Below are 55,449 nucleotides of genomic sequence, written 5' to 3'. Positions count from 1 at the left end.
AATCCACAGCACCTTGTCTATTGTAGCATTTTGTCCTTGGAGAGGGACTCTAATAACTACTACTTTATAATACGAGGAGGAACATGATTACAGTAACAAAAAAAGACTTAATAGAACTGGGTTATGGGACTTCATTCGCAGCAGACATCATAAGAGAAGCAAAAAAACTTATGATTTCAAAAGGGCATACCTACTATCAGTCACGCAAACTGGACAGGGTTCCCAGAGAAGCTGTGGAAGAATTGCTAGGGATTACTTTTACTGATAAATCAAACTGATTGTACTTCTTGCACATTTATGTAAGGAGTGAAATCATGGCAAAAGACCCTATTAAGAAAGCAGAAAACGGAACTTATTATTTTAGAGCAAACTTAGGTTTTCATCCGATTACCGGAAAACAGATTCAGAAATACAAAAGCGGATTCAAGACAAAAAAGGAAGCTAGAGAAGCATATTCAAAGCTTATGCTGACATCCACAGAGGAATTAACGGAAAAGAAACAGCAGCTATCCTTTCAACAGTTCATTGAAGAAACTTACCTGCCTTGGTATAAAACACAGGTAAAGGAAAGTACCTATCTGAACCGCCGTTCTACCATTCAGAAGCATTTTTCATACTTTTACAAAATGACGGTGGATGAGATAGAACCCATTAACGTCCAGAACTGGCAGCTTGAACTCGCAAAAGAATTTAGTCCAAACTATATCCGTATTGTACAGGGTATGCTCTCCATTGCCTTTGACAGAGCAGTTGTTCTCGGTCTTGCAAAGAAAAATCCGTCACGAATGATAGGAAACATCAAGAGCAAGAAAACAAAAGTGGATTTTTGGACACTGGATGAATTTCAAAAGGTAATTTCCCTGCTCTACAAGGGCGATTATTACGAACATTACCTTTTCATCTCATACTGGCTCCTGTTTATGACCGGAATGAGAATCGGAGAAGCCGCAGCCCTGCAATGGTCGGACATCAACTTTGAAACCGGACTTTTAAGTATAACGAAAACGCTGTACTATAAAACAATGGATGAATACAAATTTATGGAACCAAAGACACAAGCCAGTATTCGCACTATCTATATTGACACAGATACCATTAAAGAATTAAAAGCATGGCAGGAAGTACAGCAAAAGGTTTTAAAGGGCTGCGACCTTGTACTAAGCTATAATGGGATTCCCACCAGTAAGCACACCCTCCCACGGGCATTAGAAAAGCTTGCTGGATTGGCAGGCGTACACCGTATCAAAATTCATGCACTCAGACATTCCCATGCTTCCCTGCTCATCAGTATGGGAGAAAATCCTTTATTGATTAAAGAACGTCTGGGGCATGAAAAGATACAGACCACGTTAGGAACCTATGGACATTTATATCCCAACACCAACGTGGAAGTTGCCAAAAAATTAACTGGCGTTCTCACTTATACTCCGGCAACAACCAGTGTTGCCGATTACACCAGCAATCAACATACAGCAATCTATCACAGAACAGTTGAAGAAAAATAATGCAATGAAAATGCAATCCTATAAAGGAAAAGCTGTAAAACCCTTGTAAACAAAGGCTTTACAGCTTAGCTCCAACTATTCAAACTCAATCGTTGCTGGCGGCTTGGTCGTGTAGTCGAACATAACGCGGTTAATGTTCTTGACTTCGTTGACGATGCGGTTGGCGGCGGTGGTGATGGTCTCGGTCGGCAGGATCGTGACCTCGGCCGTCATGAAATCGGTCGTCGTAACGGCACGCAGGGCGATGGCGTAATCGTAGGTGCGCTCGTCGCCCATGACGCCGACGCTGCGCATATTCGTCAGCGCGGCAAAGTACTGACTCGGGCGCTGGGCCATGGGCAGCTTGTCGACCTCCTCACGCCAGATGGCGTCGGCATCCTGCACGATGGCGACCTTCTCCGGAGTTACATCGCCAATGATGCGGATAGCCAAGCCCGGGCCGGGGAACGGCTGGCGGGCGACCAGGTACTCAGGCAGACCCAGCTCGCGGCCGGCCTGGCGGACCTCGTCCTTGAACAGGTCGCGCAGGGGCTCTACGATTTCCTTAAAGTCCACGTAGTCAGGCAGACCGCCGACATTGTGATGGCTCTTGATGGTGGCAGATTCGCCGCCGAGGCCGCTCTCGACCACGTCGGGGTAAATCGTGCCCTGGGCCAGGAAATCCACAGCACCGATCTTTTTTGCCTCATCCTCGAACACGCGGATGAATTCTTCACCGATGATCTTGCGCTTGCGCTCGGGGGCATCCTGACCGGCCAACTTCTTATAGAAACGATCGCGGGCGTCGACGCAGACAAAGTTGATGTCGAACTGGCCGCCCTCGCCAAAGACCTCGCAGACCTGCTCGCGCTCGTTCTTGCGCAGCAGACCATGGTCAACGAACACGCAGGTCAGCTGCTTGCCAATGGCCTTTGCCAGCATAGCTGCGCAGACGCTGGAATCAACGCCGCCGGACAGGGCGCAGAGCACCTTGCCGTCGCCGATCTTCTCGCGCAGGGCCTTGACGGAGTTCTCGACGAAAGAATCCATCTTCCAGTCACCAGCACAGTGGCATACATTATAGACGAAGTTATGCAGAATTTTCGTGCCGTTCTCGGTGTGCAGTACTTCGGGATGGAACTGCACCGCATACAGGCCGCGGGCCTTATCCTGCGCGGCAGCCACCGGGCAGTTGGGGGTATGCGCGACGATCTCAAAGCCGGGGGCAGCCTGTTCGATGTAGTCATTGTGGCTCATCCAGCAGATGTTCTGAGCGGGGAGCGTATCAAACAGCGGGCTGGCTGTGTCCAGGTCAACCAGCGTTTTACCGTACTCGCGCTCAGGCGCTTTGCAGACCTTGCCGCCCAGCATGTGCATCATCAGCTGGCTGCCGTAGCAGATGCCGAGGATGGGCACGCCCCAGTTGTAAATTTCGGGGTCGATGGTGGGCGAATCCGGCAGGTAAGCGCTGTTGGGACCGCCGGTAAAGATAATGCCTTTCGGGTTCTTGGCCTTGATTTTGGCAAGGTCGGTACGGTAAGAATAGATCTCACAATATACGTTGCATTCGCGGACACGGCGGGCAATCAGCTGATTATACTGACCGCCGAAATCCAGAACGATGACAGTTTCCTGCTGCATGAGGGGTCTCCCTTCTCTATTTGTAGTCCTATTAAGTTATTATAGCACATCAGGCAAGGTTTGAACAGATGGGGAGGAAAAATAAATTATTTTTGCGCGGAAGGTCTGCAGTGATGGGAACGAGCTGCGGCGGCCAGAGGACTGGCCGCCCTCCACATCACACCAGCTCCACCTTATATTTCTCCAACCAATAATTCAGCTGCACAAACCACGCGATGGTCTGTGGAGTGGTCATAAGCTGACCGTACCATGGGATGGGGTTATCCGCGCCCGACGCCAGCAGGGTTTCCAGTGCGTCGGCCTTGATAATGCGCAAAATTGGTGCGGCGGGGTCGACCAGAATACCTCGCAGCTCGGCTGTAACCGCCGCCAGGTAGCTGGGGTTCCAAGTTTTGGGGTAGGGGCTTTTGCGCCGCCACAGTACTTCATCTGGCAGCACGCCGCGCATGGCTTCGCGCAGCAAGCCCTTCTCCTGCCCGCCCCAGTCCTTGAACTCCCACGGCACCGAGTAGAGATACTCCGCAATGCGGTAATCGCAGAATGGCACGCGCACTTCCAGGCCGCTGTACATACTCATGCGGTCCTTGCGGTCGAGCAGCGTCTGCATGAACCACTTGAAATTCAAGTTGATCATCTGGCGCATACGGCGTTCCGTTGCGGGCAGCCCGGGGCGGATGGATGTTTCTGCCAGGGTCTGCTGGTAGCGTGTATCCACAAAGGAAGCCGGGTCAATGCCGCCCAGCACGCCGGGCTTGAGGAACGACGCGCGGTAGGCTGTGGACTGCGCCCAGGGAAAGCCGTACTTTTCCCGCACGGCGGGGTCACGATACCACGGATAGCCGCCGAAAATCTCATCGGCGCATTCCCCCGACAGGGCCACAGTGGCATGGGGCTTGATGTGCTGGCAAAACACAAGCAGTGACGCATCCACATCGGCCATGCCGGGCAGGTCGCGGGCATCCACCGCCGCATACAGCGCAGGGACAAGCTCCGGGGTGTCCAGCGTGACCCAGTGGTGGCGGGCGTGGAGAAAATCGTTCATCTTGCGGATGTAGGGTGCATCCGCGCCGGGCTGGAATTTTGTCGCATGAAAATACTTTTTATTGTCGCGGTAGCCAACCGAAAAAGTTTGCAGCTGCTTTCCCTGCGCCGCAAAATGGGTGTCGGCAATGGCGGAAATCAGGCTGGAATCCAGCCCGCCCGAGAGGAATGTCGCCACGGGTACGTCAGAGACAAGCTGGCGCTCAATGGCATCCGTCACCAGGTCACGGACTTTTCGCGTCGTGGCCGCAAAATCATCAGGGTGGTCGTGGTCGGTCAGCTGCCAGTAGGTGTGTAGCGTCAGGCGGGCGGTGTCGGCATCGTAAGTTGCGCACTGGCCGGGGAGCAGTTCCCGCACGTTTTGAAAAACACCGCAGCCCGGCGTGCGCCCAGGGCCTAGCAGCAGTACTTCAGCCAAACCGTTGGCGTCGATGCGTGGCGGTACTGCCGGGTGGGCCAGCAGGGTTTTCAGTTCGCTTCCAAAAATCAGGCTATCCTCGGCCTGGGTATAGAACAGTGGCTTGACGCCGCAGCGGTCGCGAGCCAGAAAGAGCGTTCCTGCGTTCACCCGCCAGACTGCGAAGGCAAAAATACCGTTGCACCGTTCCACGCAATCCGCGCCCCATTCGGCAAAAGCGTGGAGCAAAACTTCCGTGTCCGAATGGCCGGTGAAGCTATGGCCGCGGTTTGCCAGCGCGGCACGCAGCTCTGATGTGTTGTAAAGTTCGCCGTTATAGACGAGGACGTAGGTTTCGCCCTTCCAATCCAGCTGCATGGGCTGCAGGCCGTTTTCCAGGTCAACGACCGCCAGCCGCGCGTGGATGAGCGCTGCCCTGCCGCTGATATACATACCGCGCTGGTCCGGCCCACGCCGTGCCAATGTCTGCTGCATGGCGCAGTACGCCCCATAGTGTGCCTGGATGGCCCGGGGGTCGCGCCCCACCTGCCCCGCAATTCCGCACATAAAAATGCCCCCTTTGCATCATTCGTAAAAGTGTATGCAGGAGGGGGCAGGGGTATGATTTTGTTTTATTTACCTGCAATCGCGTCGGCAATATGCCCGGCGACGGCGTCCTTGCTTTGCAGGGGCAGTTCGGTGATGCCCTGGGTGGTGATGATGGTGACGACATTGGTATCCACACCGAAACCTGCACCGGGGACTTTCAAGTTGTTGGCGACGATCATGTCCATGTTCTTCTTTTTCAGCTTGGCGGTGGAGTTTTCAATCAAATCGCGCGTCTCCATCGAGAAGCCGCAGACGAACAGCTTTTCTGGCTTGTGTACGCCGACCCAGGCGAGGATATCGTCAGTGCGTTCCAGTTCAATATTCATCTCGCCGTCGTGTTTTTTCACCTTATCGACGGCCACGGTGGCCGGGCGGTAGTCCGCCACAGCGGCCGCCATGACGAGGGCGTCAGCGTCCATAGCGTTGGCCTTGACAGCCTCAAACAGGTCAGCCGCGGTGGTGAAGGGCACTATGTTTACAAACGGTACCGGCGGCAGCGTGCAGCCGGTGGACGCCAGCAGCGTGACGTCTGCGCCGCGCAGCATACAGGCGCGGGCCACGGCATACCCCATTTTACCGGTGGAATGGTTCGTCAGGTAGCGCACCGGATCCATCGGTTCCTGGGTCGCACCGGCAGAGACAACGATCTTTTTGCCCTTCAGATCCTTCTCACAGGCCAACTCTCGCAGAACGTAATCCACCAGCACACCCTCATCGGGCAGGCGGCCCGAGCCGACATCGCCGCAGGCCAACATACCGGACCCGGAGGGAATGACCGTGAAGCCGTAATGCTCCAGCGTTTTCAGGTTGTCCTGGGTAATCTGGTTTTCCAGCATATGGGTGTTCATGGCCGGGGCGATGAGCTTGGGGCAGGTCGCTGCCAGCGTGACGGTGGTCAGCATATCGTCCGCCTGGCCGTGAGCCATCTTAGCAATGACGTTGGCCGTGGCCGGGGCAATCAGCATGAGGTCCGCCGCGTTGGCAAGGCTGATGTGGGCCACATCGTACTGGAAGTTGCGGTCAAAGGTATCGACCTGGCAGCGGCGATGGGTCAGTGTCTCAAACACCAGCGGCGAGATAAACTCAGTGGCGTTTTTCGTCATCAATACGTGAACATCCGCGCCCAGCTTGACCAGCGCATGAGCCACATTGGGCATTTTGTAAGCGGCAATGCCCCCGGTGATGCCGAGGACGATGGTTTTTCCGGTAAGTAACATAAAATCAACACCCTTAATAACTAGATAAGAGATACTAGATAAAAGATAATAAAATTGGTGGAGTTTTCGCCTTTGGCGAAAACAAAATTTGTATTGTGGTTATTATAGCAGATTGACGCCTTATATGCAAACAAGTATAATAATTTTGTGCGGCGCAAAGCGACGCGATCCACCATATTTCTTATCTATTATCTCTTATCTATAAAAGGAATTTATTATGGTTCTATCAGTCGATATCGGCAACTCCAACATCTGCATTGGCGGGCTGGCGGGGGCAGGACACCGTGAAATCGCGTTCACCACCCGCATGGTCACGCGGCCCCGCTGCACCGTGGACGAGTATGCCGCCGAAATGAAATTTTTGCTGCACCGCCTGACCGTGGAGCCAACGGCCTGTGAGGGCGTCATTGTATGCAGCGTTGTTCCCCGGCTGACCGGCGTGCTGGCTGCCGCCTGCAAGCGGCTGACCGGCAAAGAGGCCCTCATCGTCAGCTGTGAGCTGGATACCGGGCTGACCCTTCAAGTGGACGAGCCGGCGAAGGTAGGTCGTGACCGTCTGGCCGATGCTGCAGCGGCCGCCGCGCACTATCCCCTGCCCTGCATGACCGTCGATTTGGGCACGGCCACGACCTACAATGTTATCTCGGCCAATCGTGAATTTCTGGGTGGCTTCATCGTGCCCGGCGTACAGACCAGCCTGCGGGCCATCAGCGCGGGCACGGCGCAGCTGCCCCCCATTGCGCCCGAGCCGCCCGAGCATCTGATTGGTGCCAACACGGTGGCTGCACTGAACAACGGGGCCATGTTTGGCACTGCCGCCCAGCTGGACGGACTGGCTGACCGCGTGGAGGCAGAACTGGGCCAGCCGCTGACTGTGGTTGTGACCGGCGGGCTTGCACCGTACATCACCCCCTGCTGCAAGCGCAAAGTCATCTATGACGCAGACCTGCTGTTTAAGGGGTTGGCGCTGATTTGGGAGAAAAATCACCTATGAAAAAGTTGGTTGTATATATCCACGGAAAGGGCGGCAGGGCGGCGGAAGCCGAACATTACAAGAAACTGTTTTCTGCGTATGACGTCATCGGATTCGATTATCAGGCACAGACACCTTGGGACGCTGTTTCGGAGTTTACGGCATTTTTCACACCTCTGCGCCAGCAGTACGATACGGTCGTACTGCTGGCAAACAGCATCGGGGCATTTTTCTCGATGAGCTCGTTATCCGAGAAGTTTATTGACCGAGCGTTGTTTATCTCCCCCATCGTGAATATGGAAACGCTCATTTCCGATATGATGGGCTGGGCTGGGGTGACGGAGAATGTGCTGCACGCGCAGGGCGAAGTCGCCACCGATTTTGGCGAAACCCTGTCGTGGGAGTATCTCTGCTACGTGCGGGCACACCCGCTTGTGTGGGATGTACCAACCTGCATTTTGTACGGCGAAAAAGACAATCTGACCTCCTATGAAACGTTGGCCGCGTTTGCGCAGAAAGTCCATGCGCCTATTACGGTCATGCCAAACGGCGAGCATTGGTTCCACACCGAAGAGCAGATGTCGTTTTTGGACGAATGGGTCAAAGGACAATGTTCATGAAAAAGCTGTATGGGATTTTGAAGGCCGCCCTCGGGGGTTTCCTCGGTGTGTTTTTGGGCATGACAACGTACACCTGCTGGGACTACCGCGCCCACCCCGGACTGTATGCGCTGCAATCTGCACCGTGGTATCTGAGTATACAGATTCATGCGGTGTTTACCATAGTGGTTTGCGGGATGCTGGCACTGGGAATATGGATCTTGCGAAAGAAAATGTAATCCTGTAGGGCGGCCTGTCCTCAGGCCGCCGCGGAGGGAGCAAAATTCTTCCCTATAAATCTACGGATAAGAGGGTGTCTGCCGTAAGCATGCGGGCCGGGCATGCCCGGCCCCTACAGGCGTAATATAAAATACCGTACCGGCACATTTCTGCACTGGTACGGTGTTTTTTATGCTTTATCTGATTTTACATATCGGGCGTAACAGGTACGGCACCGTAGTTGCGGATGTTCAGCACATGGCAGCTCCCCTCGCCGAAGCAGCCATCGATGGCCGCCTTGTAGGCATCCAGCAGGTCCACCGGCACAAACGCCTGGATGGTACCCGCAAATCCGCCGCCCTGCAAACGCCAGGCGCCGCGGCCGTTCAGCACTTTCTGGCTCAGGGCCAAAGCCAGGGGCACACCCTGCTCCTTCGGGGCCTTGATGCTGTACGCGTTCTGGTTGAACTCAAAGCTGGAATGGCCGCCCTCGATGATGAGTTTGAGGAAGGTATCAAAATCATCATCGCGCACGGCGTCGCAGAGCTGCGCGGCGCGGCGGCAGTCATTGTAAAAGTGGATGGCACGCACGACGGCGCGGTCACCCACGGCCTTGCGCAGCTGCGGGATGGCCTTGTAGAACTCATCCTCGTCGACATCGCGCAGGACCTTTTTGCCGAACTGCGCGGCGACGCTCTCCATTTCGCGGCGGATGGCGGCGTAGTCGTCGGTCAGGTCGGCGTGGCTGCCCTTCGTGTCACTGATGCACATGACAAAGCCATGCTTTGCCAGGTCAATGGCTGTCTGGCCCACGACCGGTTTGGACGGATCCTTGAAGTCGATGGTGATGACGCCGCCGACGGCGCAGGCGGTCTGGTCCATCAGGCCGCAGGGCTTGCCGAAGAACACATTCTCGGCGTACTGGCCGATCTGGGCAATTTTGACCTGGCTGAATTTTCCCATGTCATTGTTGTTGTACTCACCGCGCAGGATGGCACCGATGCAGACCTCGAACGCCGCCGAACTGGACAGGCCGGAACCGCGCAGCACATTGCTGGTGGAGTAGCAGTCAAAGCCGCCCACCTTGCCGCCTGCATCCACAATGCCCTTGGCAACGCCGCGGATAAGGGAGGCAGAATGCTCGGCCTCGCGGGGCTGCGGGGTCAGGATGTTGACGTCAACATCGTCGATTTTGTCAAAGCCCAGGGACTTGACGCGGATGACGTTTTCCTCGTTCGGAGATACAACGGCCACCATGTCCAGATTGACGGAACCTGCCAGCACGACACCGTTGTTGTGGTCGGTGTGGTTGCCGCCGATCTCGGTGCGGCCGGGGGCTGAGTAGAGACGGACGGTGCGCTCAGTGCCGTAAGCCTTTTCAAATTCATTGATCAGGTCGGTATAGCGCTTGCGCTGCTCCTGCACAGCAGCTGCACCGTACAGCTTGGTAAATGAGGCGTCGTATTCGCCCTGCGCGATCTGCTGTTTGAGTTCAATGGTATTTGCCATAATTCCACTCACCTTTCCTGTCGAACAGCTCTTTTTGTAATTATGCACAAATTGAGCCTTATGTTTTTGGGCAAGCAGCCAAGGAGCCGGCGGCCTGCGTGTTTCTTGTTTTCAGTATAGCAAATCCTGCAAAAAATGCAAACAGTTTTTGCGCCGCATTTATGGACTTTTGATGAATCCTCTGCTATAATAGAGATACTATGCAAGCGAGGTGCAGCCATGACCATCAATGAGATGAAACAATCCTACAAGCAGAGCTATACGGACAATGTTGAGCTCTCGATTTTTAACTGCGGGCACGAGCCCTGCCTGTCGGGCCACACGTGGGGCCCCGGTGTGCGCGACCACTACCTAATCCACCTGGTTGTGGCGGGCAAGGGCGTCTACCAGGTCAATGGTGCATCGTACACTTTGCAGGCGGGCGATCTGTTTTTGGCCAAACCCAACCAGCTTATCACCTACGCTGCCGACGAGACCGACCCTTGGGAATACTACTGGGTCGGTTTCAATGGCGCGTGCGCCAATAAGCTGGTGCAGCAGACACCATTCTCGGAGCTTCACCCGGTTCACCACTGCAAGGACCCGCAGACCGTGCGCGAGGCTTTGTATAATATCTATCTTTCCCGCGGGACCGAGCCGCAGAACGAAGCCCTGATGACCGGCTATCTGTACATTTTTATGGCGCACCTGATGAAGGAAGCCCGCGACGCCATGCCGAACGTTGGGTCGTCCAGCAGCCAGTATGTGCTGGCCGCCATCAAGTTTATCCAGTTCAACTACTCCCACGATATCTCGGTGGACGACATTGCCCAGGCCGTCGGCGTCAGCCGTAGCCATTTGTACCGCGTGTTCATGTCCAACGTCGGGCAAAGCCCCATTGACTACCTGACGAGTTACCGCATCAGCGAGGCGTGCAGCCTGTTGAAAAATTCCGGGTTGTCGATTGCCGAAATCGCCGTATCTGTGGGATTTTTTGACCAGTTCTATTTCTCCCGCGTCTTTAAAAAGGTCAAGGGCGTGCCGCCGAGCAAGTATCTTGTCACATTGGAAAAAGAAGCACAGGCTGCGCCGCAGCCCATCAATCCGTAACTACAAGGAGCAACTATGCCTTTTAAGAAAAACCAGATCGTAACTTTGCAGATCGAGTCTCTTTCCAACGACGGCAGCGGCGTGGCCCATCAGGACGGCCAGGCCGTTTTTGTGCCGCTGACTGCCCCCGGCGATGTGACCGAGGTGCGCATTGTCAAGCCGATGAAAACCTACGCCTTTGGTCGCGTGGAAAAACTCATCACCGCCGGGCCGAACCGCATTCAGCAGGATTGCCCGGTGGCCGGGCCTTGCGGCGGCTGTGGGTTGCGGCATATCAGCTACCAGGCAGAGTGCGCCGCCAAGACGCAGTTTGTGCGCGACGCCTTTGCCCGCCTGGGTAAGCTGGATGTGCCGGTGCTGGATGTGCTGGCCGCCCCTGCGGTGGACCGTTACCGCAACAAAGTCCAGCTGCCGGTGGGCACCGATGAAAACGGGCATATCGTGACCGGGTTCTTTGCCGGGCGCAGCCACCGCATTGTGGCATGCAGCGACTGTAAGTTGCAGCCCGCGTGGATGAACCAGCTTGCCGCCCGCACCTGCGAATTATTGGAAGAGAACGGCATCACCGCCTACAACGAGGGAACCCACACCGGCCGTGTGCGCCATTTGTATATGCGTCAGGGCTGGCACAGCGGCCAGCGGTTGCTCTGCTTTGTGGTGAACGGCAACGGCCTACCAAATGAGGCTGAAATTTGCGCTGTTTTGCAAAAAGAATTTGATTTAACGACGATTTTGATTAACCGCAACAGCGAGCGCACCAACGTAATTTTAGGCCGCAAGACCCGCACCGCCGCCGGCCCCGGCACTATTGAGGATACATTGGCCGGGGTGCCGCTGCACATGGGCGTGCACGAGTTTTACCAGGTCAACACCCCCGCCGCCGAAGTACTATACGCCAAGGCGCGGGCGTATGCCGGGCTGAAGCCTGACGACTTTTTGCTGGACCTGTACTGCGGCATGGGCACGATCGGGCTTTCGATGCTGCCGGACTGCCAGCGCCTTGTTGGCGTCGAGGTCGTGCCCCAGGCTGTGGAAGGTGCCAAGGAGACCGCTGCACGGCTGGGACTGGGCGCAGAAAAGGCAGACTTCCGCTGCCAGGATGCCGGTGCCGCTGCGGCCCAGCTGGCCGCCGAGGGGGCCCGCCCCGATGTAATTGTTGTGGATCCGCCGCGCAAGGGCTGCGACGAAGCCACGCTGACCGCCATTGCCGAAATGGCCCCGCGCACCGTGGTCATGGTCAGCTGCAACGCTGCCACCGCCGCCCGCGATACCCGCTGGCTGGCCGAGCATGGCTATAAGGCTGTGGAGGTGCAGCCGGTGGATTTGTTCCCGCGGACGAAACATGTGGAGTGTGTGGTGAAGATGGTGCACTTCTAAAATTCATCTTTATTTAATCCATCTTTACAGAGGTATAATATGGCAACTTCAAATAATGAGTGTAACGTATGGGGAATCCATACACAAGATGACAAATTGTTTTTGAACGGAAACAAAATTGCTCTCGGTTGGCCTGCTTTTGGAGACCTTTCAAAAATCGAGGCATCTCGCGAGGCTTTCAAATCTCACTACATTACAGCCTACCCTGCCGCTAAAAAGGGTTCCATTCCAACCAGTTCTGGTATGCTGTTTCGTTTCATTCACGAAATGCAAATCGGTGATTATGTAATCTTCCCATCTAAAAGTGACCGCAAAATCAACATTGGTATTATTGAAGGCAATTATACTTATGTTCCCTCTGCGACTGAATATGTACAGCAACGTACTGTAAAGTGGATAAAGCATTTACCGAGAACCTTTTTCTCTCAAGGAGCTTTATATGAGGTAGGCTCTATAATGTCTTTTTTTGCCATAAAAAAATACGCAGATGAGTTTCTTGCTGCTCTCGACCAAAATTTTTCTGCCAGCAGCACAGTGCCAGACGATGAGGACGAAAGTGTTGCTGCTACTGCGGATGATATTATAGAATCGACAAAGGATTTCATTCTGAAAGAATTAAGTAAAAATCTAAAAGGATTCGATTTTGAATATTTCGTTGCAGACTTGCTCCGTGCAATGGGTTACAGAACAACCGTCTCACCACACGGCGGCGACCATGGAATTGACATTATAGCTTATAAGGACGAACTGCCGCCCCGCATTTTGGTTCAAGTCAAAAGTCAAGACAGCGACATCAAAGAAACCACAATTCAATCTTTAAAGGGTGCTATGCACGAGGGCGATTACGGTTTGTTTGTATCGCTTTCTAATTATGCGAAGAATGCACAAGTTTATTTACAACACACACCAATCATACGGGGAATCAACGGAAACGAGCTAGTTGATTTGATTTTAAAGTATTATGATGACCTTAGCGAAAAATACAAAAAAATGATTCCGTTGAAAAAAGTCTATATACCTGTAGCACATATAGATGCTGATTAAATCTAGCTTTTGTTCAAATTCTATTTCCCGCTTGTTCACGATTTGCCCATATTTATATGTCATACTAAAGTGTAAACAATGCGGCTTTGCCGCAAAAAGGTGGTTTTTATAAATGAAAGGCTGGTTTCAGCGCTTTATGTCCGGCCGCTATGGGTTTGACCAGTTCGGCGGGTTTCTGTGCATTGCCTCTCTCATCCTTATTGTGATTGGGGCGTGGGTGTCGCCGATTCTCTACTGGCTGGGGCTGGCAGCCATCATTTACAGCTACTTCCGCATTCTCAGCCGCAACACCCGCAAGCGCTATGCCGAAAATCTCAAATACTTATCCTACCAAAACCGCGTAACGACCTGGCTGGGCAAGTATCAGGTGCGGTTCAAGCAGCGCAAGGACTACCACTACTACCGCTGCCCCAAGTGCGGTCAGCAGCTGCGCGTGCCCCGTGGGCGCGGCAAAATCAGCATCACCTGCCCCAAGTGCGGCAACCAGTTCATCAAAAAGAGTTGACGCCCGATGTTTGGATATGTTACGATTTATCGCAAGGGGCTGGCAGACGCCGACATGGATCGCTACCAGGCCTATTACTGTGGGCTTTGCCGGGCGCTGGGCCGCCGTTATGGCCGCACCGGGCAGCTGGCGCTGAGCTATGACATGGCGTTCGTTGCCATTTTATTGACGGCGCTGTACGACGTCCCCACCGCCTACACAGCGGGCCGCTGCGCACCGCACCCCATCAAGCCTCGGCCCAGGGCTGACAATGAGTTTATGGACTACGCCGCCGACATGACCGCCGCGCTGGCGTACTATAACTTTATGGACGATTGGCAAGATGACCACCGCCGTGCCAGCCTGGCCCAAGCGCAAAAGCTGGAGCCGCAGCTGCCCGCCCTGCGGGAACGCTGGCCCCGCCAGATGCAGACGATGACCGACGCACTGGACAAGCTGAACGCCCTGGAGAGCGCAGGCAGCCACGACCTGGACGCGCTGTGCAATGCGTTCGGTGCGCTGCTGGGCGATGTTTTCGCCTGCCGCGACGACATCTGGGCCCCGGCGCTGCGGGCCATGGGGCAGGGCCTGGGCGGCTTTATCTATTTGATGGACGCCTATGATGATTTGGAAAAAGACGAAAAAAAAGGACGTTTCAACGCACTGCGTCAGCTGGCAGATGAACTGCCGCCTGCCGCCTATGAGCAGCGCTGCCACGAGCTGCTGACCCAGCAGATGGGCCGCTGTGCGCAGCCGTTTGAAATGCTGCCGATATTAAAAGATACCCCGGAGGGGAAACTATTGTACAACACGATCTATTCCGGCGTGTGGAGCAAATACGCGCTGGTACGTAAGCACCGGGAGGGGCGTAGACATGACTGATCCATACAGCGTATTGGGCATCACTCCCGGTGCCGATGACGAAACGATTAAAAAAGCCTACCGTCAAAAGTGCAAGCAATACCACCCCGACCTGCACCCCGACGACCCTTCCGCCGAGGAGCACTTTAAGGAAGTGCAGGCCGCATACAGCGAGATCATGCGCATCAAGCAGGGCGGCGGCGCGACGTACCGGCAAAGCAGCCAATCCTACGGCCAGAGCGGGTACGGCCAGCAGTACCAGGACCCCTTCAGCGGGGGCGGATTCGGCTTTGGGCCGTTCGGGTTCGGGTACTACAGCACAAGCGGTTCAACCGGGGGGCAGAGCTACGGCAGCACCGCAGGCGACCCCGAGCTGCGTGCGGCGGCAAACTACATCCGCAGCGGCTTCTATGAGGAAGCCATGAACACGCTGAACGGCATCCCCACCGCCAACCGCACGGCGCAGTGGCACTACTACGCCGCGCTGACCAACCAGGGGCTTGGCAACAATATCCGTGCCCAGGAGGAAGCCCGCACGGCGGTATCGATGGAGCCGAACAACTACGCCTATCAGAACTTGCTGGACCAGCTGCAAAGCCCGGGCCGCAGCTACACGAGCTACCAGCAGCCCTACGCCCAGCCCAGCGGCCGCCCGGGATCGTTTTGTTTGTCGTTCTGGCTGTATTTGCTGGTATGCAATGTGCTGAGCTGGTGCTGCTGCGGCGGCAGAGGCGGATTTTATATTTGCTGATTTTGGATAGAAAAGGCGCTGTGGCCGGTGTGGTCACAGCGCCTTTTGTTATTGTTCGGCAGGGGCCGCACATATGCGGCCCGCAGCAGGGAGGCCCGCAGGCGTTTATGGGAAAGTTGAGGGCCGGGTATGCCCGATTCCTACTAATTTTGATTTACAGCATCCTATCCAGCAGCGGCATCAAAATTTCTATGTTTTGGTAAAACTGCGGGTAGAACTCGTCGCCAAGGGAATAGTCGTAGTAGAGGGCGCGCTCCGTGCGCTTGGCGGCGGCAGAGAAGTGCGGATTGTTCTGCCCACCCGCGGCCTGCAATTTCTGGGACAGTTGCGTGCAGACGATGGCCCAGCGCGCGTCGATACCCTCACGATCCGGGATGGCGGCATCGTTCAGGTAGTCCTGCAAGGTTCGTTTCCCTGCCCGCGCACCGCACAACGGCGTTTGGACGTAATACTCCATCCTGGCTGTCACGGTATCAATGCTCTGGCCCAGCGGGTAGAGCGCACAGGCCAGCGGCCTTGCGGCATGGATGGCGCAGGCGCTACCTTCAAAAAAGCGGCAGTCCCCGGTCTTAGGGTCGGGCGTCAGCCGAAGCGCAGGCAGGCAGGTCGTATCGGCCACATAGCTTTTGCAGAAGGCCGATGCCACGATGCGGGGCGACAGCCGCAGTCGCCGCGCAATGCGGTAGAGGTCATACCCGGACAGCACCAGATCCCGCCGTTTGCGGCAACAATCGCCGCAGCCTGCGCAGGCAAAATCAAACGTCTCCCCTGTTGTCAGGTGCGGGCAGCTATCCCAGTTTTCACCGCAGCGGCCCGGCTCCACGTTGACAGCCGTCACAGCTGCACCTCGCCTGCGTAGGGCCGACCGTGGGCGTAGGCGTCCAGCGCCTCAAAGGGCGATTTGACCATGTTTGCCACGTTCACATCGGTGTAGAACGCCGTGTGCGGGCTGAGGATAACATTGGGGTAGCTGCGCAGCAGGTTCAGCTCGCGGTTGGGGATGGCCTCGCCCATGCGGTTGTAGTAGCAGATGCCGGTCTCGTCCTCGATGACGTCCAGCCCCGCGCCGCCGATCTTGCCGCGTTCCAGCCCGTTCACCAGCGCGTCCGGGTCGATGAGGGTGCCGCGTGCCGTGTTGACCAACAGCACGCCGTCCTTCATCTTGGCGATGGCGTCGGCGTTGATGAGGTGGTGGTTTTCCGCCGTAGCGTTCGTGTGCAGCGTGATGACGTCGCTGCGGGCATACAGCTCGTCCAGCGTGACATAGTCTGCGTATTTCTTTACAGCGTCGTTCGGGTAGAGGTCGTAGGCCAGCATCTTGCAGCCGAAACCGCTCAAATTGCGAATGACAGTCTGGCCAATCTTGCCGGTGCCAATGACGCCCACTGTGCAGTCCGAGATATCGCGGCCCATCTTGCCGGGCAGCGAGTAGTCCTGCACGTTGGCGCGCAGCATGATTTGGTTCATCTTGCGGGTACACATCAAAATCAACATAATGGTATAGTTTGCCACACCCTCCGGCGGGTAGTGGCTGTGGCTGATGCGCATACCCAATTTTTTGGCGGTATCCAGCGGGATATGGTCATACCCGATGCTGCGGCAGGGCAGGTATTTTACGCCCATCCCGGCCCAGGCTTCCAGGTATTCGGGCCGAATCTCGCAGGGGTTCGTGCTGACGGCGTCGCAGCCCTCGGCCAGGTGCAGGTTCTCCGGCGTGGGCACGCCGGGCGTGCCGGTATAGTCGATGCCGTACTGTTGTTTGTACGGCTCGCAATACTGCTGCTCGTCAAAGGGGCGCAATGTGTAAAACATGATCTTCATGTTTTGTCATCTTCCTTACAGGTGATAGTTGAAGAGGTCGGCCAGCCAGTCCGTACACAGATCCACCCAGGCGCGGTTGTGGGCGTTGGGGGTGTTGACCTCCCGCGTGCAGGTGCTGGTGCCGTGGCCATCGTGGTTGAAGAGATGCAGCTCAAACGGCACCTTATGCTCGGTCAGGGCCGACGCCAGCAGCAGTGAGTTCTGCACAGGGACCGAGCCATCCTCCACCGTGTGCCAAATAAAGAAGGGCGGCAGGTCGCCGCGGATTTGATTTTCCAGGCTCATGGTGGCTTTCAGTTCAGCGTCGTCGCCGCAGAGATTCTTGATGGAGCCGCCGTGGGTCATGATGCCCGACGTGATAACTGGGTAGCCCAGCACAACAGCATCGGGGCGGGCTTCCTCGGCGTGGATGCCGAGGGCTTTCTGCACTGGCTCGGCATCCCACAGGATGGCCGTGGATGCCGCCAGATGCCCGCCCGCCGAGAAGCCGCAGACGGCAACCTTGAAGGGGTCAACACGGAACTTTGCCGCGTTGCGGCGGATGTGCAAAATTGCCCCCGCTGCGTCGATCAGCGGCTGCCAGCGCAGCGGCGGCTGGGTATCGTCCTTACGGCAGGTGTAGGTCAGGATAAAGACGTTATAGCCTGCCTGCAAAAACTGCATGGCGACGGGGTCAGCCTCGCGCGAGCTGCACCAGGCGTAGCCGCCGCCCGGCAGAATTAGTATAGCCGGGCGGATGTTGAAGGCGGGCATTTCGGCAGTCTCGTCCCTCAGGTAGCCAACGAGGGCTGCGCCGCTGGGGAGGGTATGGTTGTAGAATTGCATGGATATTTCCTCGATTCTGATTTTATATGCAGGGGCGGGATTTATCCCTTCCCCGGACGTTGCGGCATGGCAGCGGTCAGAGGGCTGGCCGCACTACGAACGGAACACGGTTGCAGGGGCGGGGTATGCCCCACCCTTAACACAATGGCAGACGGCCGTTCAGGCAAATCCGAGGGCCGGCTAGGCCCGGCCCCTACCGGGTTCTTTATTTAGGGTGCGCCGCGATGTACTCCGCCATGATATCAGCAGCAAGGCGGCAGAGTTCCGGGCAGGGGCGCTTTTTGTAGTATTCGGGGGTGCGGGGGCTGGCGATGGGGCTGCCCTCGGGTTCTTTCAGGCCCAGAAGTTCTTTGCAGATCATGCTTCCCCTGCCGTTGCGGGCCTTGTACTCGGCGGCCAGAGCTTGTACGTCGGTGTAGAGCGCGGTCTTTTTCGCCGGGTCGTCGCTGCCGTAGAGTGCCCCCAGCACCAGTGTAATGCCGGAGAACGCACCGCAGACCTCCCGCATACGTCCAAACCCTCCGCCGAAACCTGCGGAAATTTGCAGGGCCTGCTTTTCGGTCATGCCCATTTCCTCTGCAAAGGCCACCGCCACCGATTGGCAGCAGTTGTAACCCTTGAAAAACGCCGCATACGCGCGGTCGCCGTAGATGCTCATGTGTGGGTGTCCTTTCTGGAAATTTCTAAAGGCTCCTCTTAAGGGGCGTTTAAGCTGCGTATATATTTCTAGCATACCGCAAATCTCTCTGTTTGAAAACCCCTGATTTTAAATTTTTTGTTAAAATACGGTACAAGGGTTGCACTTTATAAAAAAGAGTGCTAAACTAGCTTTAGCAGTTGAAATAAACGAGTGCTAATTTCATTTGTATAAGTGAGGTTTTCTACTATGGCAATGCGTCAGTTCAAGGCCGAAAGCAAAAAGCTGCTCGACCTGATGATCAATTCTATCTATACAAACCGCGAGATCTTCCTGCGCGAGCTGATTTCCAACGCTTCGGACGCTTGCGACAAGCGCTACTTCAAGAGCCTGACCGACACGTCTGTCGGCATCACGAAGGAGGACTTGAAGATCCACATTCAGCCCGATAAGGAGAGCCGCACGCTGACCATCAGCGACAACGGCATCGGCATGACGAAGGACGAACTGGAAAAGAACCTGGGCACCATCGCCAAGTCCGGTTCCTTCGACTTCAAGACCGAGAACCAGAGCGACAATATCGACATCATCGGTCAGTTCGGCGTCGGCTTCTACTCTGCCTTTATGGTTGCCAAAAAAGTGACCGTCATTTCCCGCGCCCAGGGCGAGGATACCGCCTGGAAGTGGGAATCCACCGGCGTTGAGGGCTATACCCTGACCGAGACCGACAAGGACGATGTCGGCACTGAAATCATTTTGGTCATGAAGGATGACACCGACACTGACCATTACAGCGAGTATCTGGAAGACTACGAAATCACCAACCTCGTCAAGAAGTACAGCGATTACATCCGCTTCCCCATCACGATGTACCGTGAGAAATCCCGCCAGAAGCCGAAGCCGGAGGATGCGGGCGACGATTACAAGCCCGAGTACGAGACCTACACCGAGCTGGAAACGCTGAACAGCATGGTGCCCATCTGGAAGCGCCCGAAGAGTGAAGTCAAAGACGAGGACTACAACGAGTTCTACAAGAACAAGTTCATGGACTACACCGACCCGCTGCGGGTCATTACCAGCCGCACCGAGGGCACGGCAACCTACACGGCGCTGCTGTTCATCCCCGGCTCCACCCCGTATGACTATTACACCAAGGAGTATGAGAAGGGCTTGGCACTCTACGCTTCCGGCGTCATGATCATGGAGAAGTGCGGCGACCTGCTGCCCGACTATTTCAGCTTTGTCAAGGGCGTTGTGGACAGCGAGGACTTGAGCCTGAACATCAGCCGTGAGACGCTGCAGAAGGACAACCAGCTCAAGCTGATGCGCAGTTCTCTGGAAAAGAAGATCAAAAACGAACTGCACGCTATGCTGGTCAACGACCGCGAGAAGTACGAGACGTTCTGGAAGAACTTCGGCCGTCAGGTCAAGTTTGGCGTCTACGGGGACTACGGTATGCACAAGGACCTGCTGGGTGATTTGCTGATGTTCTACTCCGCCAAGGAGCAGAAGCTCGTCACGCTAGATGAGTACATTGAAAAAATGTCCGAGGGCCAGAAGTGCATCTACTTTGCTGCCGGTGATGATACCGACCGCCTGGGCAAGCTGCCCAATGCCCAGCTGGTGCTGAGCAAGGGCTATGACCTGCTGCTCTGCACCGAGGATGTGGACGAGTTCTGCCTGCAAGTCATGCACGACTACAAGGAGAAGGAATTCCAGAACATCAATACCGGTGACCTGGGCCTGGAGACCGAGGACGAGAAGAAGGCCGCCGAGGCTGCCGAGACCGAGAACAAGGACCTGTTTGAGGAAATCAAGAAGGACCTGAACGGAAAAATCAAGGAAGTCAAGGTCAACCCCACCCTGCAGGAGCACCCGGTCACGCTTAGTTCCGCCGAGGGCGGTATCTCGATGGAGATGGAGAAGGTTCTGCGCCGTATGCCCAACGCCGAGGGCGTCGAGAGCACGAAGGTGTTGGAGCTGAACCCGAACCACACTGTCTTTGCCGCGCTGAAAGCCGCCCATGCTGCCGGTGATACCGACAAGGTTGCGAAGTACGCCGAACTGCTGTATGACCAGGCCCTGCTGATTGCAGGCCTGCCCATTGAAGACCCTGTGGCGTATGCACAGCTGGTCTGCGGATTGATGCAGTAAGCTTTTGATACAATAACACAGCCGCCCGCCCAGGTATGATGATGCCTGAGCGGGCGGCTGTGTTTTTGACCGGGTTGTAGGGGCCGGGCATGCCCGGCCCGCCAGCTTCTGGCCGACTGATGCCTGTTGGGAACTTTGTAGGGGGAGGCATTTATGTCTCCCGGGGCGCATGCGGCACCTGCAAGGTTCACGAGAGGGATGAATCCCTCCCCTACGCAGAAACAACTTTAACTATCTGCCTTTTCCAGCTGTTTTAATGTTCTTCCATCCTGTGTTTTGCGTGACCGTGCGTGGCCACGGGCGCATATAGAATGCGCCCCTACGGTGTATACCGTAAACGGGTGTTCAAGGGGTGCTTGCGGGCCGGGCATGCCCGGCCCCTACAGCTCTATAAGGCATAAAAAATGCGTCCCAGCGGAGTTGTTATCCGCAGGGGCGCTTTTTACATTTCTATGCTCTTTTACACAAACGGATTATAAAACCGACCAAATTTGATCGTCACGGTCAGGCTGACCGCCAACAGCGCGACGCCGATACCCAGCGCGATAAAATCACGGAGGGCGAAGGGGCGGCGGGTGTACCAGGTGCGTTTGTCACTTTTTCCAAAGCCGCGCAGCTCCATGGCGTTGGAAATCGTGTCAATACGGTTCAAGCTCGTCAAAATCAGCGGCAGCAGGATGTTGACCGAGTTTTTCAGTCGCTTGAAAAACGGCTCGCTGCGCCCCAGTTCAACGCCGCGAGCCTGCTGCGCCTGGCTGATGCTATGGTAGTCACGCTGGATATCCGGGATGTACCGCAGGGCAATCGCCACCGAGTAGCCGACCTTGTAGGAAATGCCGATGCTGTTGAGGCTGGCGGCAAACTCGCTGGGGTTCGTGGCCGAAATAAAGAGGATGGCCACCGGCAGCGCCACAAAATATTTCAGCGAAATGTTGAACATATAAAACAGTTGCTCAGCGGTCAGATCATACCGCCAGAACAGATGGCACAGCACCGTGCGGGTGCCATAGAGCGTCGTGCCCTGGTTGGGGTCAAACAAAAAGATGAACAAATCGTTCAGCGCCAGGAACACCAGCATAAAGACCAGCATGAACCGGACTTCCCTCAGCTTGATGTGGCTGAGTTTGAACGCCGCAAAGCTGACGACCATCAGCCCCAACAGCACCCAGGTATTGTAGGTGATCATGCCAGCGAAGGTGAACAGCAGAAAGAACGCCAGCTTGGTTGTTCCAGTCAGCTCATGCACCACGCTTTTACGCGGCAGGTAGTTCAAAACGGTATTAGCAGCCATGCGCTCGCACCTCCCTGTCAGCCGCGATAAAGCGTTCTACAAAATCTTCCGCGGGCGCAATGCCACAGCGGTTGGCCAGCGTGTACAGGCTGGTTTCTTTCAGTGCCGCCTGCTCGATGAGCTTTGGGTCGCAGAGGATGGCCGCCGCGCTGCGATCCGCAATCAGCCGCCCGTCACAGAAGGCCAGCGCTCGGGGCGTGTATTCCAGCATCAGGTGCATATCGTGGGTAATCATCACGACGGTCACACCCTTGGCATTCAGCCCGCGCAGGAACTCCATAATGTCCGTATAATGGCGGAAATCCTGTCCGGCTGTCGGCTCATCGAGGATGATAAGCTCGGGGCCCTGCACCAGCACGCTGGCGATGGTCACACGCTTTTTCTGGCCGAAGCTCAATGCAGAAATCGGCCAGTTGCGGAAGGGATACAGGCCGCAGATCTTGAGGGTGTCCTCGACTTTGGCGCGGATGTCAGCCTCGCTCAGGCCGCTGCCCTGCAGACCCAGCGCGACTTCATCGAAAATCATCGTTTTGGAAATCATCTGGTTCGGGTTCTGCATAACGTAGCCGATGTGCCTGGCGCGGCGGCGGATGTTTTCTTCTTTCAAGTTCTTGCCGTCAAAGAAAATTTCACCGCTGTCCGGCGTCTCAAAACCGCAGATCAGTTTGGAGAGGGTCGACTTGCCCGCGCCGTTGCGACCCACGATGCTGACCATCTCTCCCCTGCCAATCGTGAAACTTACATTGGTCAGGGTGTGCTGGCCCTTGTTGTAGCCGAAGCTCAGACCTTTGACTTCCAGCAGCGGCTGGGGTGCGGGCTTGGGGGCAGGCAGCGGCTCGGCCTTGAACCAGGCCTGCAATTTTGCGGTGTCGGCGTCGTCCAGTACGACAGAATCAATGTGAGCAGGGTGCTTTTCAGGCGTGATGGCAACGCCCGCATACCGCATAGCCGTGACGTAGAGCGGCTCGCGGATGCCGTTTTCGGCCAGCAGTGCGCCGGACAGCAGCTCGTCGGGGCGCAGGTCCGCCAAAATGCGGCCGTCGTTGACCAGTACGATGCGGTCCACGCTGCGCCAGAGCACATCCTCGAGGCGATGCTCGATGATGAGCACCGTCGCGTCGGTTTTTTGCTGGATTGTGTCGATCAGTTCGATGGCCTGCTTGCCGGTGGCCGGGTCGAGGTTTGCCAGCGGCTCGTCAAAGAGTAGGATTTTGACCTCATCGACCATGACACCCGCCAGACTGACGCGTTGCTTCTGCCCGCCCGAAAGCTCGTGCGGGGCGTAATCCAGGTGGTTTTCGATTCCCACCAGTTCAGCGACGCGGCGGGTCGTCTCGTGCATTTCTTTCTGCGGGGTGCAGCTGTTTTCCAGCGCAAAGGCGATATCTTCCGCCACCGTCAGGCCGATGAACTGGCCGTCCGGATCCTGCAGCACGGTGCCGACATGATCCGCCAGTTCAAAAATGCTGCTGTTGGGCGCATCCACGCCGTCTACTGTCAGGCTGCCTGTACACTCACCGGGGTTGGAGAATGGATTCAGGCCATTGATGCAGGCTGCCAGTGTGCTTTTGCCGCTGCCGGAAGGACCGGCAATCAGGACGCGCTCACCCGGGTAGATATCCAGGTTGATATCATGCAGGGTGGGCTGCTTTTGGGCGCGGTACTGGAACGAAAAATTTTTGAAGGATATGATGGGTGTTTTGGTCTCTGCCATACGGCACCTCGCAGGGAAATAGTTGTTGTAACAGCAAAATGCCTTCCCGCGTTCGTGGGAAGGCATACGGGGGTCAAACGTGATTACTCTTTGTCCAGAGAGCCCTTCTTGGCAATGGTCTTGGTGTAAGCCAGAATCAGCAGGCCGCCGACCACGACAGCCGTGATGATGTTGGACACAGCGGCGAAAGCGCCTTGTGCAAAGACCTTCTTAACAGGCTCAGAATAAATCAGGATGTCCAGCACAGGCGCAACGACGATCCAGGCAATGGCGTGGGCCACAACGTTGGCAACGGCGAAGATAGCGGCCTTAGCCTTGTTGAAGTCACCATCCTGGATGTTCAGCTTCTTGGCAAACAGGCCAACGACAACACCGGTGAAGGCAGAGGCAATGACCCAGCTCCACCACGGGATGCCGCCCCAGGACAGGTCGATAAGGGCGTGACCGATGAAGCCGATCAGGCCACCAGCCACAGGGCCGTACATAGCAGCCAGCAGACCCAGAACAGCGTACTGAAGGCTGATGTTAGTGTTGGGTACCGGGCTGGGGATCGCTACGAAACGGCCCAGGACAAAGAACAGGGCTGCGCCGATGCCGACGGCAACGAAAGTTTTAATGGTATTGTTTTTCATGATTCCGCACTCCTTTTTTAATATACCGCAAATCTTCCCTGCTTTTGTCAGGGAACAGCTTCAGTATACCTTTATAGAGAGGCCGCGTCAATGGGCAAAAGGCAGGGTATGCACTATTTTTGCCGCATTGAGGCACAAAAAAACCACCCCGAAGGGTGGTCAAAAGTGGAGCGGCCGACGAGGCTCGAACTCGCTACCTCCACCTTGGCAAGGTGGCGCTCTACCAGATGAGCTACGGCCGCTTAAAATGGTGCCTCCGATCGGAATCGAACCAATGACACGGGGATTTTCAGTCCCCTGCTCTACCGACTGAGCTACAGAGGCAAGCAACGGATATAATTATACACGATGGAGATGGGTTTGTCAAGGAGAATCCGGGAAAATTATAGGGATTATTTCGTTTTGGATGAGGGCAAAATGGATTCAGGCTCTCTCCAAAACTATTCTTTACTCGATACTGTCCAAGCCGGCGAAACCACATATGGCATCTACGCCCGTCAAAACCAATTAAATCACCCATTTAAAAATCTCACAAAACGCCGGGGCATATCCACCATACAGTTGGATATGCCCCGGTGCTTTGTAACAGACTTGAGCTTTTTTACATTTTTTGTTTTTATAAATTTTTGTTGCTTGCTTATCGTCATGGTGTTGGGCTGCCTGCCCTGCGGCATTATGCGTGGCGCTTTTTGTCCAAGCGAATTTTATCCGAAATCATGGCGATAAACTCGCTGTTCGTCGGTTTACCGCGCAGGTTGTGGATCGTGTAGCCGAAATAACTGTTCAGCGTGTCCACATCTCCGCGGTCCCACGCCACCTCGATGGCGTGGCGGATGGCACGCTCCACGCGGCTGGCGGTTGTCATGTTCCTCTTGGCAATCTCCGGGTAGAGGCGCTTCGTCACGGCATTGATGTACCCATGGTCGCTGATGGTCAGCAAAATTGCATCGCGCAAGAACTGGTAGCCCTTGATGTGTGCCGGTACGCCGATCTGGTGCAGGATCTCCGTCACGGTGAGTTCGTCGCTGTCCTGGGACACGATCTGCGGGCGTATCGTGTTGCCGGCCGCTTTCAGGACGCGGCTTACCAGTACATTTTCATCAAAGGGCTTGACGAAGAAGAACGAGAACCCGCTGTCCAGCAGTTCCTGCTCGATCTCCTCGCTCTGAAACGCGCCGGTGACGAAGAACGTGGTGCGGCTGCCGCCCGCGTTCTGAGCCTCGTAACGCTGCTTGACCGTGATTGCATCCAGGTCAGGCATAAAAGCATCCAGAAGCACGGCCTGCGGGTGGATCGCCAGCAGTGCATCCAGCGCCTTGGTGCCGTTTTTCTCACAGACGGTCACGGAAACTCCCTTTCCTTCCAGCGCACGTCTGCAAGCATCGGACACCTGCGTGTCAGTGTCGGTCATCACAAATTTGATCTTTTCCATCGTCACATATCCTCCATACTTTCTGAGCTGCGCGTTCCTTTGCGCGTAAACTTTGCTCAAGCTCTGCTTACATTGGAAATTTTACCATGTTTTTCCACTATCTGCAATAGGGTATGGAGCATTTTTTCATAATTTAGGCTAACTTTCGTTCGACAAGTTTTCCTATATTTCGCCGCAATTCGCCGCAATATTACACGCAGCGTCACGCTATTCCATTTTACGTCATTTTCCCAGGCAACTTTTTTCCCGCTCTGTTCGGGTAGATAGGGCACTGCTCATCACTTTATGACAGCATCCGCTTTTTCCAGCATCGTTGCCGCAAAGATGGCGTAGCCCTTCGCTGGGTCATTGACCAGCACATGGGTCAGCACGGCTGCCAGCTGCCCATTCTGCACAATAGGCGAGCCGCTCATGCCCTGCACAATGCCTCCGGTTTTTTCCAGTAACCGCTCATCCGTCACTTTAATAAGCAGGTTGCGGTTCGGGTCGCTGCCTGTCATCGTCACCCTCTCGATCCGTACTTTATAGGGCTGCGCGGTCGTTCCCTGCACAGTCGTCCACAATTCCGCCTCGCCGGGTGTGACTTCCTGCACATTCGCCACCGGCACAGCCTGGCCGATCGTACCGCCGGTATAGCTGCCGTACACCCCGGCGGCATCGTTTGCCAACACCTGGCCCACCGCCTTAGCGGAGAACTCGCCCCGCAGTTCCCCCGGGCTGCCCGCCGCACCCCGGATACAGCCGGTGATCGTCACCGGGACAATTTCACCCGAGAGCAGCGTCAGCTCAGTGCCGGTGTCGGTATCGCTGATGGAATGGCCCAGTCCTGCAAAGGTGCCGTGCTGGGCGTCTACAAAGCTCATTGTGCCGATGCCCGCCCCAGAGTCCCGCACCCAGACGCCCGCCTTATAACGTCCCTTTTCGTCCTGTGCCGGTGTCAGAGCCGCCGTGTGCTGTACGCCATCACGGCGATATACTACGCTCAGCGATGCACCGTCCGCCGCCTGGATAGCCGCCGTCAGGTCATCGTTGCTGCGCACAGGCCGCTCTCCTGCCGAGACGATCCAATCTCCCAGCCGCAGGCCTGCAGCCTTGGCCGGGTTCTCACTGCCCAATGCCGTGTAGCGGTCGGAGAACGCCACAATCAGTGCCCCGTCGGAGAACATTTTGACCCCAAACGGCGTACCACAGACCTGCACCGTGCGGCGTGGGGTGCTGACCGCGCGCACCGTCTTGATGGGCACAACCCCCAGCAATGTCAGCGTCACGTTGCCGCTTTTATCGGCCACGGCGTTGTCTGCCGCCACGCTCCCCTGCCGGGGCTGCGCGACGGACAGAAACGGCATGGCGGCGATTTTTAAATCGGTCAGTGCACCGTCGATGTAAAACGTATCCGGCAGTGCCTTGGCAAGGCCAGCCAGACAGGCGGCCCCCAGCAGCAGGCAGGCGGCCAACACTGCCAATACCCGCCGCAAAAATTTGTGTTTGCGCATAGCACATTCCCTCGCTTTTGCATTAGGATGTGCAGGGCATGGGCGGATTATGTCGGCAAAAAGTCCCTGCACCGCAGTTGGCGCAGGGGCTTGGGGTCATATAGATTCTTCCTTGCTGCCATGCAGCAGGTCAGCCACCGGGCTGATGGCCATGTAGGCGTTGGGGTCAATGGCCTTAACGAACGTTTTCAGCTTGACAGTCTGGAAGCGGTTGACCACGACATAGAGCACTGTTTTGGGGGTGTCTGAGTAAAACCCGTGGGCATCGAGAATTGTCAGGCCGGTGCCGAACTCTTCCGACACGGTGCGGGCAATTTCATCCGGGTTTGTCGTAATGATCATGGCCGCCTTAGCACTGTCCAGGCCGTCCACGATGAAGTCCACCGTCTTGGACCCCGCCGCGTAGGTCACGATAGAGTAGAGTGGCAGTATCCAGCTGCCCATGACCACGCCGCATATAATGTACAGCAGCACGTTATAAATCAAGACAAACGTGCCCACTGAAAGCCCCAGCGGCTTGGCAAAAATGACCGCCACGACCTCAATGCCGTCCATCGCGCCGCCGTAGCGTATCGCCAGGCCACTGCCGACACCCGAAATAATGCCGCCGAACAACGCGCAGAGGAACAGGTCTGTTCCCGCCAGTGGCGACGCAATGCTCACATCGATGGGTAACACGTCGGTGATAAGCCAAGCCGCCGCCGAGTAGACGCAGACCGCAAATATGGCGTAGACAGAGAACACCGCTCCCTGCCGCTTGAATCCGAACAGCAGCAGCGGCACGTTGAGCAGCACCAGAAAGAAGGACAGCGAGAGATAATCCGGCGTCAACTGGGACAGCAGGATCGATGTGCCGGAAATGCCGCTGTCATACAGCTGCACCGGTGCAATGAACAGCGTAACACCAATAGCGTTGATGATGCCCGCGACGAGCAGCATCAAAAAATTGAAGGGCGAGAATTTGGCAAGCAGGTTTTGTTTCAAGGTGTACCTCCGTAGTCACAGGTGAGCGGGCGGTTTGGGTATAGTATACCGTATAACCGGGTTGCGCGTCCATAGACAGAATGTAAAAAGCGCACACAGTAGGTACAATTTTCCGTGTGCAATCCCATTTCTATTTTACTTTTTCTCGCCCAGCAGCACAACTCCCTGCGGCAGGTTAGCGTTGGTGGTGCCCACAATGGGATGCGGCAGGCAGCATTCCGCCAGGGCGGCTATATCCTCCGCGCTCAGGCTACATCCAGCGCCCGCACTTTGCCCGCCCCGCCAAAGCTCATGCAACCCACGCAGACCTTGGAAACTTCAATATCGGTGTATCCCAGTTTTGTGTATTGCATAGGTGATGCCCTTTTCTTATAGAATAATCGTCTTGGGGCGCGGTGTCAATCAACATTTTGCATTGACAAATGCACCGAAACTTGGTAAACTATTTTTGTTATGCGGCTATGGCGGAATTGGCAGACGCGCTGGTTTTAGGGTCCAGTGTCCACGACGTGCAGGTTCAAGTCCTGTTAGCCGCATCGTTTCAAAAAGAGCGTATCTACGAATCATAAACGTAGATACGCTCTTTTTTATGTTCTTCAACATTTTAACATGTTCAAATACGTTGTTTTCGCGTCGTAAAAGCGTCGTAAAAAACAGCCCGGTTGCAACCCACAACCGGGCTTAAATTATATCGTTTTATCACTTATAAATTTTTCCAGTGCCGCGCCTGCTGTATCAAGCTGGCGTTCCCGTATATGTGTATATACTCGCCGTGTTGTCGTAATGTCAGAGTGCCCTCTTTGCCGTGGCACCGTCGTTGAACATTTGCTCCACGATTTTCTTAAACGTCTCGACGACCGTACATAAAAAGCGAAAGCCTTTCCTGCTGCGGAAAAGCTCTCGCTTTTGTGTTTTATTCTGCTGTTGTGGTCTCCGCCGGTATCACACCGTATTCATCGGCGTTCACCGGGTCGGCGTAGACAGCATAGCGCTGAGGTGTGTGGGTCAGGATGCCGAAGGGGTAGCAGGTGTACAGCACAGCGCTGGGTTCGGTCGCACCAAGGCGCACCTTGTCCACATCCGTCTCCTGGATGACCTTCATCTCGGTGACTTTGTAGGTAAAGTCGCCCCAGTCGGTCTCCAGGTGGATGATGGCCCCCAGCTCGGTGGAGCCGAGATCCGAGAAGTACGAGCCTGTATGCCCGCCGATAAAAACCGTGCCGTTCTCGCCGGGCAGCACGCAGTCACTCTCGGATCGGCAGCCTGCACCGCGGCTGAACTGGGTCTCGCTGTCGCCCCAATAGAGGTCGCAGTCGACGTCGGTTCCCTCGATCCAGATGCGGCCCAGCTTATCGCCGTACTGGATGCGGTCGCGGGCATCCAGGGCAGCGGCTATCTGTTCCGCACGCTTGGCGGCGGCAGCTTCGGCGGCAAGGCGTTCGTTTTCGGCCTCTTGGGCGGCCTGGGCCGCAGCCTCACTGGCAGCGCGGGCCGCTTCTTCTTCGGCTGCGCGGGCAGCGGCCTCGCTGGCCGCAGCTGCTTCGGCGGCCTTCTGTTGATTTTTCGTGATGATGAGCGCCGCCGCGATGCCGATGCTCACGGCCAGCGCCAGCGCACAGAGGACCAGCCGTATGACGAGCCGTCTGCAGCGGGTCATGCCTGGTGCTCCCGGCTGGCAAGGTAGGCGGCGGGGCCGCTCTGGTACAGATCGCCGCCGTGGGTGTCCAGCAGAACGGTCAGCGGGAAGTCCTTGACGACCAGCTTGCGCACAGCCTCACAGCCCAGATCCGGCCAGGCGATGACCTCGCAGCTCTGCACGCTGCCGGCCATGAGCGCCCCGGCACCGCCAATGGCGGCCAGGTAGACCGCGCTGTTCTTGACGACCGACTGCTTGACGGCCTCGCTGCGCTTACCCTTGCCGATCATGCAGGCAAGGCCCAGATCCAGCAGCCGCGGCGTATAGGCATCCATGCGGCCGGAGGTCGTGGGCCCTGCGGCCCCGATGGCACATCCCGGGCGCTCCGGCGTGGGGCCGACGTAGTAGACCGCCGCGCCCTCAACGGGGAACGGCAGCGGCTCGCCCTTATCCAGCAGTTCCATCATACGGGCGTGGGCGGCGTCGCGGGCGGTGTAGACCACGCCCGAAAGCAGCACAGTGTCCCCTGCCTTGAGCGGCGCAAGATCCGCTTTGGTCAGCGGCGTATGTAAAATGTATTGCATCAGCGGCCTCCCTGTTCCCGCGCGCGGCGGCGCAATTCTTTGTATTCCTCATGGTGACGGTTGACGAATTCCAGTTCCTTCATCGTGATATCTGTCACCGGGCGGCGGGGTTCCTCGCCGTCCAAGGGGATATCAATGCTGGCGCGTTTGGTTTTGGCCGAGCGGGCGCTCTCGCCCACTCCATCCAGTGAAATATCAATGTTCGGTTTCGCCATCGCTCACACCTCCCGGCTGGCGCGGCGGGTCACATGGCAGCTGATGTTGACTGCCACCGGCAGACAGGCCACATGGGTGGGCTTCTGCTCAATGGCGACACCCAGGCAGGTAGTGGCCCCGCCGAAGCCCTGCGGCCCGAAGCCGGTAGCGTTGATGGCGTCCAGCAGCTCTTTTTCCAGCGCCGCGTAGTAGGGGTCGGCGTTGGGGGTATCGAGCGGGCGCAGCAATGCCTTTTTCGCCAGCGCAGCACAGTGGTCAAAGCTACCGCCGATACCGATGCCCAGCACGACGGGTGGGCAGGGGTTGGCCCCGGCCTGCTCGACGGTGTCCAAAACAAACTTTTTGACGCCCTCTACCCCATCGGCGGGCTTGAGCATGGCAAGGCGGCTCATGTTTTCGCTGCCCGCGCCCTTGGGGGCGACGGTGATTTTGCAGCCGCTGCCCGGCACCAGATGCACGGTCAGGAAGGCGGGGGTGTTGTCCCCGGTGTTGACGCGCTGCAAGGGGTCAGCGGTGATGGATTTGCGCAGGTATGCTTTTTCATAGCCGCGGCGCACGCCCTCGTTGACGGCATCGGTCAAATCGCCGTTGATGTGGGCGTCCTGGCCCAGCTCAATAAAGACGCAGGCCATGCCGGTGTCCTGGCAGATGGGCAAGTCTTTGTCCGCTGCAACGCACAAATTTTGCTGCAATAAACCCAGCGTTTCCTTTGCCAGCGGCCACGGCTCGTTGGCTTCGGCTTTATCCAGTGCGGCCTTTACGTCGGCGGGCAGCTGGGTGTTGGCCTCGATGCAGAGAGCTTCGACCGCGTCGGTGATGGCGGCGGCGGAAATTTCACGGATGCTCATACGCGCGCCACGCCGCTTTCCCGTGCAGCCTGGGCAACGGCTGCGGCCACAGCGTCAGCCACGCGGGGGTCAAACGCCTTGGGCAGAATATTTTCCTCGTTCAGCTCATCGTCGGGGATGAGGCCCGCGATGGCCTTGGCGGCAGCCATCTTCATGGCGGGGTTGATATCCCGCGCACGGACGGACAGCGCACCCTTGAAGATACCGGGGAACGCCAGCACATTGTTGACCTGATTCGGGAAATCCGAACGGCCGGTGCCGATAACGCGGATGCCCGCCTGCTTGGCGAGGTCAGGCATAATCTCTGGCGTGGGGTTGGCCATGGCGAACACAATGGCATCTTTCGCCATCGTGGCAGCCAGCGCGGGCGTCAGTGCGCCCGCAATCGACGTGCCAATGAAGATATCAGCGTCCTTGATAGCCTCAGCCAGACCGCCGGAGAGTTTTTCCGGGTTCGTCTCCTCGGCCAGTTTGCCCTTGTGGCCCTCGAGGCCTGCAGGGCGGCCCGGGACCAGAATGCCGTGCTCATCGACAGCGATAATGTGCTTGGCCCCCGCAACCTGCAGCATATGAATGATGGCCGTACCCGCTGCACCGGGGCCGTTCTGGACGATCTTGACATCCTCAATGCGCTTGCCGACAACCTTCAAAGCGTTCAGCACGCCCGCCAGCACGATGATGGCCGTGCCGTGCTGGTCGTCGTGGAACACGGGGATATCGAGCTCGCGCTCGAGTTCGGCCTCAATTTCAAAGCACTCGGGGCTGCGGATATCCTCAAGGTTGATGCCGCCGAACGTCGGGGCGATCGCCTTGACGGCAGCGATAACTTCCTCTTTGGTTTTGGCATTCAGGCAGATGGGGAATGCATCGACGCCGCCGAACTCCTTGAAGAGGACGCATTTTCCCTCCATGACGGGCAGGCCGGCCTCGGGGCCGATGTTGCCCAGGCCCAGCACTGCCGTACCGTTGGTGACGACCGCAACGGTGCGGCCCTTCATCGTGTAGGTGTAGACGTCGTCGGGATTTGCTTTGATTTTACGGCAGGGTTCGGCCACGCCGGGGGTGTAGGCAGTAGAGAGTGCGTCACGATCCTTGCATTCGCAAAGGCTCTGCACGGCGATTTTACCGGGGAATTTGCTGTGAAGTTCCAGGGCTGCTTTGTTGTAATCCATGCTGTATGTCTCCTTTATATGGTTTTACTTTCCGCAAGGCCGCTCGATAGAGGTCGGCTATGTCCGGCCCTCTGCTTTGCCTTTACATCGCTATTATTTTTACGCCGAGGGCAGGGCATGCCCTGCCCCTACGTGGTTACGTTTTTCCCTCATGATGCACCGGAGCGTAATCAGGTTCCAACTTTATGACGCAAAAATGGTCGGGCCATTTGGCCTGTACGGAATTGCGCAAGGCGTTGACGAGCTTGACGCCGCGGTGCTGCTTGTCGGCCATGTACTCAGCCGGCACGGCACAGTCAAAAATCACGTTGGTATGCGTCGGGCCAGGCACGATGCGCAAATCGTGGATGTTTGCCAGCGGTTCCAGCTCCTTGACCTCGTTCTGTAAGAAGGTTTTCAACTCGTCCACGTGGGCATCGCCGGTGACGATGGGGTCAAAGTGTACCGTGGCGATCACCCCATCCTCGACGAGCAGGTCACGCTCGATACGGTCAATGACATCGTGGCTGTGCATGACGTCGTCCTTGGCGTCCATTTCCAAGTGGAAGCTGACAAGGCGGCTGCCGGGGCCGTAATCGTGGATCATCAAGTCATGCACGCCCAGCACGCCGGGGTAGCTCAATGCCTTTTTCTCGATGTGCTCCACCAATTCCGGGTCGGGGGCTGCGCCCAACAGCGGGTCAATAGTGTCTTTCACAAGCATGGCACCGCTGTACAGGATGAACGCCGCTACGCCCAGGCCCATCAGGCCGTCGATGCGGTCAAAGCCGGTGAGCTTCGTCAAAATCGTGGCTGCCAGCACCGCTGCCGTGGTGATGACGTCATTGCGGGCGTCAGCGGCAGTGGCAAGCAGCGTCTCCGACTCAATGGCTGTGCCTATGTGCTTGTTGAGGGCACTCATCCAGAGCTTGACGAGGATGGACGCCGCCAGCACCGCGACCATGACCCAGTTGAAGGCCACCGCCGTGGGGTGCAGGACTTTGGCGAAGCTCTCTTTCAGCAGCTCCACACCGATGACGAGAATCATGACCGACACAGCCAGCCCGGCCAGGTATTCATACCGGGCGTGGCCATAGGGATGTTCCGAGTCTGCCGGGCGTGCGCCGAGCTTGAACCCCACAAGGCTTACGATATTGGAACTGGCGTCGGAGAGGTTGTTCATGCCGTCTGCAGCGATGGCAACGCTGCCGGTCAGCACGCCGACGGCGATTTTTCCGCCTGCTAACAGCAGGTTGCACACCACGCTGACCAAGCAGGCCAAGTTGCCGTAAGCCGTGCGGACGGCGCGGTCAGCGGTGTTTTCGTGGTTTTTGATGAAGATTTTTATCAGCAGGTCTATCAGCGGGAATACCCCCTTTTTTCAGAAAAAGGCAGACCGGGTAAGGGTCTGCCTTTTTGGGTTGGTTTCTATTTTGAACCGCAGTCTGGTGGGTCGACGCGGGCATCGACTCCTACATTGCAGGGGCGGATTCCTTGTCCGCTCGCATCAGCGGCCGCCTTTGCCGGAAATCACTCCCGCACGATGCAGGCGTCGCGCTCGGGGCCGACGGAGATGTACTTGATCTTGCAGCCGACCAGCTCTTCCAGGCGCTTGACGTAGTTCTGGGTGGCCTGGGGCAGATCCTCAAACTTGCGCACGCCGGTGATATCGCAGTGCCAGCCGGGGACTTTCTCCACAACAGGCTGGGCATCGTCCAGCGTCTTGCCCATCGGGAAGCGGGTCGTGGTGGTGCCATCGGTCAGCTTGTAGGCGGTGACGATGGGCACTTCCTCCATGTAGTCGAGGACGTCCAGCAGGGTCAGTGCCAGTTCGTCGCAGCCCTGGCATTGCACACCGTAGCGGCTTGCCACAGCGTCGAACGGGCCGACACGGCGGGGACGGCCGGTGGCTGCACCGTACTCGTGGCCGTGCTCACGCAGCACATCCTTCTCAGCCTCGGTCATAGCCAGCTCGGTGGTAAAGGGGCCCTCACCGACGCAGGAAGAATAGGCCTTCATGATGCCGATGGAGAGGTTCAGCTTATGGCCCGGGATGCCCGCACCGATGGGCGCATAGGCGGAAACGGTGTTGGAAGAAGAGGTATAGGGATAAATGCCGAAGTCGATGTCGCGCAGTGCGCCGAGCTGGGCCTCGAACATGATCTTCTTGCCCTCACGGTCAGCCTTGTCCAGATAGTCGCCCACATCGCAGATGTAGGGGGCAAACAGCTTCCCGTACTTCTCGCACCAGGCCCACATTTCCTCCACGCTGACAGGCTTCTGGCCGTAGATGCTCACCATCGTCAGGTTCTTGGACTCAACGATCGTCTCCAGACGCTTCTTGACGCTGGCGTCCATATGTACGAGGTCGCCCATACGCAGGGTCTTTTTCATGTACTTGTCGCCGTAGGAGTAGGCAATGCCGCGCTTGGTGGAGCCAAACTGGGCACCGGTCTTGGACAGGCGCTCCTCCTCCAGGCCGTCCTGTGCCACATGGAAGGGCATGGTGATGGTGGCGCGGTCAGAAATTTTCAGGTTCTTGGGGGTGATTTCCACACCCTTTTCGGTCAGCGAAGCGATTTCCTTTTCCAGGTGCTCGGGGTCAATGACCATGCCGCCGCCCATGACGCAGACGACGTCCGGGCGCAGGATTCCGGAGGGGATCAGGTTCAGGACGAATTTGCCGCGCTCGTTCTTGACGGTGTGGCCTGCATTGTCGCCGCCCTGATAGCGCGCAACAATGTCATAATTCTGGCTGAGCAGGTCGACCATGCGGCCCTTGCCCTCGTCGCCCCAGTTAATGCCGGTAATGGAAGTAAGCATACGTTTCTACCTCTTTTGTAAGTAAATAGGCATTTCAGCCTTTTCCGGAATCTCCGGGATCCGCTGCCATCAATCATTATAGCATAGCTGTCAAGGGAATTCTATAGATGTTTTGTACAAGAATTTTTGCAGATTCCGTATGTTCTGTCTTCCCCCTTGGGGGAAGGTAGCTCGAAGAGCCGGATGAGGGACGCGTTTGGCGTAGGAACACGTTATGCGCAGGCAAGGCAGGGCTGCCTCTCATCAGTCCGCTTCGCGGCCAACTTCCCCCGCAGGGGAAGCCTTTTTGCTCAGTTTCGCATACTCCGCGTAAGGTATCTTTGCACCGTCGGCGGTCTGGACATAGGTGTTATCCAGCTGCTGCCTGAACGAGGCACGCATATCGGTCAGGTACTCTTTGCGCAGGGCATCGCGCTCGGCGGTCTCGCGCTCGGTCAGGCCGATGGATTTTGCCTTTCTGGCAAGAGCGTTGATGCGGTCTATCTTAGATTTTTCCATGGGGTTGTCTCCTTTTGTAAAAATAGTGTTTCTATTATACCACATTCCCGCCGCATTTGCCCAGCGGGACCTGCGCTACTGTAATTTTCACACAATTCCCATTTTACTTTTTCTAAAAAGCGTGTATAATAGTACAGTATGCAATTTTACAAAGAAACAGGAGAATCCCATGAAACTGAAGAATTTCCATCGCCTGGCAGCCCTTGGTTTGGCTGTCGGCATGACCACTGCCTTGGCTGCCTGCGGCAATACCGCCGAGACTGCCGAATCTACTGCGGAGACCGCCGAGTCCACCGAGGCAGCCTCCTCTGAGGCTGCGGACGCCGCCACCGACGAGACTGCCGCAGATGCCGAGTACGCCTACCTGGCAGATTTCAGCTTTTCCGACGCTTTCGACGAGAACGGCTATCTCAAGGGTGTGACCGCCACCGATTACGTCACCCTGCCTGACGACTACGCCGATATCACGATCGATGCCGACCTGGGGCAGGTCAGCGAAGAGGATATCGACAACTACATCACCTCCAACGTGCTGTCCAAATTCTCCACCACCGAGCAGGTCACGGACCGCGCGGCAGCGGACGGTGACACCGTCAACATTGACTATGTAGGCCGCATCGACGGCGTTGCCTTTGACGGGGGCGACACCAAGGGCAACGGCGCTGACCTGACCTTGGGCAGCGGCACCTACGTCGACAACTTTGAGGAGCAGATCGTCGGCCACAATCCCGGCGAGACCTTCGACGTCACCGTCACCTTCCCCGAGGATTACGGCAACGAGGACCTGAACGGCAAGGAGGCCGTCTTTGAGACGACCCTGAACTACATCAAGGACACCGTCACCCCCGAGTTGAGCGACGAGTGGGTTGCCGAGAACCTGGCCGCCACCATGAGCCTGAACAATGTGGACGAGCTGAAAGCCTTCGTCAAGAGCACGATGCTCTACGACAACCAGGCCAGCGATGTTTACACCGCCCTGCACGACAAAGTCAGCTACGCCGACGAGCTGCCTCAGACCGCACTGGACTACTACCGCGATGTGCTGCTGTACCGCATTTACACCTACGCCCAGAACTACGGCACCGACATGGCCACGCTGCTGTCCTCCGGTATGATGGGTACTACCTATGACAGTGTGGACGCTTACCTGGACGATGCCACCGACAGCATCAAATCCATCACCCAACAGGCACTGCTGATGCAGGCTGTGGCCGAGAAGATGGGCTTCAAGTGCGACACCGACACGATGAACGCCGACTTTGGCCGCTACTACGGCACGACCGACCCGAGCCAGTATGTTTCCGCATATGGCGAGAATTACATCAAGATGAACGTCCTGCAGAGCGACGTGATGCAGAACCTCATCGATAACGTCAAGTACGAATAAGCGTTTTTGATCGCCCCCGCGCCCCCGGCAGATGCCGAGGGCGTTTTTTCTTGCTTTTTGCGGCGGAAGCCTTTATAATAGAATTATTCTATAGCAAGGAGTTCTCCCCTATGCCGCTTATCATTCCTAAAAATCTTCCTGCCTATGATGAATTGCAGAAAGAGAACGTCTTTATTATGCATCAGGAACGCGCCATGAGCCAGCACATTCGGCCGCTGCGCATCCTGATTTTAAACCTGATGCCGACAAAAATCGTCACCGAAACGCAGCTGGCGCGGCTTTTGGCCAACAGCCCCTTGCAGGTGCAGGTCACGTTTTTGCAGACGGCTACCCACAGCACGACCCATACGGCACCCGAGCATATGAAGGCGTTTTACAAGACGTTCGATGAAATCAAAAATGAGCGTTTCGACGGTATGATCATCACCGGCGCGCCCATTGAAGATTTGGATTACGAGGATGTGGACTACTGGGAAGAGCTCTGCCGCATCATGGATTACACCAAAGAAAACGTTTACTCTACCATTCATCTGTGCTGGGGTGCACTGGCAGGTTTGTACTACCACTTCGGCATTCCCAAGGTGCATCTGGATAAAAAAATGTTCGGCGTGTTCGAGCACCGCGTCACCCGGCCCTCCAATCCGCTGGTGCGCGGTTTTGACGAGGTTTTTTACGCCCCGCACAGCCGCTGGGCCGGGCTGGACCGCGCCGCCATCGATGCCTGCGGCGATTTACGCATTTTGGCAGAAAGTGACGTAGCCGGGCCGATGCTGCTTTCCACCGAGTCCGGGCGTCAGATTTTTGTCATCGGCCACCCCGAATACGACAAATACACGCTGGACAAGGAGTACAAGCGGGATGTTGCGGCAGGCAAACCCATCAACATTCCCTGCAACTACTACCCCGACGACGACCCCAGCCGCGACCCGCTGTTCCGCTGGCGCGCGCACGGATATCTTCTGTACACGAACTGGCTGAACTACTATGTCTACCAGGATACGCCGTATGATTTGAACCGCCTGGAAGCATTGGAAAAGTAATAGTCTACTCCGTAGGGGTCGATGCTTGCATCCGCCCTTACAAGGTTTAACGGTAAGGAGCACCTTATGCCCAAAATCAGCGCCTGCATTGTGGCGTACTGTGATTATGACGAGGTCTGCGCGGCGGTGCGCAGCATTTTACACTACACCCCCACCCCGGATCTCACCCTGTACGTGGTGGATAACGCCAGCCCCGACGGCTGCGGCAAGCAGCTGGCGGAAACTGATTTTGGCGACACCCGCGTAACCGTGCTGACGCTGTCGGAAAATGTCGGCTTTGGCCGAGGGCACAACGCTGTGCTGGATCGCCTGACCAGCGAGGTGCATTTTATCCTGAATCCTGACATTGTGCTGACCGAGAATATTTTAGAGCCAATGGCCGCCTGGCTGCTGGCACAGGAAGGGGCCGCCATGGCAACGCCGCAGCTGCACTACCCGGATGGCCGTTTGCAGCACCTGCCCCGCCGTAAGCCCACACCCTGGCTGCTGCTGGCACGGCAGCTGGCTCCGAAGTTTGATGGCATCTTCAAAAAAGCGGACGACCACTACACGATGCAGGACGAGGATTTGACCGTGCCCCGCCGCATTGCGTTCTGCACCGGCAGCTTTATGGCCGTGCGCACCAATGTATTCAAAGAAATCGGCGGGTTTGACCCCGCGTATTTCATGTATGTCGAGGACGCCGATCTGACCCAGAAAGTGCTGCAAAAGGGCACTGTCTGGCTGACACCGCAGTTTTCTGCCATCCATGCCTGGCACCGCGCCCCGATGCGCGACGCGGGCAAGTTCAAGATGCAACTGGTGAGCATGGGGCGGTATTTCAAAAAATGGGGTTGCGGAAAAGGGACGTTTTGATTCTTTGGCTCCTCCAAAGGGGATGCTTTTTTGCCGTAGACTCTTGACAACTGTTTTTGTCTGTGGTACATTTAACCCATAGCAGGGCCGCTGACCGACGGATTTTGTGGGGATGACCCCAGGGGATGCGGCGCAAAACCTGCGTTAAGCCGACCGTCTGGGCTGCATACACTGGTGTATGGTGTGTGCGGCCCTTTTATTTTTACAAAAACGGAGGAATCGTTATGCTGAGCGACATCGAAATTGCACAGGCCGCCGAAATGAAGCCCATCACCGAAATTGCAGCCCAACTGGGTCTGCAGAGTGAGGACGTCATCCCCTACGGCCACTACAAGGCCAAGATCAACCATAAGCTGGCCAAGCGCGACAAGCCCGAGGGCAAGCTGATTTTGATGACCGCCATCAGCCCCACCCCCGCCGGTGAGGGCAAGACCACCACCAGCGTCGGCCTGGCGGACGCCATGAACGCCCTGGGCAAAAAGACGATGCTCTGCCTGCGTGAGCCGTCCCTCGGCCCTGTGTTCGGCATCAAGGGCGGCGCGGCCGGCGGCGGCTATGCCCAGGTCGTGCCCATGGAGGATATCAACCTGCACTTTACCGGCGACATCCACGCCATCGGCACTGCCAACAACCTGCTGGCGGCCATGATTGACAACTCCATCCAGCAGGGCAACCCGCTGAACATCGACCCCCGCCGCATCACCTGGAAGCGCTGCATGGATATGAACGACCGCCAGCTGCGGTATATCGTGGATGGCCTGGGCGGCAAAGTCAACGGAACGCCCCGTGAGGACGGCTTTGATATCACCGTCGCCAGCGAGGTCATGGCGGTGTTCTGCCTGGCCACCGACCTGGAAGATTTGAAGGCACGCCTGTCCCGCATTGTCTGCGCCTACACCTACGACGGCCAGCCTGTCACAGCCGGGCAGATCGGCGCAGCGGGCGCGATGACCGCCCTTCTGAAAGACGCCATTGATCCGAACCTTGTCCAGACGCTGGAGCACAACCCCGCCATCATTCATGGCGGGCCGTTCGCCAACATTGCCCACGGCTGCAACAGTGCCATTGCCACCAAGCTGAGCCTGAAGCTGGCTGACTACGTTGTGACCGAGGCGGGCTTTGGCGCAGATCTGGGCGCGGAGAAGTTCCTGGATATCAAGTGCCGCGCTGCCGGGCTGCACCCTGCCGCCGTTGTGCTGGTGGCAACCGTGCGTGCGCTGAAATCCCACGGCGGCGTGGCGAAGCCCGATTTGAGCAAGCCCAACGCCGAGGCTGTGCGGGCGGGTTCTGCCAACCTGGCACGTCACATTGAAAATTTGCAGAACTTCGGCCTGCCGGTCTGCGTTGCCATCAATGCCTTCCCCACCGACACGGCGGAGGAAATGGACGTCATTTACGACGTCTGCGCCAAGGCCGGTGTGCCCTGCGCCCTGAGTGAGGTCTTTGCCAAGGGCGGTGAGGGTGGCAAGGCCCTGGCCGAGACAGTGCTTTCCATCCTGGACGACAAGGCTAAGGTCAACTACACCTATGAGCTGAATGTACCGCTGGCCGATAAGATTGCGGCGGTTGCCAAAAAGATTTACCGCGCGGGCGGTGTGAGCTACACCCCCGCCGCAAAGAAAACGCTGGACGAGCTGACCGCGCTGGGCTATGGTGATTTGCCGGTTTGCATTGCCAAGACGCAGTATTCTTTCAGCGACAATGCCAAGCTGACCGGTGCCCCCGAGGGCTTCACGCTGAATGTGCGCGAGGTACGGCTTTCTGCCGGTGCGGGTTTTGTGGTCGTGGTCTGCGGCAGCATCATGACGATGCCCGGCCTGCCCAAACACCCCGCCGCCATGGACATTGACGTGGATGTACATGGAAAGATCACGGGGTTGTTCTAAGGCAACACCGCATAATTCCCGCCTTACGGCTTAAGCACCGCTCCGGCGGCTGCGGCACGGCATCTGCGTTGCCAAAATGCTCGATAATACACAAAGTATTATCTGCGCTTTTGGCTTAGCAGCTGCCGCACCTCGCTCGCCGTATCGGCACTTAGAATTATGCGGTATTGCCCTAACTTATTACATCAATCAAGCAAAGCGGGTATCCAAACGGATGCCCGCTTTGTTCATTATACCGTAGGGGCGGGCTTCCAGTCCGCTCGTGGACATTTGCCGCACCTTTTCCCTGTTCTTTCCAGACCGGGTATTCTATGCCCGCAGCGTGGCGGTGTCAGGCATCGGCTTCCGGGCATTCCTCTGGTGCCTTTTTCATATCCGGTGCGGTCTCGCCGCCGGGCAGCTTCTGGCCGAAGGACGGCACAAAGAAATATTTGCGGATGATGAAGATCAGCGCGATGGCACCGACGCTGACGAGGTTCTGCACGGCGTCCTCGTGGCCGACGATCATATGGCGGGCGATGGCGTAAAGTAGCACTTCCAGCACGCTGCCGGGGCTGTGCTTTGCCAGCATCTTGATGAATTCGATGCCGATAACGATGTCCAGCGCACGTTCCAAGAACGTATGTACCTCTATGCTTTCCGCGTCGGTCAAAAGGCCCGGCATCAGCTCCACCAGCGGGACGATGCTGAGCAGCAGGGCCACCAGCACAATGCCGGAGAGCACAACCTCCAAAATACCAGCGGCCTCGGCGATCTGATCGCGGAAAACGCGCTTGAACCGTTCCTCCTTGCCGTGCAGGGCGCGGCGTGTCAGGCGTCGTCTGGGTTCACTCATAACTTTCTCCTTTTTTGGGTATTTTTATTATCATAGCATATTTTGCCCCGATATACCAGCATAATTATACAGGCCGTTTTAAAGTATGACAATCACCTTCAAAACTCCATCAAAAGCGACAAAAAGCACCGGTCAAAACCGGGTGGCGTGGTTTTTTGGCTGAAATGTCCGCCGGACGCTTGCAATTTCTTTTCCCAGAGTTTACACTGGTTTCACAGGGCATCATCTTACTTTTATATTAAAGGGGGATCTTCCGTGGCAAACGCAATGCAGCGTCTTGGTTTTCACGTGGGTGTTCTGTACCGTCATACTCTTTTCACATCAAAACCGCAGCGCAGTGTATCCTAATGGGGCACTGCGCTGTTTTGCTTCGTAAGGGAGGTTTCTAAACGCATGAAAAAAGTAGCGATCATCATGGGTTCCGACAGTGATTGGCCGGTGGTCAAATCCGCCTGCACGGTGCTGAAGGATTTCGGCGTGCCCTATGAGGCACACATTCTTTCCGCCCACCGCACGCCGGAGGCTGCCGCCGCGTTTGCCAAGTCTGCCCGCGCCAATGGGTACGGCGTGATTTTGTGCGCTGCCGGTATGGCCGCACACCTGGCCGGTGCCTTTGCCGCCAACACCACCCTGCCGGTCGTCGGCATCCCGATGAAGGGCGGCGCGATGGACGGCCTGGACGCATTGCTTGCCACTGTGCAGATGCCCAGCGGGTTCCCGGTCGCCACCGTGGCGCTGAACGGTGCCAAGAACGCCGCCTACCTGGCCGTGGCGATCCTGGCTGTTGCCGACGACGAGCTGGCGGAAAAGCTCGATAAATTCCGCGCCGACACCGCCGCCGCGATTGCCAAGAAGGACGCCGCCATTGCCGCCGAGGCTGCGGCGCTGTAACACTTGCATACCAACCACAACCATATTATAATAAAGTAAAAGGAGCGTTTCTCATGAATTACGAAGTTAAAGAGCAACTGTACGAAGGCAAGGCCAAGCAGGTTTTCGCTACCAATGACCCCGAAATCGTCATGGTCCACTACAAGGACGACGCCACCGCAGGCGACGGCGAGAAGAAGGGTACCATCCGCGACAAGGGCATCGTCAATAATAAACTGTCCAACGCTCTGATGCAGAAGCTGGAGAAAGAGGGCATCCCCACCCATTACGTTAAGGAAGTCAACGACCGTGATACTTTCGTCAAGAAGGTAGACATCGTTCCGCTGGAAGTCATCATCCGCAATGTCGCCGCCGGTCATTTCAGCCTGCGCATGGGCGTACCCGAGGGCAAGGTGTTCAAGACCCCCATCCTCGAGTACAGCTACAAGAACGACGACCTGCATGACCCGTTCATCAACCACTACTACGCCCTGGCCCTCGACCTGGCTACCCAGGAAGAGCTGGACACCATCGCCAAGTACGCTTTCAAGGTCAACGAAGTGCTGAAGAAGATCATGCTGGACGCCAACATCCGTCTGGTCGACTTCAAGCTCGAGTTTGGCCGCCTGTCCGACGGCACCATTATCCTGGCTGACGAAATCAGCCCTGACACCTGCCGTTTCTGGGATGCCACCACCGGCGCACACCTGGATAAGGATCTGTTCCGCCGCAACATGGGCGGCGAGGCCGATGCCTACCAGGAAGTCATGAAGCGGCTGCTGGGCTGATTTTCCGACAATTCGGGTGACGCGTAGGGCGGTATCTGCCGCGGGGCGTCGGGGACGCCGCCCCCTACAACATACAAACGGAGCAAAACATGAGCGAATTTTCCCAATACACTGAAGCCCTGCACGAGGAGTGCGGCGTGTTCGGTATGTATGACAAAACCGGCGAGACTGATATGGTCAGCGCCGTGTACAGTGCGCTGTACGCCTTGCAGCACCGCGGCCAGGAGAGCTGCGGCATTGCCCTGAACGTAGACGGCGTTTTGTCCGGCCACCGCGATCTGGGCCTTGTCAGCGAGGTTTTCACCAAGCGCGTGCTGGAAGAACTCCCCCGTGGTGCCAAGATGGCTACCGGCCATGTGCGCTATGCCACGGCCGGTCAGCGCAGCCGTTCCAACGCGCAGCCGATGGTCCTGCATCACTGCAAGGGTGCTATGGCGGTCTGCCACAACGGCAACCTGGTCAATGCGCCCAAGCTGCGCCGCAAGCTGGAAATGAGCGGTTCCATCTTTCACGGCACATCGGACACCGAGGTCATTGCCTATCTGCTGACCCAGAACCGGCTGCTGACCCCCAACATTGAGATGGCTGTCAGCCGCACGATGGACGACATTGAGGGCGCATACTCCCTCGTCATCATGACCCACACCAAGCTGATTGCGGCGCGTGACCCCAACGGTTTCCGCCCGCTCTGCATCGGTGAACTGCCCGACGGCAACGGCTGGGCCTTTGCCAGCGAGAGCTGCGCACTGGACGCTGTGGGCGCGAAGTTCGTCCGCGATGTTCAGCCCGGCGAGATCGTCATTGCCGACCACAACGGCCTGCGTTCCATCGTGGATCATTGCGGCACCGCGCCCCACACGATGTGCGTGTTTGAGTACATCTACTTTGCCCGCCCTGATTCCATCATCGAGGGCACCTGCGTCCACGAGGCCCGCCTGCAGGCTGGCCGTTTCTTGGCACAGGAGCACCCGGTCGAGGCTGATGTTGTCATCGGTGCACCGGACTCCGGCCTGGACGCCGCGCTGGGTTACGCCCAGGAGAGCGGCATCCCCTACGGCGTTGGCTTCATCAAAAACAAATACGTCGGCCGTACCTTCATTCAGGGCAGCCAGGCCCAGCGCGAGAGCAGCGTGCGCATCAAGCTGAATGCCATTTCGTCCACGGTCAAAGGCAAGCGGGTCGTCCTCGTCGATGACTCCATCGTGCGCGGCACCACCAGCGCCCGCACCATCCGCCTGCTGCGCGAAGCCGGGGCCGCCGAGGTACACTACCGCATCAGCGCCCCGCCGTTTGTCCACCCCTGCTACTTCGGCACCGACATTCCCGACGAGAAAGATTTGATTGCCACCGGCCATACCGTGGAGGAAATCAACAAGATGGTCGGTTCCGATACGCTGGGATACCTGAGCATCGAGCATGTCCAGCAGCTGGCCATCCACAGCAAGTGCGGCTTCTGCACCGGCTGCTTTAGCGGCAAATACCCGGTCAACCCGCCCACCGAGACCATGGATATCGTCTACGACAAGCCATTGAGCGTGTCGAACCCGAATAAGAAATTGTGAGGATTTCAAGATGGAAAAAAGCTATTCTGCCAGCTATGCTGCGGCCGGTGTAGATATCACCGCCGGTTACCGCTCTGTGGAGCTGATGAAACAGTACGTGGCCCGCACGATGACCGAGAACTGTATCGGCGGTTTGGGCGGCTTCGGCGGCCTGTTTGAGCTGGACTGCACCGGCATGGAGCATCCTGTTCTGATTTCCGGCACCGACGGCGTCGGCACCAAGCTGCGTATCGCCATGCTGCTGGACAAGCACGACACCATCGGCATCGACTGCGTTGCCATGTGCGTCAATGACGTGATCTGTGCAGGCGCGAAGCCACTGGTTTTCCTTGACTACATTGCCTGCGGCAAGAATATCCCCGAGAAGATTGCCGAGATCGTCAAGGGCGTGGCCGAGGGCTGCGTGCAGGCGGGCTGCTCCCTGGTGGGCGGCGAGACTGCCGAGCACCCCGGCATGATGCCCGAGGATGAGTATGACCTGGCAGGCTTCACTGTCGGCGTGGTGGACAAGGCCAAGATTTTGGACAACTCCACGATGCAGCCGGGCGACGTCATTATTGCGCTGCCCTCCACCGGTGTGCATTCTAACGGTTTCTCGCTGGTTCGCAAGATTTTCGACATTGACAACAACCCCGATGTGCTGAAAAAGACCTTTGACGGCATGGATAAGCCCCTTGGCGAGGCCCTGCTGGCCCCCACCCGCATCTATGTCAAGCCCGTTCTGGCCGTTATGGACGAAATCACGGTCAAGGGAGTTTCCCACATCACCGGTGGCGGCTTCTACGAAAACATTCCCCGCAGCCTGAAGAAGGGCTGCGCCGCCCGCATTGCCAAGGCCGATGTACGCACCCCTGCCCTGTTCGACGTGATGCAGCGTGAGGGCGGCATCTCCGAGCACGATATGTTCAACACCTTCAACATGGGCGTTGGCATGGTGCTGACCGTCGCGCCCGAGGACGCCGACAAGGCCCTCGAGATTTTAAAAGCTCATGGCGAGGACGCCTACCGTCTGGGCACCATCGTCGAGGGTGATGGGGTCGTGCTGGTATGAAGCGTGTAGCAGTTCTGGTCTCTGGCGGCGGCACAAATTTACAGGCCCTGCTGGAAAGCGAGCAGCGCGGCGAGAACCCCAACGGTAAAATCGTTCTGGTCGTCGCCAGCAAGCCCGGCGTCTATGCATTGGAGCGCGCCGCGAATTTTGGCGTGGAATCCGCCGTCGTCAGCCGCAGGGACTACGCCAGCAGCGCCGATTTTGACGCCGCCCTGCTGGGCGTTTTACAGGCCCATGACATCGATGTGGTCGTGCTGGCAGGCTTCTTGAGCGTGCTGGGTGAGCGTGTCATTGCGGCCTACCGCAATAAGATCATCAATGTTCATCCGAGCCTGATTCCCAGCTTCTGCGGTCCCGGTTTCTATGGGCTGAAAGTGCATGAGGCAGCGCTGGCCCGGGGCGTCAAGCTGACCGGCGCGACTGTGCATCTGGTCAATGAGGAATGTGACGGCGGTCCGATCCTGCTGCAAAAGGCCGTGGCCGTTCAGCCCGGCGACACCCCCGAGACTTTGCAGAAGCGCGTCATGGTGGAGGCCGAGTGGCAGTTATTGCCCAAGGCACTGGCCATGGTGTGCAGCGACGAGGTATAAATTATGAAAAAGAACCTTTACAAATATCTTGCCGGGAATGAGTACCCGGGCCGCGGCATTGTGCTGGGGCAGAGTCCCGACGGCAGCAAGGTGTTCGTCGCCTACTGGATCATGGGCCGCAGCGCCAACAGCCGCAACCGCGTGTTTGAGCCCATCGAGGGCGGCATCCGCACGGTGGCCGCTGACCCTGCCAAGCTGGAAGATCCGCACCTGATTATTTACAACGCCGTGCTGACCCTGCGGGAGACCACCGTTGTGACCAACGGCGACCAGACCGACACGATTGCCCAGTTCATGAACGGCAACCTCTTCCCCGGGTACAGCTTCGAGGCGGCCCTTGCCACCCGCACCTACGAAGACGATGCGCCGAACTTCACCCCGCGCATCTCCGGTGTCGTAGATATGCGCCGCGGCGGCTACAAGCTGTCCATCGTCAAATCCAACGAGGGCAACGCTGACAGCGTACAGCGCCAGACCTATGACTACCCGCAGCCCGTCGCCGGTGAGGGCCATTTCATCAGCACCTACGTCAAGAACGGTGCCCCCATCCCGAGCTTTGCGGGCGAGCCGCTGCGCGTCGCCATCGACACGAACGACGCCGACAAGTTCGCTGAGAAGCTGTGGGGATCCTTGAACGAGGACAACAAGGTCAGCCTGTTTGTGCGCAGCATTGAGCTGGAGACCGGCACCTACGAGGATCTCATTCTGAACAAATACACCGCTGTGGAGGGTTAATATGAACGAATTTCAGCTGAAATACGGCACGAACCCCAACCAGAAGCCCGCCCGCATCTACATGGCGGACGGTTCCGACTTGCCGGTACAGATTTTGAATGGCCGCCCGGGGTACATCAACTTCCTGGATGCCTTCAACTCCTGGCAGCTCGTGCGCGATTTGAAGAAGGCGCTGGGTCAGCCCGCTGCCGCCAGCTTCAAGCATGTTTCCCCCGCCGGTGCGGCCATCGGCCTGCCGCTGGATGACACGCTGCGTGCCATGTACCACATTGCCCCCGAGACCGAGCTTTCCCCGCTGGCCTGTGCCTACGCCCGCGCCCGCGGCGCGGACCGTATGTCCAGCTTTGGTGACTGGATCGCGCTGTCTGACGTCTGCGATCTGAGCACTGCAAAGCTGATTCAGCATGAAGTCTCCGACGGCATCATTGCCCCCGGCTACGACGCTGACGCGCTGGAAGTGCTGAAGGGCAAGAAGAAGGGCAACTACGCCATCGTCCAGATTGACGCTGACTACGAGCCGCATCCGCTGGAGACCCGCACCGTGTTCGGCGTGACCTTTGAACAGGGCCGCCAGGATCTGGATATCTCCAACGAGACGATGCTGCAGAATATCGTGACCGAGAACCAGTTCATCAGTGACGAGCAGCGCCGCGATCTGGTCATCAGCCTGATCGTGCTGAAATACACCCAGTCCAACAGTGTTTGCTACGTGCAGGACGGCCAGACCATCGGCGTCGGCGCGGGCCAGCAGAGCCGCGTGCATTGCACCCGCCTGGCAGGCCAGAAGGCCGACAACTGGCAGCTGCGCCATATGCCGAAAGTATTGGCCCTGCCTTTCCGCGACGATGTGGCAAAGCCCAACCGCGACAATGCCATTGACGTGTACATCGGCGACACGCCGGAGGATGTCATCGGCGATGATGTCTGGGCCGAGACCTTCACCGAGCAGCCCGCCCCGCTGACTGCCGAGGAAAAGCGCACCTGGCTGGACGCCGTGACCGGCGTTTCCCTGGGCAGCGACGCGTTCTTCCCCTTCGGCGACAACATTGAGCGCGCCCGCCGCAGCGGCGTGACCGCCATTGTGCAGCCGGGCGGCTCCATCCGCGACCAGCAGGTCATCGACACCTGCAACAAGTACGGCATTGCGATGGCATTCTGCGGCATCCGCTTGTTCCATCACTAAGCAATATTCAACGCGCCTGCGGCGTATTTTGCGTCGCGGGCAATTGGTGTTTTACAGGAGGTTCCTCATGAAAATTCTGGTCGTTGGCGGCGGCGGGCGTGAGCACGCCATCATCCGTGCGCTGAAAAAAAGCCCCCGCTGCACTGAGATCTGGTGCGCACCCGGCAACGGCGGCATCAGCTACGATGCCACCTGCAAGGCCATCCCTGCCACCGATGTGGACGCGATGGTCAAGTTTGCGAAAGAAGAAGCCTTCGATTATGTAGTCGTCGCCCAGGATGACCCGCTGGCCCTGGGCATGGTCGATGCACTGGCCGCTGTCGGCATCCCGGCTTTCGGCCCCGACAAGGCTGCGGCCCGCATTGAGGCCAGCAAGGTGTTCAGCAAAGACCTGATGAAGAAATACGGCATTCCTACAGCGAAATATGAGACGTTCGACGATCCTGAAAAGGTCATGGACTACATCAAGGCCGAGGGCAAGTACCCGGTCGTTATCAAAGCGGACGGCCTGGCGCTGGGCAAGGGCGTTCTGATCTGCCAGAATGAGCAGGAGGCCGCCGACGGTGTCAAGGAGATCATGCTGGACAAAAAGTTCGGCGCGTCCGGCAACCATGTGGTTGTGGAAGAGTTCTTGACCGGCCCCGAGGTCAGCGTACTGTCCTTCTGTGACGGCAAGACCGTGAAGCCGATGGTGTCCAGCATGGACCACAAGCGTGCGTTGGATCACGATGAGGGCCTGAACACCGGCGGCATGGGCACGGTGGCCCCGAACCCCTACTACACGCCGGAAATCGCCGAGCGCTGCATGAAGGAGATTTTCCTGCCGACGGTCGCCGCCATGCAGGCCGAGGGCTGCCCTTTCAAGGGGTGCCTCTACTTTGGCCTGATGCTGACGCCCGACGGCCCCAAGGTCATCGAGTACAACTGCCGCTTCGGCGACCCCGAGACCCAGGTCGTGCTGCCCCTGCTGGAAAGCGACCTGCTGACCGTGATGGAATCGACGACCAACGGCACGCTGGATACGACCGAGGTCAAGTTCCGCGACGGCGCGGCGGCCTGTGTGATTCTGGCCAGCGGCGGGTATCCCCTTTCTTATGAGAAGGGCAAGGAAATTTCCGGCCTGGCTGCGGGCCAGCTTGACGCTGCGGACGTGACGGTGTATCATGCAGGTACGGCCATCAAAGACGGCAAGCTCGTCACCAACGGCGGCCGCGTGCTGGGCGTGACCGCCACGGCCAACACCCTGCCTGACGCGCTGAAAAAGGCCTATGCCGCAACCGAAAACATCCATTTTGACAAGCTGCACAAGCGCAGTGATATTGGCGCAAGAGCGCTGGCGGCGATGGAGTAACGGAGGAAATACAATGGTATATCGCATTTATGTTGAGAAAAAGCCCGGCTTCGACGGTGAAGCCCAAGGGCTGCTGCATGAGCTGGTCGATTTGGTCGGTATCCGGAACCTGACCGGCCTGCGCCTTTTGAACCGCTACGACGTCGAGGGCATCGACAATGTGCTGTTCCAGCAGGCCATCCCCACTGTGTTCAGTGAGCCGCCGGTGGATGTGACCTACGACGCACTGCCCGACGCCAAGACCGTGTTTGCCGTTGAGTACCTGCCCGGTCAGTTTGACCAGCGCGCCGACTCCGCCAGCGAGTGCATCCAGCTGTTGAGCCAGGGCGAGCGCCCCGCTGTGCGTTCTGCCCGCGTCTATCTGCTGGACGGCGAGCTGACTGCCGATGATCTGGCCGCTATTAAAAAGTACGTCATCAACCCGGTGGAGGCCCGCGAGGCCAGCCTTGACGAGCGCAGCACCTTGAAGATGGAGTTTGCCATCCCCACCGAGGTCGAGACGCTGACCGGCTTTACCGCCCTGGATGACGATGCACTGGAAGCCTTCCGCAATGAGAAGGGCCTTGCCATGGACCACGCGGATATCGTGTTCTGCCAGAACTACTTTAAGTCCGAGCACCGCGACCCAACCATCACCGAGATTCGCCTCATCGACACCTACTGGTCCGACCACTGCCGCCACACGACGTTCGGCACGATTCTCGACGATGTGAAGATCGACGACGAGTTGGTACAGGCTGCGTTCGACCGTTACATGGCTCTGCGTGCCGAGACCGGCCGCGACAAGAAGAACCGCACCCTGATGGACTGCGCGACGATTGGTGCCAAGGCCCTGAAGCAGCGCGGCATTCTGAAGAATCTCGACGAGAGCGAGGAAATCAACGCCTGCACGGTTAAAATCAAGTGCGATGTGGACGGCGAGCAGCAGGATTGGCTGTTCCTGTTCAAGAACGAGACCCACAACCACCCCACCGAAATTGAACCTTTCGGCGGTGCGGCAACCTGCATCGGCGGTGCCATCCGCGACCCGCTGTCCGGCCGCAGTTATGTTTACCAGGCCATGCGTGTGACCGGTGCAGCTGACCCGCTGAAGCCTGTTTCCGAGACGATGCCCGGCAAGCTGCCCCAGCGTAAGTTGGTCACCACCGCTGCCGCCGGCTATTCCAGCTACGGCAACCAGATTGGCCTTGCCACCGGTCAGGTAGCCGAGCTGTACCACCCCGGCTACGCCGCCAAGCGCATGGAGATTGGCGCGGTCGTGGGCGCAACGCCCGCCAGCCATGTACGCCGTGAGGAACCCGCCCCCGGTGATGTGGTCATCCTGCTGGGCGGCCGTACGGGCCGTGACGGCGTCGGCGGCGCAACGGGTTCTTCCAAGGCGCACAAACTGACGAGCCTGGAAACCTGCGGTGCCGAGGTGCAGAAGGGCAACGCGCCCATTGAGCGCAAACTGCAGCGCCTGTTCCGCCGCGAGGATGCCTGCCGCCTCATTAAGCGCTGCAACGACTTCGGCGCGGGCGGTGTGTCTGTCGCCATCGGCGAACTGGCTGACGGTCTGCATATTGACCTGAACAAAGTCACCCGCAAGTATGAGGGCCTGGACGGCACCGAGCTGGCAATCTCCGAGAGTCAGGAACGCATGGCCGTGGCCGTGGCTGCGGAGGATGCCGAGACCTTTATGAAGTACGCCGCCGAGGAAAACCTCGAGGCGACCATCGTTGCCACCGTCACCGAGGAAAAACGGATGCGTGAGGTATGGAACGGCAAGACCATTGTTGACCTGTCCCGTGAGTTCCTGAACTCCAACGGTGCCGAGCGCCACGCCAACGCCCACATCCTGCCCGGCCATGTCTGGCAGCCCCAGTTTGCCGGTGTGAGCTTTGAAGAAAAAATGGAGTCTATGGTCAGTAACCTGAACGTTTGCAGCCAGAAGGGCCTGGGCGAGCGCTTCGACTCCACCATCGGCGCAGCCACCGTGCTGATGCCTTACGGCGGCAAGTACCAGCTGACCCCGACCATGGCCATGGCCGCCAAGCTGCCTGTGGACGGCGAGACAACGACCTGCTCCGGCATGGCGTGGGGCTTCAACCCCTACCTGACTGAGGCTGACCCCTACCGCGGTGCCTACCTGGCCGTGGTGGAGAGCGTGACCAAGCTGGTCTGCGCGGGCTTCCACCATGAGGATATGTACCTGACCTTCCAGGAATATTTTGAGCACATGAACGACAAGCCCGAGCGCTGGGGCAAGCCGCTGGCCGCCCTGCTGGGCGCACTGGATGCCCAGATGGGCCTGGGGATTGCGTCCATCGGCGGTAAGGACTCCATGTCCGGCAGCTTTGAGGGGCTGGACGTGCCCCCGACGCTGGTCAGCTTTGCAACGGCCATCGGCAACACCCGCGACGTGCAGAGCCCCGAGTTCAAGAAAGCCAACAGCTCGATCGTCATCTTGCGCCCCAACTACAAGAACGGTCTGCCCGAGATCGGCAGTCTGATTGCCATTTACAAGACCGTCGAACAGATGATCGACGAGGGCAAGGTGCTGGCCGCTGCGACGCCGGGTTACGGCGGCGTGGCCGAGGCGCTGTTCAAAATGTGCGTCGGCAACCATGTCGGCCTGCAGCTATCCAACGATATCGACCTGAACGGCCTGTTCAAGCCTGCCTACGGCGCGGTCATCCTGGAACTGCTGGATGCCTCCGCCGGTGAGTTCCTGGGCTTTACCACCGTAGACTACACGCTGGAAGCCGAGGGCAAGCACATCGACCTGGCCCGCCTGCAGGAGCTGTGGGAGCAGAAGCTCGAGCCTGTGTTCCCCTACCGCAAGGCCGGTGAATTTGTACCTGCACTGGAGCATGACTGCCCTGCCAACAAGCGTGTGGCCCCCGCTGTGCGCCTGGCGACGCCGCGGGTCATCATCCCGGTGTTCCCCGGCACGAACTGCGAATACGACACGGCCCGCGCCTTCCGCCGTGCCGGCGGTGATCCGCACATTCTGGTTTTGAAGAACCTCTCCCCCGCTGACGTGGCCGAGAGCTGCGAGGCGCTGGTGAAGGAGCTTGACCAGGCGCAGATTTTGATGCTGCCGGGCGGTTTCTCCGGCGGCGACGAGCCGGACGGCTCCGCAAAGTTCATTGCTTCCTTCTTCCGCAACCCGGCGGTGGCCGACGCCGTCAACCGTCTACTGAACCAGCGTGACGGCCTGGCCTTGGGCATCTGCAACGGTTTCCAGGCGCTCATCAAGCTGGGCCTGGTGCCCTACGGCGAGATCCGCCCCATCACGGCGGACGACCCGACGCTGACCTTCAACACAATTCACCGCCACCAGTCCATGCTGGTCCGCACCCGCGTTGCCAGCAACAAGAGCCCTTGGCTGAGCCGCTGCGATATCAACGACGAGCATCTGATCGCCATCAGCCACGGCGAGGGCCGCTTTGTCTGCAACGAGACGCTGCTGAACCAGCTGATCGACAACGGCCAGATTGCAACGCAGTATGTGGACCTGACCTGCCGCCCGACGATGGATATGCGCTACAATCCCAACGGTTCTGTGCTGGCCATTGAGGGCATCACCAGCCCAGACGGCCGTGTCTTTGGCAAGATGGGCCACAGTGAGCGCAGCGGCGAGCAGCTGTACAAGAACGTCACCGGCGACAAATACCAGCCAATCTTTGAGGGCGGTGTGAATTACTTTAAGCTGTAAGAAAGTAGAGGACTTTTCCCATGGCACAACATGACCGTTATATTTCCCCTTTCTCCACCCGCTATGCTTCGGACGAGATGCAGTATATCTTCTCCGACGACAACAAGTTCCGCACCTGGCGCAAGCTGTGGATCGCGCTTGCCAAGGCTGAACAGAAGCAAGGCCTGGCAATCACCGATGAGCAGCTTGCCGAGCTGGAAGCCCACAAGGACGACATCAACTACGAGGATGCCATCGCCCGCGAGAAGCTGGTGCGCCACGACGTTATGAGCCATGTCTACGCCTATGGCCTGCAGTGCCCCAAAGCAAAGGGCATCATCCATCTGGGCGCGACCAGCTGCTATGTCGGCGACAACACCGATGTTATCGTCATGCGCGAGGCTTTGCAGCTGGTGCGCAAGAAGATCATCGGCGTGCTGGCAAACCTAGCCAAGTTCGCCGACGAGTACAAGGCTATGCCCTGCCTGGCCTACACCCACTGCCAGCCCGCGCAGCTGACCACCGTCGGCAAACGTGCCACGCTCTGGATGAACGAGCTGTACATGGATCTGGAAGCCATCGACTACCAGATTTCCCAGCTGGCGCTGCGCGGCGTCAAGGGCACCACCGGCACCCAGGCCAGCTTTATGGAGCTGTTCAACGGCGACTCCGCCAAGATCAAGGCCGTCGAGGCCGACGTCTGCGCCCAGATGGGCTTTACCAAGGTCGTGCCGGTCTGCGGCCAGACGTACAGCCGCAAGGTGGACTACAACGTCCTGTCCGCCGTGGCGGGTCTGGGCCAGTCTGCCATGAAGATGGCGACCGACATCCGCCTGCTGGCAAACTTCAAGGAAATGGAGGAGCCGTTCGAGAAGAATCAGATCGGTTCCTCGGCCATGCCCTACAAGCGCAACCCCATGCGCTGTGAGCGCATCTGCGCCTTAAGCCGCTACCTGATGGTGGATGTGCTGAACCCCGCCATGACCGCTGGTACCCAGTGGTTTGAGCGCACGCTGGACGACTCTGCCAACAAGCGCATTGCGATGGCGGAGGGTTTCCTGGCTGCTGACGCAATTCTGAACATTTTGCTGAATGTCTCTGACGGTCTCGTCGTCTACCCGAAGGTTGTCCGCGCCCGTGTCATGGCCGAGCTACCCTTCATGGCCAGCGAGAACATCATGATGAAGGCTGTCAAGAAGGGCGGCGATCGTCAGGAGCTGCACGAGCGCCTGCGCGAGCACGCCGTGGCTGCTGCCGCCGTCGTCAAGCAGGAGGGCAAGTCCAACGACATGATTGCCCGCGTCGAGGCTGACCCCGCCTTCGGCCTGACCCGCGAGGAAATTGAGGCTGAGCTGTCCCCCGAGGCCTTCACCGGCCGCAGCAGCGAACAGGTCACCGAGTTCCTGCGCGACGTCATCCAGCCTGTGCTGGACGCCAATAAAGAGGACTTGGGCCAGCATGTGGAACTGAACGTGTAAAGCCCCACACTAAGCAAACAATAAAAATACCCCGCAGCGTTCTTTATGAAGTGACCCCCAAAAGTTAGACAATATTTTGAAGTAAAAATTGTTCAAGCAGCCGAAAGGGCTTGCTGTCTGTGAAT

Annotated in this window: 49 protein-coding genes, 3 tRNA genes and 1 riboswitch; of the genes, 27 read left to right on the top strand and 25 right to left on the bottom strand. The window is 57.6% G+C overall.

Translation table 11 applies throughout. The annotated features are described in order from the left end of the window. Positions 1-83 precede the first annotated feature (83 nt). Positions 84-278, top strand: coding sequence for a DUF3173 domain-containing protein (locus GPK89_RS14615; RefSeq protein ID WP_011861908.1), 195 nt, complete (start codon positions 84-86; stop codon positions 276-278). 36 nt (positions 279-314) lie between these two features. Then, positions 315-1,505, top strand: coding sequence for a site-specific integrase (locus GPK89_RS14610; RefSeq protein WP_055227226.1), 1,191 nt, complete (start codon positions 315-317; stop codon positions 1,503-1,505). A gap of 75 nt (positions 1,506-1,580) precedes the next feature. Here GPK89_RS14610 and guaA read toward each other — a convergent pair whose 3' ends face one another. The 3 genes from guaA to coaBC all read right to left on the bottom strand — a co-directional run bounded on the left by guaA (position 1,581) and on the right by coaBC (position 6,389). Continuing rightward, positions 1,581-3,125 (bottom strand): glutamine-hydrolyzing GMP synthase, encoded by a 1,545-nt coding sequence (guaA, locus tag GPK89_RS14605; protein WP_215694265.1) that lies wholly within the window; start codon positions 3,123-3,125, stop codon positions 1,581-1,583. A gap of 157 nt (positions 3,126-3,282) precedes the next feature. Then, a complete protein-coding gene (asnB, locus tag GPK89_RS14600; protein ID WP_215694263.1) occupies positions 3,283-5,130 on the bottom strand; it encodes an asparagine synthase (glutamine-hydrolyzing) in 1,848 nt (615 codons plus the stop codon). Between the two features lie 65 nt (positions 5,131-5,195). Next, complete coding sequence (gene coaBC / locus GPK89_RS14595; protein ID WP_215694261.1) at positions 5,196-6,389, bottom strand: bifunctional phosphopantothenoylcysteine decarboxylase/phosphopantothenate--cysteine ligase CoaBC; 1,194 nt, start codon at positions 6,387-6,389, stop codon at positions 5,196-5,198. Between the two features lie 217 nt (positions 6,390-6,606). On the opposite strand from coaBC, the gene GPK89_RS14590 reads away from it, so the two are divergent. From GPK89_RS14590 to GPK89_RS14580, 3 genes are read left to right on the top strand one after another with little or no spacing between them, the layout of a single operon-like run. Further along, complete coding sequence (locus tag GPK89_RS14590) at positions 6,607-7,383, top strand: type III pantothenate kinase (RefSeq protein WP_215694259.1); 777 nt, start codon at positions 6,607-6,609, stop codon at positions 7,381-7,383. Continuing rightward, positions 7,380-7,982 (top strand): alpha/beta hydrolase, encoded by a 603-nt coding sequence (locus GPK89_RS14585; protein ID WP_215694257.1) that lies wholly within the window; start codon positions 7,380-7,382, stop codon positions 7,980-7,982. Before GPK89_RS14590 ends, GPK89_RS14585 begins: the two co-directional genes overlap by 4 nt. Further along, positions 7,979-8,200: a hypothetical protein gene (locus GPK89_RS14580; protein WP_215694256.1), complete on the top strand. Its 222-nt coding sequence runs from the start codon at positions 7,979-7,981 to the stop codon at positions 8,198-8,200. The genes GPK89_RS14585 and GPK89_RS14580 overlap by 4 nt, the downstream gene beginning before the upstream one ends. A gap of 187 nt (positions 8,201-8,387) precedes the next feature. On the opposite strand, the gene GPK89_RS14575 is transcribed toward GPK89_RS14580, so the two are convergent. Continuing rightward, a complete protein-coding gene (locus GPK89_RS14575) occupies positions 8,388-9,689 on the bottom strand; it encodes a galactokinase (protein WP_215694254.1) in 1,302 nt (433 codons plus the stop codon). Positions 9,690-9,908: 219 nt separating this feature from the next. On the opposite strand from GPK89_RS14575, the gene GPK89_RS14570 reads away from it, so the two are divergent. The 6 genes from GPK89_RS14570 (at position 9,909) to GPK89_RS14545 (ending at position 15,295) form a co-directional block, all read left to right on the top strand. After that, positions 9,909-10,778: an AraC family transcriptional regulator gene (locus tag GPK89_RS14570; RefSeq protein WP_215694252.1), complete on the top strand. Its 870-nt coding sequence runs from the start codon at positions 9,909-9,911 to the stop codon at positions 10,776-10,778. A gap of 15 nt (positions 10,779-10,793) precedes the next feature. Continuing rightward, the gene (gene rlmD, locus GPK89_RS14565; RefSeq protein ID WP_215694251.1) at positions 10,794-12,155 is read left to right on the top strand and encodes a 23S rRNA (uracil(1939)-C(5))-methyltransferase RlmD; all 1,362 of its coding nucleotides are present in this window, start codon (positions 10,794-10,796) and stop codon (positions 12,153-12,155) included. Positions 12,156-12,194: 39 nt separating this feature from the next. Beyond that, positions 12,195-13,199 carry a restriction endonuclease gene (locus tag GPK89_RS14560; RefSeq protein ID WP_215694249.1) on the top strand — a complete coding sequence of 335 codons (1,005 nt, stop codon included), beginning with the start codon at positions 12,195-12,197 and terminating at the stop codon, positions 13,197-13,199. Between the two features lie 112 nt (positions 13,200-13,311). Further along, positions 13,312-13,704 (top strand): zinc-ribbon domain-containing protein, encoded by a 393-nt coding sequence (locus GPK89_RS14555; RefSeq protein ID WP_215694247.1) that lies wholly within the window; start codon positions 13,312-13,314, stop codon positions 13,702-13,704. A gap of 6 nt (positions 13,705-13,710) precedes the next feature. Further along, complete coding sequence (locus tag GPK89_RS14550; protein ID WP_215694245.1) at positions 13,711-14,565, top strand: DUF5685 family protein; 855 nt, start codon at positions 13,711-13,713, stop codon at positions 14,563-14,565. Beyond that, on the top strand, positions 14,558-15,295 hold the full coding sequence (locus tag GPK89_RS14545) for a J domain-containing protein (RefSeq protein ID WP_215694243.1): 738 nt from the start codon (positions 14,558-14,560) through the stop codon (positions 15,293-15,295). The genes GPK89_RS14550 and GPK89_RS14545 overlap by 8 nt, the downstream gene beginning before the upstream one ends. A gap of 154 nt (positions 15,296-15,449) precedes the next feature. Here GPK89_RS14545 and GPK89_RS14540 read toward each other — a convergent pair whose 3' ends face one another. The 4 genes from GPK89_RS14540 to GPK89_RS14525 form a co-directional block, all read right to left on the bottom strand. Beyond that, positions 15,450-16,133 carry a YkgJ family cysteine cluster protein gene (locus tag GPK89_RS14540; protein ID WP_215694241.1) on the bottom strand — a complete coding sequence of 228 codons (684 nt, stop codon included), beginning with the start codon at positions 16,131-16,133 and terminating at the stop codon, positions 15,450-15,452. After that, positions 16,130-17,116, bottom strand: coding sequence for a D-isomer specific 2-hydroxyacid dehydrogenase family protein (locus GPK89_RS14535; RefSeq protein WP_215694239.1), 987 nt, complete (start codon positions 17,114-17,116; stop codon positions 16,130-16,132). The genes GPK89_RS14540 and GPK89_RS14535 overlap by 4 nt, the downstream gene beginning before the upstream one ends. A gap of 15 nt (positions 17,117-17,131) precedes the next feature. Continuing rightward, positions 17,132-17,941, bottom strand: a complete 810-nt coding sequence (locus tag GPK89_RS14530; RefSeq protein WP_215694237.1) for an alpha/beta hydrolase — start codon at positions 17,939-17,941, stop codon at positions 17,132-17,134. A gap of 205 nt (positions 17,942-18,146) precedes the next feature. Further along, positions 18,147-18,599, bottom strand: coding sequence for a C-GCAxxG-C-C family protein (locus tag GPK89_RS14525; RefSeq protein WP_215694235.1), 453 nt, complete (start codon positions 18,597-18,599; stop codon positions 18,147-18,149). Between the two features lie 228 nt (positions 18,600-18,827). On the opposite strand from GPK89_RS14525, the gene htpG reads away from it, so the two are divergent. Then, on the top strand, positions 18,828-20,732 hold the full coding sequence (htpG, locus tag GPK89_RS14520) for a molecular chaperone HtpG (protein WP_215694233.1): 1,905 nt from the start codon (positions 18,828-18,830) through the stop codon (positions 20,730-20,732). Between the two features lie 460 nt (positions 20,733-21,192). Here the strand turns inward: htpG and GPK89_RS14515 are convergent, their stop codons facing one another. The 8 genes from GPK89_RS14515 to GPK89_RS14480 all read right to left on the bottom strand — a co-directional run bounded on the left by GPK89_RS14515 (position 21,193) and on the right by GPK89_RS14480 (position 28,278). After that, positions 21,193-22,023, bottom strand: a complete 831-nt coding sequence (locus GPK89_RS14515) for an energy-coupling factor transporter transmembrane component T family protein (protein WP_215694231.1) — start codon at positions 22,021-22,023, stop codon at positions 21,193-21,195. Next, positions 22,013-23,737, bottom strand: coding sequence for an ABC transporter ATP-binding protein (locus GPK89_RS14510; RefSeq protein WP_215694229.1), 1,725 nt, complete (start codon positions 23,735-23,737; stop codon positions 22,013-22,015). The genes GPK89_RS14515 and GPK89_RS14510 overlap by 11 nt, the downstream gene beginning before the upstream one ends. An 83-nt stretch (positions 23,738-23,820) precedes the next feature. Continuing rightward, positions 23,821-24,369 carry an ECF-type riboflavin transporter substrate-binding protein gene (locus GPK89_RS14505; protein WP_215694227.1) on the bottom strand — a complete coding sequence of 183 codons (549 nt, stop codon included), beginning with the start codon at positions 24,367-24,369 and terminating at the stop codon, positions 23,821-23,823. 166 nt (positions 24,370-24,535) lie between these two features. Further along, positions 24,536-24,611 (bottom strand) — tRNA-Gly (locus GPK89_RS14500). Positions 24,612-24,617: 6 nt separating this feature from the next. Continuing rightward, positions 24,618-24,693 (bottom strand) — tRNA-Phe (locus GPK89_RS14495). Between the two features lie 349 nt (positions 24,694-25,042). Further along, complete coding sequence (gene spo0A / locus GPK89_RS14490) at positions 25,043-25,801, bottom strand: sporulation transcription factor Spo0A (RefSeq protein ID WP_215694225.1); 759 nt, start codon at positions 25,799-25,801, stop codon at positions 25,043-25,045. A gap of 278 nt (positions 25,802-26,079) precedes the next feature. Further along, entirely contained in the window at positions 26,080-27,294 is a 1,215-nt protein-coding gene (gene spoIVB, locus GPK89_RS14485) for a SpoIVB peptidase (protein WP_215694222.1), read from the bottom strand. Positions 27,295-27,390: 96 nt separating this feature from the next. Beyond that, entirely contained in the window at positions 27,391-28,278 is an 888-nt protein-coding gene (locus GPK89_RS14480) for a YitT family protein (RefSeq protein ID WP_346344863.1), read from the bottom strand. Positions 28,279-28,733: 455 nt separating this feature from the next. Between GPK89_RS14480 and GPK89_RS14475 the strand changes: the two genes are divergently transcribed. After that, positions 28,734-28,814 (top strand) — tRNA-Leu (locus GPK89_RS14475). Between the two features lie 377 nt (positions 28,815-29,191). Here GPK89_RS14475 and GPK89_RS14470 read toward each other — a convergent pair. From GPK89_RS14470 to GPK89_RS14435, 8 genes are all read right to left on the bottom strand, one after another. Then, positions 29,192-29,935, bottom strand: coding sequence for a class D sortase (locus GPK89_RS14470; RefSeq protein WP_215694221.1), 744 nt, complete (start codon positions 29,933-29,935; stop codon positions 29,192-29,194). Continuing rightward, entirely contained in the window at positions 29,932-30,498 is a 567-nt protein-coding gene (locus GPK89_RS14465; protein ID WP_215694219.1) for a Fe-S-containing hydro-lyase, read from the bottom strand. Before GPK89_RS14465 ends, GPK89_RS14470 begins: the two co-directional genes overlap by 4 nt. Next, the gene (locus tag GPK89_RS14460) at positions 30,498-30,713 is read right to left on the bottom strand and encodes a hypothetical protein (RefSeq protein ID WP_215694217.1); all 216 of its coding nucleotides are present in this window, start codon (positions 30,711-30,713) and stop codon (positions 30,498-30,500) included. The genes GPK89_RS14465 and GPK89_RS14460 overlap by 1 nt, the downstream gene beginning before the upstream one ends. A 3-nt stretch (positions 30,714-30,716) precedes the next feature. After that, on the bottom strand, positions 30,717-31,556 hold the full coding sequence (locus tag GPK89_RS14455) for a fumarate hydratase (protein WP_215694272.1): 840 nt from the start codon (positions 31,554-31,556) through the stop codon (positions 30,717-30,719). A gap of 2 nt (positions 31,557-31,558) precedes the next feature. Further along, complete coding sequence (locus GPK89_RS14450; RefSeq protein ID WP_215694215.1) at positions 31,559-32,734, bottom strand: NAD(P)-dependent malic enzyme; 1,176 nt, start codon at positions 32,732-32,734, stop codon at positions 31,559-31,561. A 136-nt stretch (positions 32,735-32,870) separates the two neighbouring features. Beyond that, entirely contained in the window at positions 32,871-33,995 is a 1,125-nt protein-coding gene (locus GPK89_RS14445; protein ID WP_337555812.1) for a cation diffusion facilitator family transporter, read from the bottom strand. Between the two features lie 248 nt (positions 33,996-34,243). Continuing rightward, complete coding sequence (locus GPK89_RS14440) at positions 34,244-35,536, bottom strand: adenylosuccinate synthase (protein WP_215694213.1); 1,293 nt, start codon at positions 35,534-35,536, stop codon at positions 34,244-34,246. A gap of 243 nt (positions 35,537-35,779) precedes the next feature. Further along, complete coding sequence (locus tag GPK89_RS14435; RefSeq protein WP_215694211.1) at positions 35,780-36,034, bottom strand: DUF896 domain-containing protein; 255 nt, start codon at positions 36,032-36,034, stop codon at positions 35,780-35,782. Positions 36,035-36,203: 169 nt separating this feature from the next. Between GPK89_RS14435 and GPK89_RS14430 the strand changes: the two genes are divergently transcribed. The 4 genes from GPK89_RS14430 (at position 36,204) to GPK89_RS14415 (ending at position 41,202) form a co-directional block, all read left to right on the top strand. Next, positions 36,204-37,421, top strand: coding sequence for a trigger factor (locus GPK89_RS14430; protein WP_215694209.1), 1,218 nt, complete (start codon positions 36,204-36,206; stop codon positions 37,419-37,421). A 110-nt stretch (positions 37,422-37,531) separates the two neighbouring features. Next, entirely contained in the window at positions 37,532-38,461 is a 930-nt protein-coding gene (gene metA / locus GPK89_RS14425) for a homoserine O-acetyltransferase MetA (RefSeq protein ID WP_215694207.1), read from the top strand. Between the two features lie 66 nt (positions 38,462-38,527). Beyond that, positions 38,528-39,316, top strand: a complete 789-nt coding sequence (locus GPK89_RS14420; protein ID WP_215694205.1) for a glycosyltransferase family 2 protein — start codon at positions 38,528-38,530, stop codon at positions 39,314-39,316. A gap of 80 nt (positions 39,317-39,396) precedes the next feature. After that, positions 39,397-39,486: riboswitch (ZMP/ZTP riboswitch) on the top strand. A gap of 48 nt (positions 39,487-39,534) precedes the next feature. Continuing rightward, a complete protein-coding gene (locus tag GPK89_RS14415) occupies positions 39,535-41,202 on the top strand; it encodes a formate--tetrahydrofolate ligase (RefSeq protein WP_215694267.1) in 1,668 nt (555 codons plus the stop codon). Between the two features lie 331 nt (positions 41,203-41,533). Here GPK89_RS14415 and GPK89_RS14410 read toward each other — a convergent pair whose 3' ends face one another. Then, entirely contained in the window at positions 41,534-42,037 is a 504-nt protein-coding gene (locus GPK89_RS14410) for a transporter (RefSeq protein WP_215694203.1), read from the bottom strand. 393 nt (positions 42,038-42,430) lie between these two features. On the opposite strand from GPK89_RS14410, the gene purE reads away from it, so the two are divergent. From purE to purB, 10 genes are all read left to right on the top strand, one after another. Then, the gene (purE, locus tag GPK89_RS14405; RefSeq protein WP_215694201.1) at positions 42,431-42,928 is read left to right on the top strand and encodes a 5-(carboxyamino)imidazole ribonucleotide mutase; all 498 of its coding nucleotides are present in this window, start codon (positions 42,431-42,433) and stop codon (positions 42,926-42,928) included. A gap of 53 nt (positions 42,929-42,981) precedes the next feature. Beyond that, positions 42,982-43,695, top strand: coding sequence for a phosphoribosylaminoimidazolesuccinocarboxamide synthase (gene purC / locus GPK89_RS14400; protein ID WP_215694199.1), 714 nt, complete (start codon positions 42,982-42,984; stop codon positions 43,693-43,695). 89 nt (positions 43,696-43,784) lie between these two features. Continuing rightward, on the top strand, positions 43,785-45,257 hold the full coding sequence (gene purF, locus GPK89_RS14395; RefSeq protein WP_215694198.1) for an amidophosphoribosyltransferase: 1,473 nt from the start codon (positions 43,785-43,787) through the stop codon (positions 45,255-45,257). A 10-nt stretch (positions 45,258-45,267) separates the two neighbouring features. Further along, positions 45,268-46,308: a phosphoribosylformylglycinamidine cyclo-ligase gene (gene purM / locus GPK89_RS14390; protein WP_215694196.1), complete on the top strand. Its 1,041-nt coding sequence runs from the start codon at positions 45,268-45,270 to the stop codon at positions 46,306-46,308. Next, positions 46,305-46,898 (top strand): phosphoribosylglycinamide formyltransferase, encoded by a 594-nt coding sequence (gene purN, locus GPK89_RS14385; protein ID WP_215694194.1) that lies wholly within the window; start codon positions 46,305-46,307, stop codon positions 46,896-46,898. The genes purM and purN overlap by 4 nt, the downstream gene beginning before the upstream one ends. A gap of 3 nt (positions 46,899-46,901) precedes the next feature. Continuing rightward, positions 46,902-47,633, top strand: a complete 732-nt coding sequence (locus GPK89_RS14380) for an IMP cyclohydrolase (RefSeq protein ID WP_215694192.1) — start codon at positions 46,902-46,904, stop codon at positions 47,631-47,633. 1 nt (position 47,634) lies between these two features. Further along, positions 47,635-48,816: a phosphoribosylaminoimidazolecarboxamide formyltransferase gene (locus GPK89_RS14375; protein ID WP_215694190.1), complete on the top strand. Its 1,182-nt coding sequence runs from the start codon at positions 47,635-47,637 to the stop codon at positions 48,814-48,816. 67 nt (positions 48,817-48,883) lie between these two features. Next, complete coding sequence (gene purD / locus GPK89_RS14370) at positions 48,884-50,167, top strand: phosphoribosylamine--glycine ligase (protein ID WP_215694188.1); 1,284 nt, start codon at positions 48,884-48,886, stop codon at positions 50,165-50,167. A gap of 13 nt (positions 50,168-50,180) precedes the next feature. Beyond that, complete coding sequence (locus GPK89_RS14365) at positions 50,181-53,867, top strand: phosphoribosylformylglycinamidine synthase (RefSeq protein WP_215694186.1); 3,687 nt, start codon at positions 50,181-50,183, stop codon at positions 53,865-53,867. Between the two features lie 20 nt (positions 53,868-53,887). Continuing rightward, complete coding sequence (gene purB, locus GPK89_RS14360; protein ID WP_215694184.1) at positions 53,888-55,324, top strand: adenylosuccinate lyase; 1,437 nt, start codon at positions 53,888-53,890, stop codon at positions 55,322-55,324. Positions 55,325-55,449 lie beyond the last annotated feature (125 nt).

Origin of the sequence: Gemmiger formicilis (assembly GCF_018784445.1) — a bacterium.
Lineage (GTDB): Bacteria > Bacillota > Clostridia > Oscillospirales > Ruminococcaceae > Gemmiger.
Note: the sequence above shows the minus strand (reverse complement) of the source record. Positions and strands in the feature narration are given on the sequence as shown.

Coding starts and splice junctions, on each gene's coding strand:
- GPK89_RS14615 (WP_011861908.1), top strand. CDS start 84: ATGATTACAGTAACAAAAAAAGACTTAATAGAACTGGGTTATGGGACT.
- GPK89_RS14610 (WP_055227226.1), top strand. CDS start 315: ATGGCAAAAGACCCTATTAAGAAAGCAGAAAACGGAACTTATTATTTT.
- guaA (WP_215694265.1), bottom strand. CDS start 3,125: ATGCAGCAGGAAACTGTCATCGTTCTGGATTTCGGCGGTCAGTATAAT.
- asnB (WP_215694263.1), bottom strand. CDS start 5,130: ATGTGCGGAATTGCGGGGCAGGTGGGGCGCGACCCCCGGGCCATCCAG.
- coaBC (WP_215694261.1), bottom strand. CDS start 6,389: ATGTTACTTACCGGAAAAACCATCGTCCTCGGCATCACCGGGGGCATT.
- GPK89_RS14590 (WP_215694259.1), top strand. CDS start 6,607: ATGGTTCTATCAGTCGATATCGGCAACTCCAACATCTGCATTGGCGGG.
- GPK89_RS14585 (WP_215694257.1), top strand. CDS start 7,380: ATGAAAAAGTTGGTTGTATATATCCACGGAAAGGGCGGCAGGGCGGCG.
- GPK89_RS14580 (WP_215694256.1), top strand. CDS start 7,979: ATGAAAAAGCTGTATGGGATTTTGAAGGCCGCCCTCGGGGGTTTCCTC.
- GPK89_RS14575 (WP_215694254.1), bottom strand. CDS start 9,689: ATGGCAAATACCATTGAACTCAAACAGCAGATCGCGCAGGGCGAATAC.
- GPK89_RS14570 (WP_215694252.1), top strand. CDS start 9,909: ATGACCATCAATGAGATGAAACAATCCTACAAGCAGAGCTATACGGAC.
- rlmD (WP_215694251.1), top strand. CDS start 10,794: ATGCCTTTTAAGAAAAACCAGATCGTAACTTTGCAGATCGAGTCTCTT.
- GPK89_RS14560 (WP_215694249.1), top strand. CDS start 12,195: ATGGCAACTTCAAATAATGAGTGTAACGTATGGGGAATCCATACACAA.
- GPK89_RS14555 (WP_215694247.1), top strand. CDS start 13,312: ATGAAAGGCTGGTTTCAGCGCTTTATGTCCGGCCGCTATGGGTTTGAC.
- GPK89_RS14550 (WP_215694245.1), top strand. CDS start 13,711: ATGTTTGGATATGTTACGATTTATCGCAAGGGGCTGGCAGACGCCGAC.
- GPK89_RS14545 (WP_215694243.1), top strand. CDS start 14,558: ATGACTGATCCATACAGCGTATTGGGCATCACTCCCGGTGCCGATGAC.
- GPK89_RS14535 (WP_215694239.1), bottom strand. CDS start 17,116: ATGAAGATCATGTTTTACACATTGCGCCCCTTTGACGAGCAGCAGTAT.
- GPK89_RS14530 (WP_215694237.1), bottom strand. CDS start 17,941: ATGCAATTCTACAACCATACCCTCCCCAGCGGCGCAGCCCTCGTTGGC.
- GPK89_RS14525 (WP_215694235.1), bottom strand. CDS start 18,599: ATGAGCATCTACGGCGACCGCGCGTATGCGGCGTTTTTCAAGGGTTAC.
- htpG (WP_215694233.1), top strand. CDS start 18,828: ATGGCAATGCGTCAGTTCAAGGCCGAAAGCAAAAAGCTGCTCGACCTG.
- GPK89_RS14515 (WP_215694231.1), bottom strand. CDS start 22,023: ATGGCTGCTAATACCGTTTTGAACTACCTGCCGCGTAAAAGCGTGGTG.
- GPK89_RS14510 (WP_215694229.1), bottom strand. CDS start 23,737: ATGGCAGAGACCAAAACACCCATCATATCCTTCAAAAATTTTTCGTTC.
- GPK89_RS14505 (WP_215694227.1), bottom strand. CDS start 24,369: ATGAAAAACAATACCATTAAAACTTTCGTTGCCGTCGGCATCGGCGCA.
- spo0A (WP_215694225.1), bottom strand. CDS start 25,801: ATGGAAAAGATCAAATTTGTGATGACCGACACTGACACGCAGGTGTCC.
- spoIVB (WP_215694222.1), bottom strand. CDS start 27,294: ATGCGCAAACACAAATTTTTGCGGCGGGTATTGGCAGTGTTGGCCGCC.
- GPK89_RS14470 (WP_215694221.1), bottom strand. CDS start 29,935: ATGACCCGCTGCAGACGGCTCGTCATACGGCTGGTCCTCTGTGCGCTG.
- GPK89_RS14465 (WP_215694219.1), bottom strand. CDS start 30,498: ATGCAATACATTTTACATACGCCGCTGACCAAAGCGGATCTTGCGCCG.
- GPK89_RS14460 (WP_215694217.1), bottom strand. CDS start 30,713: ATGGCGAAACCGAACATTGATATTTCACTGGATGGAGTGGGCGAGAGC.
- GPK89_RS14450 (WP_215694215.1), bottom strand. CDS start 32,734: ATGGATTACAACAAAGCAGCCCTGGAACTTCACAGCAAATTCCCCGGT.
- GPK89_RS14440 (WP_215694213.1), bottom strand. CDS start 35,536: ATGCTTACTTCCATTACCGGCATTAACTGGGGCGACGAGGGCAAGGGC.
- GPK89_RS14435 (WP_215694211.1), bottom strand. CDS start 36,034: ATGGAAAAATCTAAGATAGACCGCATCAACGCTCTTGCCAGAAAGGCA.
- GPK89_RS14430 (WP_215694209.1), top strand. CDS start 36,204: ATGAAACTGAAGAATTTCCATCGCCTGGCAGCCCTTGGTTTGGCTGTC.
- metA (WP_215694207.1), top strand. CDS start 37,532: ATGCCGCTTATCATTCCTAAAAATCTTCCTGCCTATGATGAATTGCAG.
- GPK89_RS14420 (WP_215694205.1), top strand. CDS start 38,528: ATGCCCAAAATCAGCGCCTGCATTGTGGCGTACTGTGATTATGACGAG.
- GPK89_RS14410 (WP_215694203.1), bottom strand. CDS start 42,037: ATGAGTGAACCCAGACGACGCCTGACACGCCGCGCCCTGCACGGCAAG.
- purE (WP_215694201.1), top strand. CDS start 42,431: ATGAAAAAAGTAGCGATCATCATGGGTTCCGACAGTGATTGGCCGGTG.
- purC (WP_215694199.1), top strand. CDS start 42,982: ATGAATTACGAAGTTAAAGAGCAACTGTACGAAGGCAAGGCCAAGCAG.
- purF (WP_215694198.1), top strand. CDS start 43,785: ATGAGCGAATTTTCCCAATACACTGAAGCCCTGCACGAGGAGTGCGGC.
- purM (WP_215694196.1), top strand. CDS start 45,268: ATGGAAAAAAGCTATTCTGCCAGCTATGCTGCGGCCGGTGTAGATATC.
- purN (WP_215694194.1), top strand. CDS start 46,305: ATGAAGCGTGTAGCAGTTCTGGTCTCTGGCGGCGGCACAAATTTACAG.
- GPK89_RS14380 (WP_215694192.1), top strand. CDS start 46,902: ATGAAAAAGAACCTTTACAAATATCTTGCCGGGAATGAGTACCCGGGC.
- GPK89_RS14375 (WP_215694190.1), top strand. CDS start 47,635: ATGAACGAATTTCAGCTGAAATACGGCACGAACCCCAACCAGAAGCCC.
- purD (WP_215694188.1), top strand. CDS start 48,884: ATGAAAATTCTGGTCGTTGGCGGCGGCGGGCGTGAGCACGCCATCATC.
- GPK89_RS14365 (WP_215694186.1), top strand. CDS start 50,181: ATGGTATATCGCATTTATGTTGAGAAAAAGCCCGGCTTCGACGGTGAA.
- purB (WP_215694184.1), top strand. CDS start 53,888: ATGGCACAACATGACCGTTATATTTCCCCTTTCTCCACCCGCTATGCT.